This is a genomic window from Microbulbifer sp. ARAS458-1, assembly GCF_045348205.1.
Classification (GTDB): domain Bacteria; phylum Pseudomonadota; class Gammaproteobacteria; order Pseudomonadales; family Cellvibrionaceae; genus Microbulbifer.
This window is the reverse complement of record NZ_CP155838.1, coordinates 2,592,828-2,647,807: the sequence shown is the minus strand read 5'-3', so window position 1 is coordinate 2,647,807 and position 54,980 is coordinate 2,592,828. Positions and strand designations below refer to the sequence as shown.

Here is a 54,980-nt window from a genome sequence, read left to right as displayed (position 1 = left end):
GTGTTCCGTCTGTTTCTGTTTCCAACTCTGGTGGCATGGGTAAGGCAACCACCTTGCGTGTGCGTGGTGAGGATGGCTTCCGTACCCTGGTGCGTATTGATGGCGTGGATATTTCCGATCCGACCAGTACCCAGGGCGGTGCCCATATCCAGCATATTCTCACCAATGACCTGGGCCGTGTTGAGCTGCTGCGCGGCCCACAGGGCATGCTCTACGGCGCGGATGCCGGCGGTGTCCTGGATATTTCCACCCGCCGTGAAGAAAGCGGTCACCAGATTGATGTGAGCGCCGAAGGCGGTAGCTTCGATTCAAGACGCTACAACGCCAGTGCCGGCGGGAGCACCGAGTCTCTAGACTATTTCGTCTCTGCCGCCAAGGCACACACCGCCGGATTCAATACCAGCGTCAACGACACCGAGCTGCAGGACGATGACGGCTACAACAACGAGACACTGCACGGCCGCGCCGGCTGGAATATCTCCGAGCAATGGCGCCTGGACGCGGTAGTACGCGATGTGGATGCCTCCAGTGAATACGACCGCTGTGGTTGGCCGGTAACGCAGGATGTGTGCTCCGACGCGTTTAGCCAGCAAAATGCCCGCGTCAGCCTTGCTCGCAATGGTGAAAGCGGCCAGCAGGAGCTTTCCTATTCCCGAGCCGACCTGAATCGCACCAGTTACACCGCGGGTATCGTTTCCTACGATACCGAGGGCGATATCCAAAAGCTGAATCTGAATGGAAATGTCGACCTGAGTGGCAACCAGGCGCTTATCTATGGACTTGAGCGCCGCGAAGACTCGGTGCGCGATATGAGCCGCGATCAGTGGGCGGCTTATTCTGAATACCAGGGCAATTACGCTGAACAGCTATTTTTTACCCTCGGTCTGCGCCACGACGACAACTCGGATTTCGGCAGCCACAACAGTTTCCGGGCCAGTACCGCTTACCTGATCGATCAGGTTGCTAACGGGGCGATCAAACTGAAAGCCAGTTACGGTACCGGCTTCCGTGCTCCGAGCCTGTTTGAAATCGACTACAACCGCTCGCAGAACAACCCTGGCCTAGCAGCACTCACGCCAGAGGAAAGTCGCGGTGTCGATCTGGGTATCGAATACTTCGGTGAGAACGCACTGCACCTGGAGTTCGTGCTGTTCGATCAGATCATTGAAAACGAGATTGGCTTCGATCTGGTTGGTTACACCGGCTACCTGCAAAGCGGTGGCGAAAGCCAGTCCCGCGGTGTGGAGCTGATTGCTGATGCTCAGGTCACCGAGACCCTGCTGCTCTCCGCCAACTATACCTACACCGACTCGGAAACCGTCGCTGACACCCCGCGTCCGCGCCGCCCGAAGCAACTGGCTAACCTTGGCTTTACCTATCAGCCCACCAGTGCACTCAGTGTCGCAATGAACCTGCGCTCCAGTGCCGACGGAGTCGATATCGACGGCTCCAGCATGGATGATTATCAGGTGCTGGACGCCAGCGTACGTTACGCGCTGAACGCTGCCACCACCGTATATGTTCGCGGTGAAAACCTCACCGATAAAGACTACGTAGAGGTGGCCAGCTACAACACCGCCGGTGCCGCGGCGTATACCGGTGTAGAATTCAGCTTTTAAACCCGCATTTGCCGTTTATAGACCCAAGAGGTGACCATGTCGGACGACCAGCAGAAGAAAAATGCACGGCACAAAGCGGCCATGCAGAAACAGAAAGCCAAGGTGGATTCCCATATCGCCGCGGCGGACACCGAGCGCGGTGTCGCGGTTCTGCTGACCGGCAATGGCAAGGGAAAGTCCAGCTCGGCTTTCGGCATGGTCATGCGCGCCCTTGGATACGGCCAGAAAGTGGGCGTTGTGCAGTTTATCAAGGGCGCGCAACTTTCCGGTGAAGAGCTGTATATCAAGCATCAGTGCCCACAGGTCACTCTGTACCAGATGGGCACCGGGTTTACCTGGAACACCCAGGATCGCACCGGCGATATGGCGGAAGCGGAAAAAACCTGGGTAGAAGCGGTAAACATGCTCACAGACGCCAGCTACGATCTGGTGGTGCTCGATGAGCTGACTTATATGCTCGCCTACAAATACCTGGACGAGCAGAAAGTACTGGATGCAATCGGACAGCGACCACCGGAGCAGAGTGTGGTTGTCACCGGTCGTGGTGGCGGCAGTGCACTTCAGGCCTTGATGGATACGGTTTCCGAAGTGAAAGATGTCAAACACGCGTTCAAAGCGGGGATCAAGGCCCGCAAAGGCGTGGACTTCTAGCGGGCGGACCACCATGTCAGTATTGATGGTTCAGGGCACCACGTCCGATGCCGGTAAAAGTACCCTGGTCGCGGCGCTCGGCCGTTACTTTGTTCGGCGCGGTGTACGCGCGGCGCCGTACAAACCACAAAATATGGCTCTGAACAGTGCGGTGACCGCCGATGGTGGTGAAATAGGCCGCGCCCAGGCGCTGCAGGCTCTGGCATGCAATGTCGAACCCCACACGGATATGAATCCGGTACTGCTAAAACCCGCCTCCGATACCGGTGCCCAGGTGATTATTCAGGGCAGGGCAATCGGTAATATGCAGGCGCTGGATTACCACCAATATAAATCCACCGCACAGGCTGCTGTGCTGGACTCGTTCAACCGTCTGCACAATCAGTACGACCTGGTACTGGTGGAAGGCGCTGGCAGCCCTGCGGAAATCAATCTGCGGGAAAATGATATTGCCAATATGGGCTTTGCCGAAGCGGTCGACTGCCCGGTGATATTGATCGCCGATATCGACCGAGGCGGTGTCTTTGCTCATCTCGTCGGCACCCTCGAATTACTCTCCGAGTCCGAACGCAACCGGGTTATTGGCTTTGTGATCAACCGGTTTCGCGGTGATATCAAGCTATTGGAGTCCGGTCTTGATTGGCTGGAAGACTACACCGGCAAACCGGTGCTCGGTGTATTGCCCTATCTGCACGACCTCTATCTCGATGCGGAAGACGCCATCAGCACGCAGCAGGTGAGTACCTCCGGCAAACTGAAAGTTGTCGTGCCTGTGTTACCGCGCATCAGCAACCATACAGATTTCGATGCATTGCGATTGCACCCGGATGTGGACCTCGAATTTGTCAGCGTCCGCGAGCCGGTTCCCGCCTGCGATCTGATCATTCTTCCCGGCAGTAAAAATGTGCGCGCCGATCTGGCGCACCTGAAGGAAAACAACTGGCCACAGCAGCTGGACAGGCATCTCCGCTACGGAGGCAAGTTACTCGGTATTTGCGGTGGGCTGCAGATGCTCGGCACGGTGGTGCGTGATCCCGATGGTATTGAAGCGGAGCCGGGTAGCGAAGCGGGTTTGGGCTATCTGGAATTCGCAACCACCTTGATGCCGGAAAAGGCACTGAAAAACGTCAGTGGACTTATCTCCATCGACGGCTCCAATTCTGAAGTGTCGCTGCAAGGCTACGAGATTCACTGCGGAATCACGGCAGGGCCGGCGCTGGAGCGGCCAGCTGCACACTTGATTTCAGAAAATGGTGAGCGCCGTCCCGATGGTGCAGTCAGTCCCGATGGCCAGATCCTGGCAACTTATATCCATGGGCTGTTTGACACCCCGTCCGCACAGCAGGCGCTGCTGAACTGGGCCGGGCTCCAAACCGCCGCTGCACTCGATGTACACGCGCACCGGGAGCAACAACTGAACCGGCTTGCGGACACGATCGGCGAACATATGAATCGCGATTGGCTTGCGCAATTTGAGGGGCCCCGATGACCCTCGCTCGCCGTCGCAGTCTCAAATTCGCCTGGTGGTTTCTGCCCGGCTTGCTCGGGTTGAGTTTTATAACTGCCCTGGCAATTGGTGCTGTTTCCCTGTCATTTGCACAGGTAATCGGTGCGCTGACGGGGTTTGGTGAAGCAGGGCTGGCATCGGATATTGTCCAGGCAATCCGCCTGCCGCGCGCCTTACTCGCGGCCGCAGTGGGCGCGGTGCTGGCCATCTGCGGCGCCATGTTGCAGGGGCTTTTTAGAAACCCCCTGGCGGATCCATCACTGATCGGCGTCACCGCGGGTGCGTCCTTCGGCGCGAGCCTGGCGATTCTTCTGGGCGCGCAAGTGGCATCGGCGTTTGGAAGTTTACCGGTAGTGTCCGTTGCCGCATTCTGCGGTGGGCTGGTGGCCGTGGCGCTGGTCTATCACGTTGCCAAAGGAGTAACCGGCACCTCGGTAGCCACCATGCTATTGATGGGGATCGCGGTTACCGCGTTTTCTGCCAGCCTTACCGGGCTGATGGAGTATTTTGCCGATAATGAAATGCTGCGCCGTATCAGCCTGTGGCGCATGGGCGGTCTGGACGCAGCCAGTTATCCCCGCGCATTCCTGATGTTGCTGATTCTTTGCGGGCTGGTTGCCACCATGGTGCGTTTCGGCGCGTCTCTCAATGTGCTGTTACTGGGAGAATCCCAGGCGCGGCACCTCGGAGTGGATGTGGAGCAAACCAAAACCTGGTTGATTGTGCTCGCTGCGGCCGGTGTCGGCACCTCGGTGGCGGTTGCCGGCAGCATCGCATTTGTCGGCCTGGTGGTCCCGCATATGGTGCGTTTGTGGGTAGGGCCGGATCACAGGCAACTGCTGCCACTTTCCGCCCTTGCCGGTGCGAGCCTGTTGCTCATATCCGATACCCTCGCGCGCTCCATCATCGCGCCAGTGGAAATTCCAGTCGGTCTGATAACGGCGCTTATCGGAGTCCCGTTCTTTGTGTCACTGCTTCGCAAAAGCCGGGAGTCGCTCTGATGGCCCTGTTGCATGCAGAAAATGTCACGGTCTGTGCAGACCAGCGGGAACTGGTCAGCGGTGTCGACCTGGATATCAATGCCGGAGAACTGGTGTGCGTGATAGGCCCAAATGGCGCGGGCAAGTCCACCTTGTTACGGGCAATTTGTGGTGAAGCGCAGCTGGCACATGGACAGGTCCACTTTAAAGGCGCAAGCATTGAACGCCTTTCGCCAAGGGCGCGGGCCAGCCAGCTTGCGGTATTACCCCAGCACAACCCGTTGTCTTTCGCATTTACCGGTCTCGAACTGGTCGCACTCAGCCGAAATCCCCACGCCACCGGTATCGCCCGCGACCAGGAAATCTGTATGGAAGCCATGGCGGCCCTCGATGTCACGCATCTGGCTGGCCGGCTGTATCCGTCACTTTCCGGCGGTGAACAGCAACGCCTGCAACTGGCCCGTGTTATGGCGCAAATCTGGTGCGCGGAAGAGGTTGGGGACCGGTTGTTACTGCTCGATGAACCGGCGAGCAGCCTGGATATCGCTCACCAGTACGAAATGATGAAAGCGGTCCGAGCATTCGCCCGTCGCGGCGTAGCGGTAATAATGACGGTGCACGACCTCGCTCTCGCCAGTGGCTACAGTGACCGTATCCTCGCGCTAAAAGAGGGGCGCTGCATGGCGTATGGGAACGGAGAAGCGGTGCTTACCGCCGCGATCCTATCGAAGCTGTATGGCTACGGGGTAACCGTAGTGACGCATCCAATCACCGGTAAGCCGCTGGTTTTAGCAAATGAATAACGTTTCGAGTCGGTCCCATGTCCAATAAGCTAAACAAACCCACCAAGCGAAACAGATTTTCGCTCGCTTCAGGGCTGGTGCGCACCATCGGACTCCTATTGACCCTGTGTACCTCCACCACGATTGCCGGGCAGCCAGTGCGAGTCCTGGATGCGCGCGGTCATTGGCTGGCGCTTCCCCAACCCGCGCAACGTATCGTGGCATTGGCACCGCACATCGTAGAAAACCTTTACAGCGCCGGGGCGGGCGACCGGCTAATCGGCGTAATAAGTCACAGCGATTTCCCCGCGGCGGCACGACAGTTACCACAAGTCGGCAATTACAAATCCATCAACTATGAAACGCTGCTGGTACTCAAGCCGGACCTCATTGTTGCCTGGGGCTCTGGAAACGGTGATGAAATGATTCAGAAGCTACGGGATCTTGGCTTCAATGTGTTCGTCACCGAATCCCGCACGCTGGAGGATATTCCGCGCAACATTCGCCTGTTTGGAAAATTGACAGGTACCGGAGAAATCGCGGATCGGGCGGCGACACAATGGCTAGATCGCCTGCATGCTTTGAGGCAGGCTCACAAAACGCAGGCAGAGGTCAGCGTGTTGTATCAGGTCTGGAACGACCCATTGCAGACGCTGAATGGTGACCACCTGATCAGCGATGTGATCGAAGCCTGCGGCGGTCGTAATGTCTTTGCCGATGCCGTCGTGCTGGCGCCCAAAATCAGTATCGAATCGGTGCTGAAGCGGGATCCGGATGTGATTATCGCCAGTGGTATGGGCGATGCACGCCCGGACTGGCTAAATGACTGGAAAGCATACCCGGGCTTGAGCGCGGTCAAAAATGGCAACCTTTACCACGTCCCCCCCGATATCATCCAGCGACATACCTTTCGCATTCTGGATGGAATGGAAATGTTATGCCGCCAGCTGGAATCAACACGGGCCGGTCAAGCGCCCAAGCAATAAATTTCACTTCTGCTGGGAAGAGAAGCTCTGCATGAGGTTTGCATAGTGGGGGAGGTGACTGGCCAGCACACCGCCAAAACCCTCGATATCGTTGCGCCAGTCGCGATGCAGCTCACCAGCCACACTAAACCAGTTCATCAACTGCGCGCCAGCCTGCTGCATGCGGCTCCAGGCCGCGTCTCGGGTAACGCTATTGAACGTTCCTGATGCATCTGTCACCACAAACACGTCGTAACCTTCTTCAATCGCCGAGAGCGTCGGAAACGCCACGCATACGTCGGTAACCACACCGGCAATGAGTAGCTGTTTTTTCCCGGTCGCTTTCACTGCCGCCACAAAGTCTTCGTTGTCCCAGGCATTAATCTGGCCCGGCCGGGCAAAGTAGGGCGCATCGGGAAAGGCCTCTTTGAGCTCTGGGACCATTGGACCGTTGGGTCCGTCTTCAAAACTGGTGGTCAAAATGGTCGGAATATTGAAAAACCTGGCAATATCAGCCAGTGCCAGCACATTGTTTTTGAAGTCGTCGGGTGAAAAATCGCGAACCAACGACAGCAAACCCGCTTGATGGTCCACAAGAAGCAGTGTGACATCATCTTTATCCAGTCGCTTATATGTAAAGCTCATTGTTACATCCTTGTATCGATAAAAAATTATGAATTTCACCGTGTTGTCTATGATCGGTGATGCGGTAGCAATTGTAGTGGTGGTGGTGCGACCGGGTCGGTCCTTAAGTGAAAATTCTGGCACCGAGTCGCTCTGAATGACTCTAGGTAACGTTCGAGTCGGAGATACATTCAATTAGTCTGTTTGATCTTACTGGTGGATTGCGGGACGGTTGAATCGGAAGAGCTGAAGGCGCTGGGTGAAAGAATGCGGAAACACAGAAGTGCACTAAAAATAAACGGCACTAAAAAATTCGACTTTCCGGTCATGGCAACTCACTCGGGTCACCGCCGCAATACAGCTGCCTCATGGCGACGAAACGATTTTCAGGCGCGGTGAGTGGATAGAACCTCGTGAAACCTTTTGTTGAGCGTTCGCTCAAATATGGTTAGAGTAGATCGTAGCTCTGCTTTACAACCATCCAAAAGGAATCACGAGAATGCACAACGTAATAAAAAAGCTCAGTCTGATCACTATCCTGGCGCTCGGTTTGGCCACAAGCGCACTGGGGCAGCAAAAGGAGCCTTTTGATGAGGCCCGCTTCAAGGCCTTGAAGGCCGCCGGAGAGGTGGTCCTGGTGGATGTTTTTGCCGAATGGTGCCCAACCTGCGCGAAGCAGCAGGAAGTGCTGGAGCAATATCGTGCGCAGAATCCCGATAAGCAGTTTCATGTACTGGTGGTGGATTTCGACCAAGACAAGGAGTGGGTACGCCATTTTCGCGCACCGCGCCAGTCCACACTGGTTCTCTTTGCCGGCGAAGAGCAGACATGGTTCAGTGTGGCGGAGACCCGTCCTGAGGTCATTGCTCGAGAGCTGGATAAGGCGATTGCCGCTGCACAAGGCGACATGTGATGGGACTTGAGCTGGCCGCCATACCCTTGGCGTTGATCGCCGGCATTGTCGGCATTCTGTCCCCATGCGTGTGGCCACTGGTCCCGGTCGTCATGACCTCCGCAGCCAGTGGTGGCCGCACTGGCCCCATTTTTATGGCGCTCGGGCTCGCAACCGCCTTCGCCGTGGCCGGCACCGTGTTGACGCTCCTCCTCATTAATCTTGGCCTGGATCCTGTCGCCTACCGTAACTTTGCTGCGGTACTGCTGATCCTGGTGGCGCTGACCCTACTGTTTCCGCAATTGGGGAATTGGTTGAGCGGACAACTGTCCCGCTTGACCGGACGTTTCGGCAATAGTGGCGGTGGCGACCACACGAGTGCTGGGGGACAGTTTCTGGTGGGGGCGCTATTGGGCCTGGTATGGCTACCCTGCGTGGGGCCCACGCTAGGCGCGGCCATCGCTCTTGCATCGGTCGGTCAACAGATCCCCTTAGCGTTCGTGGTCATGTTCGCCTTTGGCATTGGCACGGCGGCCGCGCTACTGGCAGCCGCATACGTGTCAGGCAAGCTGTTGGACCGCTGGCGTGGGAACATCATGACCAATGCCGGCCGTGGCAAAAAGATACTGGGGGCACTGCTACTCGTTCTTGGACTAATGGTGCTGACGGGACTGGACAAAGTACTGGAGGCGTTTGCACTGGGTATTCTGCCCGATTGGGCGCTCTCTCTGTGATCAAGCTTAACCCTCGACACGGATTTAATTCGAAACGGCGCCGCAGGATTTCTCCAGCGTCGGCGTCAAACCAAATACAGCAAATAATGTAACCGTTATGAAAATTTATCGATTAATACAGAAGATTGCCATTGTAACGCTCGTGATTTTTTCAGCATCCGCTATCGCACAGGAGGTTTCAGGTATGGATAAACCATCCACTGCAGCGAAGAAGCTGCCGAAAGTCATCGTCTTTGATGTGAACGAGACACTACTGGACCTGGAGTCCATGCGCGCGTCGGTCGGTAAGGCACTGGAGAATCGAGCAGAGCTGCTGCCACTGTGGTTTTCCACCATGCTGCATAATTCGCTGGTTACCACAGTGACCGGTGATTATCACGACTTCGGTAAGATTGGGGTGGCCTCTCTGATGATGGTCGCCAAAAATAATGGCATCGAGCTCTCGGAAGGGGAGGCGAAGACCGCAATCGTCACACCGCTGCTCAGTCTGCCACCCCATCCGGATGTGGTCCCGGGGCTGAAGTCCTTGAATAAACAGGGGTTCAAACTCGTCAGCCTGACAAATTCTTCCAACAACGGCGTCAAGACCCAGTTTGAAAATGCCGGCTTGACGCATTTTTTCCAGGCACGTTACAGCATTGAAGATATCCAGATCTATAAGCCCGATTTACGAGCTTACCGCTGGGCATTGGCACAGCTGGGTGTACAGCCAGACGAAGCGCTGATGGTGGCTGCACACGGATGGGATGTGGCTGGCGCGAAGGCTGCGGGCATGCAGACCGCCTTTATCGCACGCCCTGGTAAGGCACTCTACCCACTGGCTGCGGCACCGGATTATGTGGTGGACAATGTCACAGAGCTGGCTGAGTTGCTCCAGCAGGCCAAGCGCCGCTGACGCGACGGCCGGAACGATAGAAAGCGGTACCGACAGACGATACTGATGGGCGTAACGGCATTCCCACAGGGTCGCGGCTGTAATGAGCTGCGACCGCATTTTACCGCTGTTTGCGGAAATTGCGCTCCTGTTGTTCCTGGCGGGATTTCTCCTCAAAGGAGAGCTCGGCCGTGGGGCGCAGCAGTAGTCTTTTCAGCCCGATCGGGTCGCCGCTGACCTCACAATAGCCATAACTGCCGTCATCGATTTTATCCAGAGAGCGCTGAATTTTGCGCAGTAAAAGGTATTTTCGCTCCGTGAACCGCAGGCACTGACGGTTTTCCTCTTCCGCTACCGCGCGATCGAGCTCATCCGCTGCATGCAGATCTGCGGTAGCGATGGCCTCGCGGGCACTATCAATTTCAGCGCGGGTTTCCTCTTTAAGTAACTGCAATCGATGCCTGAAGAACGCCAGCTGCTGGTCATTCATGTACTCTTCCGCAGGCATTTCCAAAAGTTCGTCTTCGGAGATTTGTGGCATAGGGGTGAGCGTCACTGCTGTTGCTTATACTTGTCACCAGATGATATGGTGTAACATAAGCATGGTGCAAGTATTCTTAACTCAGTGTTCATACCTATAGGTCTGTCTGTACTGCCCGGATACTTTCCGGGTCCACACAGGGCATTATCACCGTGAGGTTCTTTACCGTGACCAATCAACCAAAGTTGTTCCTTCTACCTCTTGCATTGGTGGCAATAGTGGCTAGTGCACAACAGGACGCCCATGTACATGGCGAAGCGCAACTCGCTATAGCTGTGAACGGTAACGAGCTTCATATTGAATTTGAATCTCCCGGCGCCAACCTGGTCGGGTTTGAGCATGTGCCGCAAAATCAGAAACAAGAGCAGGCGCTGGCAGTGGCTTCTGGAGAGCTTGCCGCACCAAACCAGCTATTGCAGTTCGAAGGCACTGAGTGCCAGTTGCAGAGTGCAGAAGTCAAGCCGCCACACACAGATGCAGGCCAACATCACGCCCACCATACCGGCCACACGGATCATTCCGATGCGCATGAAATTCACTCTACACATGCAAACTTTCGCGCGGCTTACCATTATCGGTGCGATAATGTAGCCGCACTGGATACTATCAACGTTGTATTGTTTTCGCGTTTTCGTGAAATTCATACAATCAATGCGCAGTGGCTGACAGCCACCAAGCAGGGGGCAGCCACTCTTACCGCAAAAAGCCCTAAGCTCCAAATGAAATAGCCGATGAACCCTACTCAGATCAACCGAACCTTGAGCGCTGCCGAAGCTGCTTGCCGGGTATCGGGGGCCCGCCTGACTGCAAAACGTAAAAATGTGCTCGCGGTACTGCTGCGATCACAAAAGCCTTTGTCGGCTTACGATATAGTGGATCAATACAGTCAGGATTACGGTGAACCCATACCCGCAATGTCGGTCTACCGCATGCTGGATTTCCTGGCGAACGAAAATCTCGCCCACAAGCTCAATTCCGAAAACAAATTTCTTGCCTGTGCCCATATCAACTGCAGTCACCATCACGGAACACCTCAATTTCTAATCTGTTGTAGCTGCAATAAAGTGAGTGAGATCGCCATCAAGTCCGACCTCATCACCGCCCTTCGCGATACGGTAAAAGAGGCCGGTTTCCAATTGCAGTCCTCTCAGTTAGAGCTTGACTGCCTTTGCGCCGATTGTGCCCAACGGAGCCCTACCTGTGCCGACACCTGAATTGATTCAAAAAGTCCCGACCAATGTAATTACCGGATTCCTTGGTGTGGGAAAAACTACGGCGATCCAACATTTGCTCGCAAACCGGCCAGAAAATGAACGCTGGGCGGTACTGGTCAACGAGTTTGGAGAAGTGGGTATAGACGGCGCACTGTTTGGCTCGGAACAAGAAGGTGAAATCTTTATCCGCGAAGTGCCCGGTGGCTGTATGTGTTGCGCTGCCGGGTTACCCATGCAGGTTGCGCTAAACCAGTTACTTACAAAGGCGCGGCCACACCGGTTATTGATCGAGCCCACCGGGCTAGGACACCCACGCGAAGTACTGGAATCCTTATCCAGTCTGGTTCGAAGCGACGTGTTGGACCTGCGCGCCACGATGACGCTGGTTGATGCACGCCACATCATGGATGAGCGTTATCTATGCAATGAGACTTTCCGCCAGCAGATTGAAGTGGCCGACCTGATAGTCGCCAACAAGTCCGATTTGTATGAAGCGGACGAGCTGGAGCACCTGCGGCGCTATCTCACGTTTCTTCCAGGGGATTCCGATAAGCCACTTCAGACCGTGGTACAGGGCAAAATAGAACCCGACTGGCTAGAGGCAGCGAGTACCTTCCAGCACCCAGACAAAGGGGAAAATCATCATCACTCTCCACCGCCAGAATTGAGGGACGAGCCGTTGCCCAAATGTGGGTACCGCAGGGCCGAAAACAGCGGCGAGGGTTATCACAGCTGTGGCTGGCGCTTTGACCCTGCGGTTGTGTTCGAATACGAAAAACTCTTCTCGCTGATCAGTGGTTCAATGAGTGAGCGCATCAAAGGGGTATTTATCACAGAGGAGGGCGTTTTTGGCTTTAACAAAGCGGACGATGTATTGAGTATTATGGAGCTGGATGACACTCTGGAAAGCCGTGTGGAGATGATCAACGCCGACCAGCTGGACTGGGATGCCATCGAGGCGGCCTTGCTCGAATCCAGAACAAACGTCTCCGATAGTGCCCGATAGAGTGGTGAAGGTTTCCAACAGTTTCTTATTTTGACCGGGCGGCCATATGCAAGATAAAGTAACGACCATTCCGACCCTGCCGGGGTGAAACGCTTTGATTCTGCGATAAAACAATATATTGCATGGTTGCCCTTCGGCGACACATCGATATGATGCAACATCGATGTGATATAGCCGGAAACCACCCAATGAGCCTCAAACTTGTCGCACGCCTTTCCGCGGCGCTCTTCACCCTCACCCCAGCAGCCTTGACGCAGGCCGCAGATCCTCTGAACGTGACCGGCGATAAGTTTCGTCAGCTCGACGAATTGCTCCCCACCGCGAACGTGTATCGTAATGCCGGCGGAGAGCCGGGGCACGCCTATTGGCAGCAACAGGTAGATTACCGCATCGATGTGCGCCTGAATGAAGACAAGCGCGCCCTAAACGCCAGCCAGACCATCACCTATACCAACAACTCGCCCGATACGCTCAAGTTTCTGTGGTTCCAATTGGATCAGAACCGCTTCCGCCCGGACTCCATCGCCGAGACTACAGTCACATTCGGCAGCCCCGGCACCCGCGCCGAGTCCCCTGAGGCACCGGCGGGGATTACCTTTGGTGAGCTGCGCCGACAGCAATGGCTTGCCGATAATGAAGTGGGCTACACGATCAGCAATTTAAAGGATGCCAGTGGCACCGAGCTGCGCTCCACCATCGTCGGCACCAACATGCGTGTGGACCTGGCGCGACCACTGAAGCCAGGCGAACAAGTTACCTTCAGCATGGATTTTGCATTCAATATCCTGGAAGAAGATGCGGTTTCCGCACGTTCCGGGTATGAACACTTTCCCGATGATGCCCGAGACGGCGGCAACGATATCTTCCTGCTAGCGCAGTGGTTCCCGCGCCTGCATGCCTATACCGATTATGAAGCCTGGACAAACAAGGAATTCCTCGGCCGCGGTGAATTTACCCTTGAGTTCGGCGACTACGAAGTAAACCTGACCGTACCGGCCGATCATATCGTGTCTTCTACTGGCAGCCTGCAGAACCCCGAGGACGTGCTGACCGCAACCCAGCGCGATCGTCTGGAGAAAGCCCGCAAAGCCAAGCGTCCGGTGTTTATCGTCACCGAAGAGGAAGCGCGGGAAAACGAGAAAGCAGGTACGCGCAAAACCAAAACCTGGAAGTTTAAAGCCGACAACGTCCGTGATTTTGCCTGGGCCTCTTCGCGCAAATTCATGTGGGATGCCCGCGGCTACCAGCAAGGTGGAGACGTCATGCCAGAAGTAATGGCAATGTCTTTCTACCCGAAAGAGGGCGGTGAACTCTGGAAAAAGTACTCTACCGAGTCCGTGATCCACACCATGGAGGTCTACTCGCGCTTTTCGTTCGACTACCCGTATCCGGTTGCACAGAGCGTAAATGGCCCTGTGGGCGGCATGGAATACCCCATGATCACCTTTAACGGCCCGCGCACGACTTTGCATGAAGACGGCAGCCGCACCTGGACCCAGGCGGAAAAGCGCTTCCTGATCGGTGTAGTGATTCACGAGATCGGGCACATCTACTTCCCCATGATCGTCAACTCCGATGAGCGCCAGTGGACCTGGATGGATGAAGGCCTGAACAGCTTCCTCGACGGCGTCGCCGGTCGCGAGTGGGATCCGGAAATGCCGTGGGGGGTAGAGCCCCGGGATATCGTCGACTATATGAAGTCCGATATTCAGGTACCAATCATGACCCAGTCAGACTCTGTACTGCGCCTGGGACCGAATGCCTATACCAAGCCTGCAGCGGCCCTCAACATATTGCGTGAGGTCATCCTCGGCCGTGAACTGTTTGACTACGCGTTCAAGGAGTACTCCACCCGTTGGCAGTATAAACGCCCAACACCGGCTGACTTCTTCCGTACTATGGAAGAGGCCAGCGGTGTAGATCTGGACTGGTTCTGGCGCGGCTGGTTCTATACCACCGATCACGTAGATATCAGTATCGATAATGTGCGGCAACTGCGTCTCGACACCCTGAACCCGGATATCGACTTTGAGCGCCGCCGTCAGGAGGAGGCCGACAAACCGCAGCCACTGTTCGAAAAACGCGAGCGCGATGCCGGCAATAAAACCTGGCTGGAAAGAAACAAGGACATCCGCGACTTCTACGACGAAAATGACCGCTTCACCGTCACCAACAAAGAACGCAATGAATACGCGCAGATGCTGGCAGACCTGGAGCCCTGGGAGCGTGATGCACTGAAGCGCGCGTTGGACGAAGACAAAAATTATTACGTCATGGACTTCTCCAACCTTGGCGGTCTGGTGATGCCGATTCTACTGGAACTCACTTTTGAAGATGGCAGCGTGGAAGAGCGTTACATCCCTGCAGAGATCTGGCGTCGCTCGCCAGCTGCCGTATCCAAACTGGTGGTTACGGATAAAGCTCTGGCTCAGGTAGTGGTTGACCCACGTTGGGAAACTGCGGATGTCAATAATGACAACAACCACTTTCCGCGCCGCATCAACAAGTCACGCCTACAGATCTACAAGGAAGAGAAGCGCACCGACCCGGTCTATCGTGACATCATGCACGACTCCAAAACGAAAAAGGAAGAACCCAAGCCGGGTTTTCACCAGAAGTAATCAGGAAGTAGAGCGCCATGCGGATTCTGTTTGTTTTACTCGCTGTATGGATGGCCTGCAGTGTGCAGGCCCATCAAATGAAAACGGCAATCACCAGGGTTGTGTTTAACGAGCAGACCCAGAGTGTGGAAATCATGCACCGGTTTTATGTGCATGATGCTGAACACGCGTTAAGTGAATTACTGGGAAAACAGGTTTACCTTACCGAGAACAAGGATGCCCAGGAGCAGTTCGGACGCTATGTCACCGGACACTTCCGTATGGGCGTGACAGAAGGAGAACCGTTAACGCTCGATACAATCGGTCAGGAAGTTGACGGTAAATTTATCTGGGTATACCAGGAGTTACCACGTCCAGAGCACTTCTCGGCTCTTTGGTTCGCCTTTGATGCCCTGCAGGACTATTGGCCGGACCAGGTCAATCAGGTAAATGTCGAGGGGCTGGGCAAGGTGCGATCTCTGGTATTTGATCGCAACAGCAGCTGGCAATCCCTAGAGTACTGAACATACATCTCATTACCCGTTGAATTTCAGCTCAAGCTGGCTGGACTTCTACAACAACATCGAAACCGGAGAAACACATGCGTAAATCTCTGCTCGCGGTCGCAATCGTGGCAATCACGGCCTGTTCTGAGTCACCTGAGTCAGTTGCCAACAAAGATAAGCAAGTCACGGGTGCGGAAAACGCGCAGGTAGCGGGCGACGTCACCGCTGCCGCCGTCCAGAACAACCCGCTACTCAAGGCAAGTCCTCTGCAGTACCAGGCGCCAGACTTCAGCAAGATTAAAGATGAGCATTTCGAGCCAGCTTTTGAACAGGGAATGAGTGAGCATTTGCAGGAAATTGATGCAATTGCCAAGAATTCCGAGAAAGCGAGCTTTGCGAACACGATTGTCGCCATGGAGAAATCCGGTGCGCTACTGACCCGTGTTTCTCGAGTATTCTTTAACCTCTCCGGCACCGATAGCAATGAAGCCCGTCGCGCGCTGCAAAGCAAACTCGCTCCCAAGCTGGCCGCGCACTGGGATAGCATATACCTGAACGATGATCTGTTTGCGCGCGTTTCTGCCCTGTACGATCAGCGTGTCGCTCTGGAGATGGACCCCGAGTCCGATCGCCTGCTGGAAGTGTACTACGATAACTTCGTGAAAGCCGGTGCCAAGCTGTCTGCGGAGGAAAAAGCGAAACTTCGTGCGCTAAACGAAGAACATTCCACTCTTACTACCCAGTTCAGCCAGAACCTGCTTAAGATCACCAAGGAAATAGCGGTGGTCGTGGACGATAAGAGCGAACTGGACGGGCTTTCCGAAAGCGCCATTAAAGCGGCTGCGGAAGCAGCGAAAGACGCTGGCCACGACGGAAAATATCTGATCAGCATCACCAATACCACCCGCCAACCGGTGCTCGCCTCTCTGAACAACCGGGAGCTCCGCCAACGTATCTGGGAAGCGTCAGCAAACCGCGGTACCTCCGGTGAACTGGATAACCGCCCCATCGTTCAGCGCCTGGTTCAAATCCGCGCACAGAAAGCCGAGCTGCTCGGCTACGACAATTGGGCAGAATACCAGCTGACCAACACTATGGCGGAAAAGCCAGAAAGTGTGCTTAACATGCTCAACTCCATGGTTCCGGCAGTTGTCGCCAATACGAAAGCCGAACAGGCCGATATTCAGGCGATGATCGAGCGTGAAGGCGGCGACTTTGAGGCCCAGCCCTGGGATTGGGCTTACTACGCTGAAAAAGTCCGTCAGGATAAATACGACCTGAATGAACAGGAAGTACGTGAGTACTTTGAGTTCAATCGTGTACTGAACGACGGCCTGTTCTACACCATGAACCGTCTCTACGGTATCCGTTTCGAAGAGCGCCCGGATCTCCCGGTCTACCATCCCGATGTGAAGGCATACGAACTGTTTGATCACGACGGCAAAAGCCTGGCTATTTTCTATGCGGATTACTTTGCCCGTGATGGCAAACGTGGCGGCGCCTGGATGAGTTCTTTTGTTGGCCAGTCCGGACTGCTTGAGCAGAAGCCCGTGGTGGTGAATGTCATGAACATTCCAAAAGGCCCGGAGGGCGAGCCCACGCTGGTGAGCTATGACCACGTGACTACCATGTTCCACGAATTGGGTCATGGTCTCCACGGCATGTTCTCCAATGTCCGTTACCCCAGCCTGGCTGGCACCAGCGTATCCCGCGATTTCGTCGAGTTCCCGTCAACCTTTGAGGAGGACTGGGCCGGATTACCGGAAGTACTGGAGAATTACGCTTACCACTACAAAACCGGCAAACCTATTCCGGCAGAGCTACTGGAGAAGGTGCAGAAAGCCAAAAACTTCAATATGGGCTTCGACACTCTGGAGTATATGTCTGCAGCCTTGCTGGATATGGAGTGGCACGCACTACCAGCGGACGCGGAACTTCAAGACGTAGAAAAGTTTGAGGCAGCGGCACTGAAAAAGCATGGTGTTGACTTGGCCGCAGTACCGCCACGCTACAAGTCCACCTATTTCGCCCATTCTATCGGTGGTGGCTATTCTGCCGGCTATTACGCATACATGTGGAGTGAAATTCTGGCCGCCGATGCCTTCGCGTATATTAGAGAGCGCGGTGGTTTGACGCGTAAGAATGGAGACTGGTACCGCAAGAATATCCTTGAAACCGGAAACTCCCGTCCGCCGATGGAATCCTATGTCAAATTCCGCGGCCAGGAACCCACCACTGAAGCGCTGCTTGAGCGCCGTGGTCTCAATTCAGAAGGCTAACGTGTGCTGGAAGTGCATGTAAAAGCGACGTGAATTGAACGTAAAAAGCGGGCCCAATGGCCCGCTTTCTTGCTTTTACTTTCTACTAAAATGTCCGGTACCGTTTGATGCGAATCACCATAATAGTGATGCATTAATCCCATGCAGGAAACGGGTCAGGCATGGTACGCCAGACTATTTCACCTGCGTCCATCTCATGGTCATTCAGCAGGCACTCATCCAGTCGCCCCCTTATCCATTCTTCAGGAAGGTTCTGACCAATAAACACCAGCTCCTGACGGCGATCGCCAAAGGGCTCTTCCCAATTCTCGAGAATATACTGTTGCTGTTCGGTATTTTCCGGCCATTCATTCCGTGGTACTGCCGCCCAGAAATAGCCGGCTGCACCGTGCTGGGCGATTCCGCCGGCCTGGCTCCAGGTGCCCGCATAGTGGGGGCGGCTGGCCAACCAGAAATAACCTTTTGAACGCAACAGGCGTCCGCTCAACTGGGGGTCATTAAAAAAGTCGAATAGTCGCTGCGGGTGGAAAGGGCGGCGCGCTCGGTAGGCAAAGCTACTGATACCGTATTCCTCGGTTTCAGGCGTATGCTCGCCATGCATTTCTTTAAGCCAGCCCGGTGCCTGTTGTGCCTGCTCGAAGTCAAACTTGCCGGTCATCAATACTTTTTCAATAGGCACATTGCCTTTTTGCATCGGCACAATTTCCGCGCGGGGGTTGAGGCTCCGGAGGACGGCCTTTAGTTCCTCGAGTTGATCGCTGCTTATGAGGTCGACCTTGCTGATCAACAGGATGTCACAGAACTCAATCTGATCCACCAGCAAATCCGCCACATTGCGCTCATCCTCGTCGCTGAGGTATTCACCGGCTTCTTTCAGGGGCTCCGCTGTGTGATAGTCCTTGAGGAAGTTTGCGCCGTCCACCACGGTGACCATGGTATCCAGGCGTGCAACTTCAGACAGGCTCTGTCCATCTTCATCAGCGAAGGTAAATGTCTCAGCCACCGGCAGGGGCTCAGAAATACCGGTGGACTCGATGACGAGGCAATCGAAACGGCCTTCTTTCGCCAGCTTGGTGACCTCGACCAGCAGATCTTCCCGTAGAGTGCAGCAAATACAACCGTTGCTCATCTCCACCAGTTTTTCTTCAGTGCGGTTTAACTGCACCTCATTGTTCACGAGCGCTGCGTCAATGTTGACTTCGCTCATGTCGTTCACGATAACCGCCACGCGCATATCCGCGCGGTTGTTGAGGATCTGATTGAGCAGCGTCGTTTTTCCGGCGCCGAGAAAACCGGATAATACCGTCACTGGTAATTGCGTAGTCATTGGAGTGACTCCAAATAAGATAGGGTAAAAAGCGCTAGGGTTTTGTTGCCCAGCAGCACTTTGGATTTACAGGCTGGGGTGCTTTATTTCTTCACTCGCGCGCACAAACCACTCGAGTGTGCGCTGTCGTCGCGCCTCACCATACAGCTCGACGAAGCGCTTGGTCATGTAATCCGACTCGTTCTTCAGTGACGTTATGCGGCTGTTTATAAAGGCTTCTGTCAGTTCCAGACCACAGGTGACCGTGATGCAATGCCGCCACTCTTGATAGTTCTGCGGAATAAATATGGCTTCCAAAAATAATTCCTTCTTTTGTCAATGCTTGTTTCAACCCAAAATATTCTTTCCACAGCACTTCTTGAACTTCCGGCCGTTTCCACAAGGGCAGGGGTCATTGCGCCCAACCTTGGGTGTGGAACGTGTGACGGGTGCTTGCGGCGCGCAACACCTTTCATTGCTACAGCAACTCGCCGATTCCATGTCTTGCTCTCTAGTGGAATGGTCTTAATGCATCGAACATAGGTCTTTCACTTCTCGGTTGTTGACCCGCACTCGTGGCACAGTTCAAATAATTTAGAGGGGATTAATCGATACAAGCCTTTCGATCGATCACTACAGCGTTGTGCGCATGGAGGCTTTCCTGATGCTCAACCTTGAACCAGTAGTCTTTTACCCAGGTCGACTGCTCCAGTACCGCTTTGATTTTTCGAGCCGCATCTTCGCAAAACATCAGGTTATTCGCGTTCAGGCGCGCGAATTCCTGTTCATCGCTGCGCTTGACCATGGTCTGAACCGGCGTCCCGATCACGTCCTCGAAATTGAAAATGAGTGAAGACAGGGTTGGCCAGCCATTGTCGCCCAATGTCAGGTTCAAATAGGCGTAGGAACGCTGGCTATGGGGCGTGGCGACACTCGCGGCCTGTACACGTGTCAATAGCTCCTGCTTCTCTACCTGATCGCTCGTAAACGATTTGTCCAGCGCTTCAGCCAGCAGTTGTCGAGAAAGTGCCGCGGAACAGGGACAGGTACTGGAATAGGGGATAGTTACCTGCAACCCATAGTCATAGACACCATTGCAACATTGACCACTGATCGCAACACGATAGGTCTGGTAGCCGGTCTCGTTACTCAACAGCGAAGTTTTGGGCAGCAGCAGGTCGAAAGCCAGATCAATTTTTGCGCTTTGGCTGATTCCCGACTGAGAGTGGACCATTTTCCCCAGAAGTGTATCCAGGCCTTCTTTGTCACAAGTGGTGGCGGCCAGCTCGTTGAGGATCGCATGTAGCCGCGACATATGAATGCCTTTCTCGGCGGCATCGTCGAGGCTGACATATACATTCGCTGTGGCGGCAACCACCTGCTCCTGGCTTCCAGCCAGTGAGAGAGTAAGGGGAACGGCGATACCTTCCATGCCAACCCACTGCAACGGGTAGGCTCCCGTTTCAATCTGGGTTTTGGCGATATCGGGGAGGGATCCGGTAAACTGCATGTAACTCTTGCCTAAATCTGAAGATTCAAAAGACTCTAAGCCCGTCAACGATGTGTTGAGGGGCCTTGGTGTGCCACCGTTGCTCTATGGGTGTTTGAAGCACGGGTTCTTAGCGGTCAAAAGAAAGGGGCATCGCCGCTATCTCAGCTGCGGCAATACCATCGCTGCTGTAGACCTGTCGGCCATTGACCCAGGTGCCAACAATGTGCGAAGAAAAATCGTGTCCCGCAAACGGTGACCAGCCGCAGTGATATATGGTGTTCTCGTTGGATACCGAGGAAGCGGTGTCTGGATCGACCAGTACCAAGTCGGCAAAGTACCCTTCGCGGAGGTAACCTCGGCCAATCACGCCATAGCGAATCGCGGGGTTGTGCGCCGTTTTTTCGACAACCTGCGCCATACTCATACGTCCGTGTTTCACGTGGTCCATCAAGGTCAGCAGGGCATGTTGCACCAGGGGCAGTCCTGCGGGTGCCTGTTCGTAATCTACCTGCTTTTCCTCCCACGTATGGGGCGCATGGTCGGTAGCAATAATGTCGATCTGATTGCTATGTAACGCCTGGATCAAAGCATCGCGATCGCGCTGGCTTTTGATGGACGGGTTACATTTGATCAGGTTGCCGAGACGCGGGTAATCCTCGTCGGAAAACCACAAGTGATGTACGCAGGCTTCTGCGGTGATTTGCTTACCTTGAACCGGCCCGGGCTCAAAAAGAGCCAACTCCTTTTCCGTGGTGATATGCAATACATGTAATTGACTACCGTATCTCTTCGCCAAATCAACCGCGTAGGAAGATGACGCAAAACAAGCATCGGTATCACGTAGCGTTGGGTGATCTTCGATCGTCAGCACCGATTTAGAGCGCCGTAATACCTCGTGGTTTTGACGAATGATCGGGCTGCTTTCACAGTGGGTAGCGATCAGCGCTGGCGACTCGCGGAAAATCGCGTCCAGCGCTTCGGGGTGCTCTACCAGAAGGTCGCCCGTAGAGGCACCCATAAAGACTTTTACACCACTGTGCCTGGCCGGATCGAGCCGCTTGATCTGTTCGAGATTGTCCTCTGTAGCGCCCAGGTAGAATGCGAAATTGGCGGCCGAACTCGTGGCAGCTATCGCGTACTTGTCTTCGAGAGCTTCAATGGTGGTGGTGGCGGGGTTTACATTTGGCATTTCCATATAGCTGGTAATGCCGCCGGCAACCGCTGCTCGGGATTCGCTGGCGATAGTGCCTTTGTGGGTAAGGCCGGGCTCCCGAAAGTGCACCTGGTCGTCGATCATGCCCGGCAGCAGATAGGCGCCGCCTGCGTCGATCACGCGATCACCGGGCGTTGCGGCGATTTCCGCGCAAATTTTTGCGATCCGTTCGCCGACAATACGAACATCCGCATCGATCACATCGCCTTCGTTGACCAATCGCGCATGCTTAATCAATGTCGAGGTCATACGGATACAGGATCTCCGGTTACCCAGATTTTTCGCTGCTCCGAATCGACCTGCAGGTAAAAACAAGACCGACGTCCAGTATGGCAGGCGGCGCCTTGCTGCTCTACCTGGCAGAGCACCACATCGCCATCACAATCGAAGGCCATGGAAACCAGGGATTGCACATGGCCGCTGGTCTCGCCCTTGACCCACAACTGCTCGCGACTCCGGGACCAGTAGGTAACGCGCTGGGTCTCTATGGTGGCAAGCAGGGACTCTTTGTTCATCCAGGCGAACATCAGAACCGTTTTGCTCTGCGCATCCTGAGTAATGACCGGGATCAATCCCTGCTCATTAAATGCCAACTGCTCGATCACATCGTGTAGCGCCAGAGGGGCATCCTTGGGGTGCGTTTCGAGCGCGATAAAATAATCCCGTAGCATCGCCTGTCTCGCTTAACCGTTACTGGAGGTGGGGCAGGCGCAGTCAGAGGGCTGCTGGCACAGGCGGTAATTCCACAGGTGTCCAAATGCTACCAGGCTGGCACCGGCAACCGTCAGCAGCTTCTCACCTAGTTCTCCGGCAGACTCACCCAGAAGAACCGCGGTGGCGAGTAATCCCAGGCCGGCTCCGCCCAGCACAACAACGCGGTAACGCTTGTGTTGCTTACACCCCATGGTCAGGGCGTACACACTGGTGGGTATAACTGCCAGCACCATCCACAGGTGGAAGGCCTCATTATCGAGGCCTAGCGCCGCCATGCTGGGCACCAGTGCCAGTACCAGCGGCAACGCCAGGCAGTGGATGGTACACATTGCAGATAGACCAATGGCGATCTTGTCTGTCGCTGCTGTTGTCGGTTTCATTACTACTTTTTCCTTTTCCCTGACCTGGGCTCAGGTCAAATTCGAGAAATATTTAATCGTTCAGAAAGTGCCGCGCATACCAAGGCTGAAACTACGGCCCGGAAGCGGGGCGCGGTCTTTCAGGAAGGAAGCGTGTACACGGGCTTCTTCGTCGGTGAGATTGTGACCTTTCAGGAATACGGTCATGTCACCGAAGTTGCTGGCGAAGGTATAGCCCAGCTCTGCGTCCACCAGGGTGTAGCCATCGGTAGCCGTTTCCAGATCCGCCACTTTGTCCTGCTCAAAATAGTGGGAAGCACCGAAAGCGGCTTCCCAGCCATTGTGGGCGTAGGCCAGTTGTCCACCGAGACGTACTGGAGGAATCCGCGGGAGATTACCGCCATCCTTAAGTTTGCCGCGGATGCTGTCGCCCCACAGGGTCAGGGTAAAGGGCTCGGAGAACTGCCACGCCATTTGTGCTTCCATACCGTAGAGCACGCTGTCTGCCTGCTCGAAGACATACACGGGTAGGGCGACGTGGTCGTGGGCATGTTCGTGCTCTTCACCTTCTTCATGCGCATGTTCATCATGGTCATGCTCTTCATGAGCGTGCGACTCGAAATCTTCGCTGGTAAAACCAGTGTCGCGCTCGTAGAAGAAGTTGCCCACCTGGTTATAGAACAGATTTACCACCCAGCCGATGTCGCCGGAGTGCTTGCGCAGGCTCAGATCGAGGTTGTTGGAAACTTCTTCTTCAACAGCGTTGCCGTAATCGAAATGGGGTTCGTCGGTAACGTGCAGGTCAAACAGTGCACCCACCTCAAAGCTATCGGTGCCGATATGTGGTCCATAAGAGAATAGTTCTGACGCGCTGGGTGCACGTTGAGCGTGGGTCACAGATAAGCCGGCGTTGTAGTCTGCGGCAAAATCCCACACCACACCTGCGGACACGCTGTAAGGTGTGAAATCGAGCTCGTCGAATTCCAGCAACGCACGCTCTTCGTGCTCGTGCTCGTGCTCTTCCCCTTCGTGTTCTTCATCGTGCTCATGCTCATGAGACTCCCAGGCAATGGGATCGGCCTCGATGGTGACCTTTTCGACACGGGCGCCGAGCTGCCACAGGAAATCACCCATGTGCTTTTCCTGCATCAGAGCAATCGCGAGTGTGTCAGTACGACTGGGCGAGGTGAAAGCCTCTTCGCCAACTGCGGAGAAATCACTGGACTTACCTTCAATAGAGACGGCACCGCGCCAGCCGGACATTTCCTGCAGCAACAGATCCACACGGGCCTGCACCGTCTCGTTCTGGAACAAGGTGCCAGTGGTGTTGTTCTCAATTTCAACATGTTTGTAATCGGTGTAGCCGATGCGCGTGTTCACGCCGCTCAACAGGTTGTTATCCAGGCTCAGTTCGCTGATCAGCTGCCAGCGGTCCTGCTTCAGATCGGAGAGCACTTCCGCTTCTTCCTCATGGGCGTGCTTCTCGGATTCTACGTATTCTTCCTCGTGCAGCTCTTCGCCGTGCTCGTCGTCCCCATGGGCATGGCTGTGACCAGGAATACCATTTACACGCTCCAGACGGCCATACGCCAAACCAATAAAACCGTTGTCCAGCAACCAACTACCGCCGAGGTTGAAGCCTTTGCTGTCCGAGGCACTGTTTTCCAGAATGCCAACACTGTGCTCTTCGTGTTCTCCATGCGCCTCTTCTTCATGGTCATGGTCGGACTCAAGTTCAGCAGCGCCAGGAATTTCGTAGTTATCTCCCTTGCGCGTAAAACCGTCCACATGAAACGCAAACTGCTCGCCGCCCCCGGTATACGCAAAGGAAGCGTCTTCCTCGCTGTTTACGGTACTGTGCCCAAACTGAAAGGCGCCCTTGGACTCACTGGAAGCGGGTACGCGGTCATCAACCACGTTGACCACACCGCCAATGGCACCGGAGCCATAGAAGAGCATGGCGGGCCCGCGCAGAATTTCGATTTGCTCTGCGGTGAGCGCCTCTGTGGCCACCACGTGGTCCGGACCGACGCGGGACGCATCACTCACATCCAGGCTGTTCTGGGTGATCAGCACGCGGGGGCCGCTCAGTCCGCGAATAACCGGGCTGCTGGCCACAGGCCCGAAATAAGTCGAATGCACGCCGACTTCGTTCTTGAGGGTTTCCCCCAGCGTTGCCGCCTGCTTGCGGCGCAGACTGTCACCGGCAAGTACGGTTACCGGCTGCGCAGATTCCATGGTGGAGGTGTGCAACGGCGTTGCGGTCACATCAATCTGCTCGATTGCTGAGCGACGCAGCGTGATAACCAATGGCGCCGCATCGCTATTCTCGAGACGCAGGGTCTGGTGACTGTAACCGGGTGCGTTAATATGCAGTTCGTTCGCTGCTCCGCTCGCCGTGTCGATCGAAAAACGGCCCTGTTCGTCGGTGCGGGTTTGCAACAGAGTACCCGTCACCTCTACCGCCGCACCGCTAATGGGGTTGCCGGCGGCATCGGTCACCTGGCCGGATAGGGCATTGGCCAGCCCGGAAATGGTCATCAGTGCGAGCGAGATCGCGGTTTTTTTCATTATCAGTCCTTGAAACAAATCGTTCAGAATCAGTCGTCAGAAGACGCAATGTCAAAGGTAAGAATCAGGCGCTGGCTGCCAGGCTCGACGGCTGGGGATCGGTGCACGAGACCCGCACCTTCATTGCCCGCCCACAGCTCGCCTTTCAGTAGTGCTACCTCGCCAGCAGCCAGTGACTGAATGGATTGAGTAAAGGGATAGAGGCCACTTTCCGCATCGCTGAGCCCACCGCTGCCGGCACCCAGCTTGGTGCGATCCAGCTGATCGTGGGGCAACCATTCAGTCGCCACACCGGAATATGTTGTGATCAGGCGGCAGGGCACCCGATCCACATGAAAGCGCGGGCACATGGTGTCGCTCAGCACACTCAGACGGATGCCAATGGCGCTCAGATCAAACAGGCAAGTGAACATATCGGCCAGCAGCTCGATATCCGCGCATAAATTCGGGAACGCATCGAGACCCGGTATCACGTCGCCCAGGTTTTGGATTTTTACCTTTGGCACCACCAGGCGATGACTGTTGAAGCCTTTTTGATTGAGGAAAGCCGCACATTCTTCAATGAGTGCCGGTTCCAGGCGGCGCTGCCATATGGACAGATGCACCTCATCCTCATAGATATCCGCAAATGCATCTGGGGTAGGGGTAAACGCCGCACGGCGGGATACTGGGGAGGCTGCGCGGTCCGGCTGTATGGAAGGCGCGATCCCGGCGCCCCCCACAACGTGAACTGGCGTGACTCGAGGTAGGTTGTTCTGGTCGACTGCCCCGTGAAAGGCCTTCTGGGCGACATTGACAGAGCTCATGAAACCCTCTTCCGGCATCTAAGCGCCTTACTTTCACATTTACGATACAACATATCATAATGGTCAGCGGACGTAGAAACAACAGAAACGTGTTCTACAGCTTGTAAGGTGTTCACCCGGCGAGCCAGCGCTTCGAAGCTGGCAGACAGCCAATAGGTAGGCGAACAGCCAGAAGAAACTACTCATGACGATTCGAGGAAGCTAGACCGATGGACCACAGCCCACGAGATATTTTGGACCAATGGATGCAGGCGGTTAATGGCGCGGACGTAGAGCGCCTGCTGAACCTGTATGACCCGCACGCCGTGCTGATCCCAACATTTTCAAACCGGATACTGAACACACCGGAAAAGCTGCGCGATTATTTTGAAAAGCTGGGAAGCCGTCCAGAGTTGAGCATTGCGCTCCACGAAAAGACCCTGACCGTCCAGGAAATGAAAAGTGACCAGTACACCCTGGGGGCATTTACAACTGGCGCTTCGCGGTTGACGGCGAACTGCTCAACTTCGAGGCGCGATTCAGCTATGTGATCGACCTCGCCAGCCCCAATCCGATTCTGCACCACCACTCATCGCAGATTCCACGCACACTGTAGTCTTTAGCCCAAAATGCGCGTACGCGCTCCCATTACGGGGTGCGCACGCCACGGTTTATTCTTCGTAGGCAGACACCCGCGCCACATTCATGGAGTAGGCCGCATTACCGCGCTCGGTATCTTCTGGCAGCGTGCGCAACTCTCCCTCGATGTACACCGGGTCGTAGAGAAATTCTACCTGGAACCCGTCGGGGAAGTTCGCGTAGATCACCTGGTTCGGCGGTGGTGGTGGCAGGTGCATACAGGCGCCGAAGTAGGGCACCAGCAGGAAACGGGTAATGGTCTGGTCGTCATCAAACTCCAACGGCACCACAAAGCCAGGAATGCGCACCTGCTGTTGATCGAACTCCGGCTTGATCTTGGCGGACTGGAGCGCCTGCTGGTAGCGCGCCATCTCGGCACTGGCGGGCCCATCAATGGTGAGAGGCTCTTCAGTAGGGAATACGTCTTCGTCGGAGCCCTCAGGGATCATTGCGTAGTAATCGGGCGGGTTGAGCAGGGCGTCCAGGTCTTCCTGGGGAATCAGTTCCTCCCATTTGACCTCCCGGTAGTCCACGGTTGCTTGCTCGGCCGACGCTGCCGGTTCGCCGGGGGCTGATATGTCAGCGTTAGGATCAGAGGCGACAGTCGTCTGAGCGTCGCTTGCGCGCTCCGCCTCGCGATTTTCATCACTACAGCCAACACCCAGTGAGGCTGCTAGTATGAGGGTGAACGATAGTGAACGGCCGGTTCTGTTGTTTCGATTGAGCATGGCGTGTAAATGTCTGATCTTTTACGATATGTTGCATCGTACAGCTTAGCTTCCCTGAAGGAAACGCCATAAAAGGTCGATGCAGCCAGTCGCGATTTCTGTCTGATTGGATTGGCAGTGATCTTGCAGAGTCGGTCTTTTCAGGCGCCATCGCGATATAAGCAAGCGCCAATGCAGTACCTGGCCACCCAAGCAGAACTTTTCGCGACATTTGCGGTATAAAGTCTAATCGGCGGGCTGATCGCCCGCAGAGCCAAGCACACAATAAACCAAGTTCCAAAAGAACAAATGAGTAATAAATGATGCGACGCAACCAATCTTCCCACTCTCGCCGTAGCTGGTATCTGGGGGCGCTTCTGACGGCCCTGTTTGGCCTTGCCGCCTGCGGTGGCCCCTCGGAGCCCAGCACAGACACCAGTACCCCCGCAGCAGCACTCGACCCAACCAAACTCGCCGCAGATCAGACACTGGTGCGCGGGGGCGGCTCAGAACCAGAATCCCTGGACCCGCACAAGATCTCCGGTACCGTCGAATCCGCACTATTGCGCGATCTGATGGAAACACTGGTAATTGCCGCTCCGGATGGCGGTGTCCGTCCGGCCGTCGCGGAAAGTTGGGAAACCACGGACAACCAGACCTATATCTTCAAGCTGCGTGATGATGCCAAATGGACCAATGGTGATCCGGTCACCGCCGACGACTTCGTCTTTTCCTGGCGTCGCCTGGTGGATCCGGCCACCGCTTCCAAATACGCCTGGTATCTCGCCGCCGCCAAGGTAAAGAATGCCCAGGACATCAGCGAGGGCAAGCAGCCGCCCGAGAATCTCGGGGTAGAGGCCCTGGACCCCAAGACTTTGAAGGTTTCTCTGGAAGCGCCGGTACCGTATTTTGTCTCCATGCTGGTACATGCCTCCACTTCACCGGTGCATCAGGCAACCGTGGAAAAATTTGGCGATCAGTGGACCCGGGTAGGGAACTACGTGGGTAACGGCGCCTTCAAGCTTACCGAGTGGGTAGTCAATGAACGTATCGAGTACGTGAAGAATGATCTTTACTGGGATGCGGCCAATGTAAAACTCGAGAAGGTGCGCAACCTGCCAATTGCCTCACCCAATGCGGAGCTGAAGCGCTACGAGGCCGGTGAAATCGACTTTGCTTACTCTATCCCCATCGAACATATCGGTCGCCTGAAAAAAGAGCGCGGGGACGAAGTCAAAACCACCCCCTACATCGGTACCTATTACTACGAATTCAACACCACACGCCCGCCGTTTGACGACGCACGCGTGCGCAAGGCACTGGCCTTCGCCATCGACCGTGACATCATGGCCTACAAGGTGATGGGGCGCGGCGAGGAGCCTTCATTCCATCTTACCCCCGGCGTGGTCAAGGGCTTTGACGTACCGCCGACGCCCTGGAGCCAGCTCGCTCAAGCGGATCGTGTCGCCAAGGCCAAGGCGCTGCTGGCGGAAGCCGGTTACACCGCGGACAACCCGCTCAAATTCAGCGTGCTGTACAACACCAATGACAACCACAAAAAAGTAGCCGTCGCCATCAGTGCCATGTGGAAACAGAACTTGCAGCATGTGGATGTCACCCTGGAAAACCAGGAGTGGAAGACCTACCTCTCCACCCGCGCCAATACCGATTTTGATATTGCCCGCGCCGGTTGGATTGGGGATTACAACGAACCGTCCACTATGCTGAAACTGTTGCTGACCGATGGCGGCAGTAACTACGCCAAATACAGCAACCCCTCCTACGACGCTTTACTGGCGAAAAGCTCCAAAGAAATGGATATGGGCAAGCGTGCGGAATACTACGCGCAGGCGGAAGAAATTCTCGCGGAAGATATGCCCATCGCGCCGATTTACCAGTACGTCATCCAGCATATGGTCAAGCCCCACGTGGGCGGCTACGCCGCTGATCCGCTGGATAACTACTACTCAAAAGATATGTGGATCATCGAGCACTAACCAAAAACCCGGAGCTTCAGAGCGGGCTCCGGGTATTTTTTAGCAGGGAAGCCATTCACAACAAGAACGTTACCAACAAAAGCTATAAAAGAAGTTCCATATGCTCCGATTTATCATCAAGCGCGTGCTGGAAGCCATTCCCACGCTGTTTATTCTGATTACGGTCTCCTTCTTCCTGATGCGCTTTGCGCCCGGCAATCCTTTCTCCGCTGAAATCACCATGACCCCAGAGGTGATGGCGAATATCGAGGCAAAATACGGTTTCGACAAGCCGGTCTACCAGCAGTACTTCAGCTATCTCGGTGGTCTGCTGCAGGGTGATCTCGGTCCATCCTTCAAATACAAAGACTTCAGTGTGAACGAGCTGGTGGCCCAGGCCTTGCCGGTCTCGGTCAAGATTGGCCTGTTTGCGTTTATTGTCGCGGTCACCTGCGGGGTGTGCTTCGGCACCATCGCCGCGCTGCGTCAGAACACCTGGCTCGACTACACCATCATGACCAGCGCCATGGCCGGAGTGGTGATACCCAGTTTTGTACTCGCTCCGTTACTGGTATTGATCTTCGCTATCTGGCTCGACTGGTTGCCCGCGGGTGGCTGGCACAATGGTGCGGCCCAGTATGTGGTGCTGCCGGTGCTGGGGATGTCCCTGTACTACATCGCGTCCATCTCCCGCATTATGCGCGGCAGCATGATTGAGGTCCTGAACTCCAATTTTATCCGTACCGCCAAAGCCAAGGGCCTGTCCGTGCCCTATATCATCGTGCGCCACGCACTGCGGCCGGCCATTTTGCCGGTGCTGTCCTATCTGGGGCCTGCGCTAGTGGGCATTATCACCGGCTCGGTGGTGATCGAGACCATTTTTGGTTTACCCGGAATCGGCCAGTTATTTGTCAATGGCGCCCTCAACCGCGACTACTCCATGGTATTGGGCCTGACCATTCTGGTCGGCGCGCTCACCATCACTTTCAATGCGATTGTCGACATTCTGTACGCAGTGGTCGACCCCAAAATCCGCTACGCGTAAGCTGAGGTCACTCTGATGTTATCGACTACTGCCAATAGAGAAGCGGTTGAAAACCTTTCTACACAGCTGGAAGTCAAAGGCCGCAGCTTGTGGGACGACGCGCGCCGCCGCTTTTTCAATAACCGCGCCGCCCTGACCAGCCTGATCATTCTTGCACTGGTCACGCTGTTTGTTTTTATCGGTCCGGCTTTGAGCCAGTTTGCGTTTGATGAAGTAGACTGGGGCGCAATGCACGCGGCACCTTCACTGGCCTCCGGCCACTACTTCGGCACCGACTCACTCGGCCGCGACCTGTTTGTACGTACCGCCATGGGCGGACGCATCTCGCTGATGGTGGGTGTGATGGGGGCACTGGTGGCGGTCCTGATTGGCACCCTCTACGGCGCCACCGCAGGCTTTGTCGGCGGTCGCACCGACCGTGTCATGATGCGTACGCTGGAAATTCTTTACTCTTTCCCGTTTATGTTCTTCGTCATCCTGCTGGTGACGTTCTTCGGTCGCAATATCCTGCTGATCTTTATCGCCATTGGCGCAGTCAGCTGGCTGGATATGGCGCGGATCGTGCGCGGTCAGACCCTGAGCATTAAAAGCAAGGAGTTCGTCGAGGCGGCCACCGTTTACGGGGTATCCAAGTGGGCCATGATTACCCGGCATATTGTTCCCAACGTACTGGGCATCGTCGCGGTGTATGCCACGCTGCTGGTGCCGCAGATGATCCTGTTCGAGTCCTTCCTCAGTTTCCTGGGACTGGGTGTTCAGGAACCCATGACCTCCTGGGGCTCACTGATGAACGAGGGCGCCCAGACCATGGAGATCGCCCTCTGGCAGTTGATTGTGCCCGCGCTCTTTATGGTGACGACCCTGTTCTGTTTCAATTTCATTGGTGACGGCCTGCGCGATGCGCTGGACCCGAAAGATCGCTAGAGAGGTACCCATGAGTTTACTGAATGTGAAAGACCTCCGCGTCGAGTTCACCACCCCGGAAGGGGCTGTTACCGCCGTCAATGACCTGAATTTCTCCCTCGACGCGGGAGAAACCCTTGGTATTGTCGGCGAATCCGGATCCGGTAAAACCCAGACTGTATTCGCGATGATGGGACTGCTGGCGAAGAATGGCATTGTCAGCGGCAGCGCCAATTTTAAAGGCCAGGAGATTCTGGGTTTGCCCGAACGCGAATTGAACCGGATTCGCGCCAACAAAATCGCAATGATTTTTCAGGACCCGATGACTTCGCTGAACCCCTATATGAAAGTGGGCAATCAACTGGCGGAGGTGCTGGTCAAACACAAGGGATTGAGCAAAGGGGACGCCCTTGTCGAAGCCAGGCAGATGCTCGATGCGGTAAAGATTCCAGAGGCACACAAACGCCTCAATATGTATCCCCACGAGTTCTCCGGGGGGATGCGCCAACGGGTGATGATTGCCATGGCGCTGCTCTGCCGGCCAGAACTGCTGATTGCCGATGAGCCCACCACCGCGCTTGATGTGACGGTTCAAGCGCAGATTCTGACGCTATTGAACGAGCTGAAGCGGGATTTCAATACCGCCATCATCATGATTACCCACGACCTCGGCGTGGTAGCCGGTGCCTGTGACAAGGTACTGGTCATGTATGCCGGGCGCACCATGGAGTACGGCAGCGCTGACGATATTTTCTATCGTCCAAGCCATCCGTACAGCGAGGGGCTGCTGCAGGCGATTCCTCGGCTTGATTCAGAAGAGGGTGCACTACCCACCATACCCGGCAATCCGCCCAACCTGCTCAATCTGCCCAGCGGCTGCCCATTTCAGGAACGCTGTCATCGGGTACAGGAGCACTGCCGCCAGCAGGCCCCCGCACTGACCGCTTTCGAGCAAACGCGCATGCGTGCCTGCCACGCGGATTTAGCCGAAATTCTGGAGGCCAGCTGATGCAGAATATACAACACACTGACAACGAAGTTTTGCTGGATGTACAGGCGCTTAAGGTGCACTTTTCCATCAAGCAGGAAAACGCCTGGCCGTGGACCAAACCCGCCAACCTGAAGGCGGTGAATGGTGTGGACCTGAAGCTCTATGCCGGAGAAACCCTCGGCATTGTGGGGGAATCTGGCTGCGGGAAATCGACTCTGGCGCGCGCCATTATCGGGCTTACCAAAGTGACCGATGGCAACGTTTTGTGGCTCGGCCAGGATCTCACCGCGCTGGATGAAAAATCCCTGCGCGCCACCCGCAAAGACATCCAGATGATCTTTCAGGATCCACTGGCCTCACTCAATCCGCGCATGACCATTGGCGATATTATTGCCGAACCATTGCGCACGCTGCGCCCCGATATCCCCAAGCCGGAGGTCGCTGAACGGGTGCAGGCAATGATGAAAAAGGTGGGGCTTCTGCCCAATCTGGTCAACCGCTACCCGCACGAATTTTCCGGTGGGCAATGCCAGCGCATCGGTATTGCCCGCGCACTGATTCTCGACCCGAAACTGATTATCTGCGATGAGCCAGTCTCTGCACTGGACGTTTCGATTCAGGCGCAGGTGGTCAACCTGCTCAAGCAACTGCAACGGGAAATGAACCTGTCGCTGATTTTTATTGCCCACGATCTGTCCGTGGTGAAGCACATCTCCGACCGTGTGATCGTCATGTATCTTGGCAATGCGGTAGAGGTTGGCACCAAGGACAAGCTCTTTGCCGGCCCCCGGCACCCATACACCCAGGCATTGATGTCTGCGGTGCCGATTCCGGACCCCAAAAAAGAAAAAGACAAACAGATTCAGTTACTCGAAGGGGATCTGCCTTCGCCGATCAATCCCCCAAGTGGCTGCGTCTTCCGCACCCGCTGCCCCCACGCAGCCGAGGTCTGCGCCGAACAGGTGCCGGTATTAAAAGGGGAAGCAGAGCATCAGAGTGCCTGCCTGCGCAATGGCGAATTACCGGTAGCAGCGGTGCCATGAAAGCCATCGCCGTCGCCATAGACAACCTCCGGTTTGCTTACGGGAACACGGCCCCTGTGCTGGACGTTGCCGATTGGCAAGTGCCGCAGGGAAGCCGCGTATTCCTGCGCGGTCCCTCCGGCTCCGGCAAATCCACGCTTCTGAACTTACTTTCGGGAACGTTGGTTGCAAAGAAAGGGGAGGGACAACTAGAGATTTTCGGGCAGTCACTGAATGCATTGAGTAATCGCGGACGCGACAAGTATCGCGCACAGCATATCGGTGTGGTATTTCAGCAGTTCAATCTGATTCCTTATCTCAGCGTGATGGATAATCTCCGCCTTGCGGCGCAGTTTGGCGGTGGCGGCGACGTGCGCGAACGGGCAGCAGCTTTGATTGCGCAGCTGAAGCTGCCCCATAACCTGCTACAACGCCCCGCAGAAGCACTCAGTGTGGGACAACAACAGCGCGTGGCCATTGCCCGCGCGCTCATCAACCAGCCTCAACTGTTACTCGTAGACGAACCCACGTCCGCACTGGACCGGGATGCCCGCGATGCGTTTGTACAGTTGCTGATGGAAAGCTACGCCGGCACGGAAAACACACTGATTTTTGTCAGTCACGACACGACATTGGCACAACACTTTGCAGTGACCGCCGATATGCGAGAACTGAACCAGGCCTGGCAACCGGAGGCCGTCGATGTTGCTTAAACTCGCCTGGCGCAGCCTGATGCATCGCCGCGGTAGTGTGCTTCTCGCGGTACTCTCGGTCGCAGTGAGCCTGACGGTACTTCTCGGGGTCGAACAGGTTCGCAACCAAGCGCGTGATAGCTTCAATCGCACCGTCTCTGGGGTAGACCTGATCGTCGGCGCGCGCACCGGCGAGATCAACCTTCTCTTGTACAGTGTATTTCGCATCGGCACACCCAGTAACAATATTTCCTGGCAGGCGTATCGCGATATAGCCGAGCAGCCACGCATTGCCTGGACGATTCCGATTTCCCTTGGTGATTCTCACCGCGGTTACCGGGTTGTGGGTACCAGCGATGACTTTTTCCGTCACTACCAATATGGCCAGAGCAGGGCGCTGACCTTTGCCAGTGGCCGCCCTTTCTCAGAAACACACGATGTGGTACTCGGTGCCGCAGTGGCACAACAGCTGAAATATGAACGGGGAGACTCCCTGGTGCTCGCACACGGGCTGGGAAGTACCAGCTTCAGCCACCACGAAGAGCACCCATTTATCATCAGCGGGATACTCGAAGCCACAGGCACTCCGGTGGATCGAGCCCTTTACATCAGTCTCGAAGGGATGGAAGCGGTACACAAACCCCACGCACAGGAACATACGGATCTGACACCCAGTAGTATTACTGCATTTATGCTCGGGCTGGTTTCCCGCGTGGCTACCTTTCAGCTACAGCGACAGATCAATCAGTACCGCGGCGAACCGCTACTTGCCATTTTGCCCGGCGTAGCGCTATCCCAGATGTGGCAAATGCTCGGTATGGTAGAGAAAATATTATTGTTGATCTCCGCCATGGTGGTTCTTGCAGCGTTGCTTGGCCTTTGCATCATGTTGCTTACATCCATGCGTGAACGGCGCAGGGAGATTGCATTGCTACGGGTGATTGGCGCGGGGCCGCTGCAATTGTTTTTGCTGATTCAGGCGGAGGCGCTATTGGTGGTACTGCTTGGGGCCGCAGGCGCATTTTCTGCGGTCTTGGCCGGTCAGTGGCTGTTGGAGCCATTGGTGAACGAGCGTTTTGGCATTTATCTGACCGCGACACCGCTAACAAGCGAAACCTTGAAGCTTGTCGGCGCAGTGCTTATCGCGACTCTCGCAATCGCCTCTGTACCTGCGTTCAGTGCATATCTAAAATCGATAAATAGTGGACTTCGTAGTACGGTTTAATCTATTTCACGGTCTAAAAGGTTTTCCCATCGTTGCGAGCGTACCGTAGCGAGTTATGTGTTCCGCTAACGTGGCGCGGTCCAATGCGCCACTATTAGAGGGGCGACCGGTATTCTGGAAATTTTAGCCAAAATTAAATCAAGTCATCGTTTTGTTGATATTTTAGAACTAAGGGGTTGGAAGTGAAGGAGTACATTTACGTTTTTCGCCGATGAAATTGCATCGGCTCGAGAGTTTTTTGCCGGGCTGGATCGACCAACCATCGAGGCCCGAACTGGATCAGCTGAGCAGGCCAGCCAGGTCCAATCGGTGATCTTGGAAATATGGTCAGAGCTGGAAGCGATCAAGCCAGAATCGGCTGATTTTGACTTGTGCTTTTCGAGGTATCCAGACCCGCCGCGTGGCTAATTTGCCATGTGCCAATGTGACGTAGGTTTGCTGTTTTTCTAACTGGTAGGCTACAGGCCTTATACGGAGAGGGTTTCAGTTATGTCCAATACTGTTTATTGTATGTTTTGTGTACAAAAATGGCGGAAAAATCAATAATTTAGGCGGTCGTCTAATTCAACGTGCCCGGCTGAGACCGGGCATTTTTCGTTAAATCAGAGGGAAAACGGCGGGGGAGGGGAGGTTGGCCAAAATGGCCACCACTACCGCGCTAGCGGCGGCGTAAATCTTTGGGGTGTGAGATTCCGCAAGGCGTCGCAGCAGGTCAAATGCCGGTGATTTGGTCGAGCGCTCGGCCACCATGCTAAGAATGATAGTTTCGCCTGGAACCTCTAGAATTTCAGCGATTTTAAGTGATTGTTCGTCTGTAAATGACCCGCCTTTGTTCCGTAATTGACTGATCCGCTGTGTACTTATATCCAGTACTTTCGCGGTGCGGTAGTCACTCCCGAGCTTGTGTTTAAGCATGTCCAAAATGTCGACTGTGGTGAGCATTCTCTCGCCCCTGTCCTTAGAATATTTTTGCATTATAAGATTCCGTTCGTTTAGGCGTTAGTAAATTCGTGGCTTGACGGTAAATCCGTGACTTGATTACTTTGTCCCTGCCTGCTTGTAGGTAGCCCCCCTCGGGGGGCAGTCGAGCAGGCCGACTAATACAAGTAAGGAGCAAGCCACGTGGAAAATGTGCCGCGCAAAGAATTAACCAGCTTCATTGAATCGGAGCTGAACCGCATAAAAAACCATAAGTGCCTCGCCGAATTTATCGACGGCGTAACCATGGGCATTGAAGAAAAAATAAAAAATACAGAATTAACGGATATGGCTCGCACCTTTCCGTGTCCGTGCTGCAAGGGTGCGGGCTGGCTATATACCGCATCTGATCTTTTCGCATATGACGCCCAAACCGGGCAGCTTTCACCGATTGAGCGCAAGAGCGGCGGCGCCGTGCGAATGGGGGGGAGTATCCCGTGCCCGCGCTGCAAGGGTCTGCAATATGACCTTGTTGCTGCAACCGAAGCTGCAGCGCAGATCAAAACGCAGAAGGTGGCGGCATGAACGGTGAAAAGCTGGTGCGCGTTGAATTGCTGCTGACCCCACAAGAGGCCGCCGAAATGGCCCGCAATACGAAAAAAGTGATTACCGGTGAGCCGCTCGAATATCGTAAGGCGCGAGATATTTTACTCTCCGTAAATGTCGGCCTACAGCAGCAAGGCGTGATTGCGCAATAATTAAGGTTTTATTCAGGGTGGGCCGGGCAGAATAATTGCTCCTGATAAAGTGGAGGGCAACGGATGCTAACCGCCTACCTATTTTTTAGTGCCGTGATGTTGTCGTTATATTTATACGGTGCAATTAAATTCTGAATAGAGCCGCCTTAGTGCGGCTTTTTTTATATATGGCGGGGACGCAGTGAACCAGAATAAACGGAACGGCTTTTTTTTGGCTTTGATCTTCGTTTTAGTCGTGGCCCTGCCAGGAATTGAAGATCTGGCAAATGGAAAAGATTACGGCGTTAGAACAGTTCAACAACCGAATGCCTCTAGAGATTTGGCGCTGGCGGGATGCGCTTATAAATGAGCATTTACCGATTGTTTCTGATTTGGTTGCCACTTATGCGCGGGATTGTCGTTCGAGCGGATATAGCCGCGCAAATGCGCATCTGCGTGATATGGATGCTGAATTGCAGGTTCCTGTTTATACGCCGTTGGGAATCGGCCTGGGGCGTAGCGCGTCCGCCACAATGGGTGATGATGAGATTTGTGATCTGGCAAAGCAGGCGGCGGACTGGTGCCGGGATTCCGTCGATCAGTGCGACGGGGATCTAGTTTTGGCGTCATACCAGTGTGAGGAGCATTGCGGAGATCACGGCGTTAAATGGCCGCTAAAGCTTACTGCGAAGGACTCGCCCGAGAAAATCCGCGAAAAAATTATGTCGGCCATGGCCCGCGTGGGTTGTGAGCGTTGGTGGCGTCGGCAGTTGCGCCGGAAATACGGAAGGCAGGTTGAGCAGGTATTACGCGGGGTTGGCCGCGTACAAAAGCAGAAGCAGCCCTACATTTCCGATTGGGCATATCGTCGCTGGCAGCATGCGCAGAAGCGCAACCGAGAGCTGCTGGAAGGTATGGAGGCAGAAAACGAATTGGGCGAAGTGGTGAGCCTCGCTGACGCCGCTGCCAGTTCGACCGCTAACCCTCATGTGCGTCATTCAGAGTTGATGGTGAGAATGCGTGGTTATGAGGAGATCGCAAACGATATGGATCTGGCCCGTGGTTTTTTCACGCTGACGGCGCCGTCTAAATATCACGCTCGGCACCACTACGGGCCGCGAAACAGCAACTACAACGGGGCGTCTCCGGATCAGGTTCAGGGGTATTTGTCGAAAGTCTGGGCGCGTATCCGTGCCCGCTGGGCAAAGCACGGAATAAAGCCTTTCGGTTTTCGCGTGGTGGAGCCGCACCACGATGGAACGCCGCACTGGCACCTGTGGCTGTTTTTTTGTGACGCGGACGTAAAGCAGGCCGAGGCCGATTTTATGGAGTTGGCGTGTGCTGAGGATTGGGAAGAGATAGCCGAAAAGCCGAGCGTGCGCGCGGAGGTTAAGTGGTTGGAAAAGGGCGAGAGCGCCACCGGGTACATTGCAAAATATGTTTCAAAAAATATCACCGGGGATCATTTGGGGGATATGGGGGATATTGAGGGCGAGTGCCAGGGAAAAGAGGGGGCAAAGCGTGCTACCGCCTGGGCGTCGCTGTGGGGCATTCGTCAGTTTCAGCAGATAGGCGCAATCAGTGTGACCGTGTGGCGAGAGTTGCGCCGGCGTGGTGACTTTACTGCAGGTGGAATTGATGGCCTGGGGGATATTCCCCACTTTGAGGCGATCCGAGACGCGGCAGATGCAGGTGACTGGCGCACCTTTGTCGAGCTAATGGGCGGGCCTCAATGCAAGAGAAAAGAACAGGCAATTCGCCCACAGCAGTTGCCGCACTGTAAGACGAATGCATACGGCGAAGAGGTCGACCGTTTGCGCGGGGTAATTATGCGCGGCGCGGCTCGGTTTATTCGCACGCGGCTGCATGAATGGACTGTTCGCAGAAATGGGGTTCAGCAGGAGCCCGGGCAGGTTGTCCCGGGTGATGCTGCGGAACTGGTGCGCGGTGCGGATATGGGGGCGCCGGTAGTGGCGTCGCCGTCGCGGAGTGAGAAGGCGCTCGCCGAATGGCGGGCGCGCAAAGGATCGGGCGAAGCCTGATCCCTTGGGCTTGTGTCAATAACTGTAACCCTGGGGGAAAAAGTGGGTGAAGCAATTAAAGCCGTGAGGCGGTTTATTTTGGTGAGAACCGTTGCGGCCGGGGTGTGGGCCGGTGCTGCGCTGTTGGTTCCAATCGCGGTGGTGGGTACCGGCGGTGCGGGTGAGGTCAGCATTAGTTGGAATTTCGGGGGTGAGAATGGCTAGTTTTATTTCGGAGCAGGGCACGAGAGAAACATTGGTTCAGTTGGAAGAGGCTGAGGTTACCGCGTTGCAGGCCGGCCGCGAGCTGGTATTGCAGTTACCCGACAGCTCCAGAGTTTTAAGGGTGAAGGCCGCGCCGAAGGCGTGTCCGCACTGTGGGTGTAAATGCAATGCAGGGAGAAAACATGGCTGAAAATCAAAACCCAAAACTGGGGACGGTAACCTGTCCAGCCGGCGGTGTTGCCGATGTGTACCAGACGAGAAAGCGGGGGCGCCACTTTTACACTCGATGTGCCTGTTGCGGACTGTTGCAGGGAACGGGGCCGAAGCGACAGCAGGAAATTTGGGATACCGCGGAATTTCTGCAGGGGGTAACCGTGCACAAGCCGGCGAATGTGGATGACAGTGCCAAGGGTGAGCCAATCGAGAGAAGCCAGGGCCAGGACAGCCAGGGCCAGGACAGCCAGGGCAGCGACGAAACAGGCGGGAAGACGGCCATCGGCGCCGCAGTTTCCGGAGATTTTGACCCAAAGATTGACGCAGCAGCAGACGGGGAAGAGCAGGAAAAAGAGGCACCGGCCGGAGGGGTCAGAAAGGGGCTGGCAGCCGTTGGTGTCACTCTGTTGGCAGTGGGAGCAGGGCTATGGATGAGTTAGAGCTATTGGCGCGGCAGGCGGAGGCGGAGGAGAAGGCAACCGAGCAGAGCGAAGCTATCGCGGATCAGGACGCGGCTGCGGAAAAGGCGGGAGCTGGTCCAGAGCCAGACCCGGGCGCTGCCGAGAATCTGGCGGAGACCGTTTTGAGGCTGGGGGAGGGCGCAGCCCGTCTGCTGGTTGACAATCGATTGGCGCTAAGTGAAGAGGATCTCTGCGGAGGCCGTGAGGCACTGGGGCCGGCGATTGACAAGCACGGCTTGGCCAGTGGAACCGGCAGAATGCCATATCAGGAAGAGATAACCGCCGGCCTTTGGTTGGGTGGCTTGTTGCGTAGGGCGCGGCAAACTCTTCGCCAGTTGAAAGCGGAAGATAAAGCGAAGCGGGAGCGATTAGAGCGAAATGGCAAAGAACGAGAGAACCGAACTGCCGAACCGGCACACCCTGTATCTGGCGAAAAGCGGGCTGGGGAAGAGTCAGACGCTGAAGCGCCGGGGTGGCTTGCCGAAGGGTGGGGCGCGGGTGATTCTGTGGGACAACAACCGGGATCACGAGGCGCACCGGGAAGCCAAGTTGAGTGACTTCTTTCGCCTGCTGGCTAGTGCCGAACGCTCTGGAAAGGGGTACCGGGTGGCATATACCGGCGAGCCGTCCCCCGCGATCTTTGAACAGTGGGCCAGGGGGGTTTGGTCAATTTTAGACGGGCGCGTCCCACATTATCTGGTAATTGAGGAGTATTCGGACTGCTGCGCCGGGCCGAACCCAATAAACCCGATGCGGTACCCATATCACCGGCGCCTATGGACGCAATCGCGAAAATACGGCGGGATCATCCACGCCACAAGCCAGAGGCCGCAGTTGATAAGTAAAGACGCGCTCGGAAATGCGGGCGATATTTACGCATCCGCAATGGATAGCGCAGCGGCGCGGCGCGTAGCGGCGGAAATTGATATTGACTGGCGCGAGCTGCGGGCGTGTCAGCCGGGCGAGTTCTGGTACCGGAATGGAAGCCGTGACGCTGAGAAAATGCGTGTATTTAAGCCAAAATCACAAGCGAACTAAGCGAATGCTAAGCGAACTGCAATTGATTTTGCGGGCATATCCGGGCCAAAAATAGGGGGCTTTAGATTTACACACAACGCAGGGCAGAAACCGGGGGGAACCGTGAACGCTCTTTCAACCATCAAAAACCAGATTGATACCAAGACTGTGGTGTCTACCGCTGTAGGTGTGGGCCTGTTCGGGGTCGTCACTTACTTTGCCGTTAAATCCGGTGTGCGTCCGCTGAAAGACGCCGCCAAAATCGCAAAAGGGGGCAGCTAACTATGGCTCGCATTCGTGACGATATTCCTTTGGTCGAAAACGTGGCACCCGGTCAGCGTGCGCTGATCAAACCGGCTGTGGGCCGAACTTGGCTCGATGTGCACATTGAGCACACAAATATCGCGCTTTCTGAAATGAAAAACATTGAAGTCATTTTGGTATCGCCGACTCGCTCTGTGACTCTGTGGAAGTTCAAAGACGGAACTGAGCTCAACGAGTTGAACAAGCGCTACAATCGCAAGGTTGCTGCGGGAACCCTGTCTTTCTACTTCCGCCGTACCGAGCTGGACGACGAAATGCAGCGTATGTCTACTGCGCTTGGTACCGGTGGCCTCCAGTCCGTGCGGATTGAATTCGACATTGATGAAAATGTGACTTCTCCGGCAGTAAAGGCCTGGGGACGCAAAACTGCGAACCGGCACATCTCACAATCACTGCTTACCTACATTGGCACCCACAATATCGGTGGCAATGCCGAAGGTGAAAACCACTTTGACAGCATCGAAAAGCGCGACCGAATTGCCGCAATTCACGTGTTAAATGACGGTGTTGAAAAGCTGGAATTACGCGTAGATGACGCGGTGGCGTACAAGCTCGCCCGTGCGCGAGGTGATTTTGAGGAATCACTCAATGACCGCACTCCGTATGGTGCGGGTGTTGGTCGGTGTATTGATTTTCTGCTTGCCGGAACGCTTGACGAGTCGCTGGTGATGCAGGATCGAAAAACCGGGTACCAAGTACAGCAGATGCGACTGACCACTACCCTGGGCACCGGTGCAGGGTCGCAGATTCGTTATCTCGTGGAATACCTTTCCACCTGGGCGAGCGTCGCGGGTGGTAATACTCAGGCGGCGGCATAAAGCCGCCCCAATTTTTCTTTGGGGGGAATTATGGCCAACAAATTAGGGGGATTTCTGGATCTCACTGCGTCCGATCTGATCGGGCAATACACTGAGTTGCAGAAAATAAAGGCCGGCTTGGGTACCCAAAAAGTACAGCAATCCACCGCTGCGCAGGATCAGGCTTTGCATAGCTCGGACTATACGAGCGGTAGCGAAGCAATCTCTGGCGGTAATGCGCAGGTGCCAGGCGCAGCAGCGGCACCGGCTAGTTACTGGGATAGAGTGCCGAAGCCATTGCTTTATGGCTCGGTGGGTCTGCTCGGGTTGGGTCTGGTCTTGAAGGCAATCAAGTAAGGGGGCCGCATGTTTCCGGGCTTCGGATCTTTAACAAGCTTCACCGGTGGTGGTGCTCTAACGCCATCCAGTTCGGCGGGCAGTGGTAGTGATCAGCAGGCAAGCAATGATGTTGCCACCGGTAATATCACTGTGGGCGGGCTCAATCTCGCCCCAAAATCCAGCGGGATAGATTCAGAGGTGATTTTGCAGGCGGCTGCCATTGGTGGCCTTGTGCTCGGTGGTGTTTGGGCTTTCAAAAAAATTGCACGATGAAATTTGAGCAGCGGAAGTGGTGCGAAGAAGCAGAATCGATATTCGATGATTTTCTGATCGCGCCAGAGCGTCGCCAGGAAGTCATCAGCGAAGTTCAAGACGGGCGGTCTACTCTTTGGAAAATCTCCGGGGGGCAGTGGGAAACGTGGCTAATTACCCGGCTCGAAAAGTGGCCGAATGGGTGTCGTGAAATGGTGCTTGAAGCTGTGCGAGGCAGGCACATTGTCAAAATACTGCGCCATCTATTCCGGCACTACAAAGCGGCAGGGGTAAATTCTGTCAGGTTTGCTACGCCACACCCGGAGGCGGTCGCCACGCGGCTGGTTAAGCCGCTTGGGTTAAAGCGGGTAGAAACCGTTTTCAGGGTCGAATTATGAGTACAAGTAAAAGCAGATCGAGCAGCAGCAATAGTGCGACTACATATGATCAGCGGACAACGGAGTCAATAAACGCTGGAATCGGCGGCGATATTGAGGACGCAAATGTGGTCAGCGGCGTTCGCGGTGATGTCAATGTTAGCGTCACCGACGGGGGCGCTATTGAGGCTGCAGCGAGTGCTAGTCGTGCGGCTGCCGAAGCGGTAACCGATACCGCAAAAAACGCATTTGGTTTTGGTGAAGACGCGCTAGATTTTGCGAGCGACTCAATGGGGTTTGCGGGTGACGCGCTTGACGGTGCGATTGATGCGGTGCAGGAATCCACAGAGAGCGCCTTTGCTTTTGGTGAAAATGCTTTTGATGCAGTGCAGGGCGCGGCCGATAGTGCATTCAACGCGATAGATGATGCGCAATCAAACGCATATAGCTTCGCTGGTGATGCTTTGGACGCAAATACAGGGATTCTGCAAGATGCAATGGTATTTGGTGGGGATCTGCTGGACTCCGTTCTGACCTACAACGCAGAGCAGCAAAGCGAAGTGTTGGACGCATCGACAAAATTGACCGAGTTGTCTATGGCAAATCTCGCGGCGATTAAATCCGGCGAGACTATCGCGAAAGCTGCAGATAGAAATTTGCTCGAAATGAAAAACGGTCTAATCGTAGTTGCCGCAATAACAGCGGCTGCAGTTGTTGGCTCAAAATTTATCAGGGGTGAAAAGTGATTCTCACATTTGAGGCGGGGGAAATTAAATCTTTCCCAATCCCGGGGTACTTCTTTTACTACAACCGCGGTGACGGAGAAATCCGGGTAACCCTTTACGACGACGAGAACGGGTCGGAGCCGGCGGCAGTTCTACTGCCAGGGCAGGGGCTTGACGGATCTCGACGGTTTGAGCGGTGGGAAGTTGAAAATATAAGTGGTGCCGAACAAACCGTTACGCTCGAAATAAGAAACCGTAAATTCGTTGATAATCGAACGTCAAATAAGTTGACCGTGACAACAGAGCCGGGCGAACCAATGGCTGTGGGGTTTGATGCCGGAGAGCTGCCGTTGCCAGTCGAAGTTGTCGGGCAGCCTTCCGGGGAGGCCTGCTATGGGTTGTCGAGCGTAGATATAGCGACTGCCGACGCTGGTACGGCCTTGAGGTCTGGGGCCTCTGTGTATGTTCCGCCGGGAGTCCGGGGAATTATCAAAACGTGCAGGGTGGTGGAAGTCCGCGACGGTTTTACGCTCGGGGAAGCCGGTGTTTACATACCGTTGATTTACACAACGCCGGTGAGTATGGCGGTTATGTCTAACGGGCAACGGGCACGAAAGAAGGTGTCGACAGGTGCGACCCTGCCTGACTCATTAGTGTCAAATCATCGAAGTACATCACTAACGGGGCTTTCTGTAGCAGTTCCGGGTGTAGCTACCGAAATTGCCGCCGGTGTGTGGCGGTTTGAATATGACGTGATAGGGGAGGACCCCGTAATTGCTGAGGATGGGCAGCGGTTTGGCGTAATCAGTCATCATGATCAAGAGGGCAGCTTGCGAGTTTATTGGGAGTGGGAAGAGGTGCCGATTGTTTAAGGTTGCTTTGTCTCTTGCTGTTGCAGGTGGGGGGCTGGCGGTCATCGCCAGCCGAGCCCGTGCCGGTGAGTCAGAGCAAAAAGACAGAGTCTCTGTTCTGGAGGCTGTGGGGTTGGGGGACGTTATGCAGGCTTTAAGAAGCGATCAGGAAGAGCGGCGCGGGATTAGAAACAATAACCCGCTGAATATAGAGAGAAACCATATCCAGTGGTATGGGATGGCGGAAGATCAAAGTGCCGATTCTCGGTTTGTCGTGTTTGAGGATGCGAGATACGGGTACCGGGCAGCCGCCAGAATCTTAAACAGTTACCGCGCGCGAGGAATAATCACTTTGATGGATATTCTGCAGACGTGGGCGCCGGCGCATGAAAATAATGTGTCTGCGTACGTGTCGCATATTTCCCAGAGAACCGGAATAGCAGCAGCGGAAGTGGTCGAGCCAGAAAGGTATCCGGAATTGTTCGACGCTATGACGTGGCACGAAAACGGTAAAAACCCGTATCCGCTAGAGTATATCCGCGAGGGGGTGAGCTGGGCGTATGCGTAAGGGTGTCAGCATAAAAGTCGATGGGTTAATGGTGCTGACTGGCGCGGCCGTTGTTGGTGCAGGTCTTATTTACTGGCAGGGGAAAAAAGCGCTTTCAGCCGTAAACCCGTCGGATCCAAACAACGTAATAAATAGAGCGGTCACCGATGCAGTCGGGGAGGATCGTATTAGCAACGTGGCGAACCATATTTTCGGGGCTGTCGATTTGGTGAACCCGTGGGCGCCGGATTACAGGAAAGATTACGCAAAGCAGATTTACGGTATCGAGTAAAAAGGGGGGAGTGGTGAAACAATTCCTTGTTGCAACTTTGGCGAGTGTGGCTGCTTCGCTGATCGTTGCTGAAATAAACCGGCACCGAATGCAGCAGCAGGCGCAGGTGTCGCAATGATGTCGGCATTGATAAAGCTACTCCCGACGTTTGCAGGCTGGGTTGGGAGTGCCGTTGGCGTCGCAAAGGATAAGGCCATGGCGAAGATGGAACGCCAGGCAGCAGTCGCTACAAGTTTTGTCGGCTTCTTTCTGGTGGCGTTCTGGTTTTATCCATATGTGGCCGCATACATTCCGGCCCTGCGAGAGTCAGCGGCGGCCGGGTTTGCGGTATTCAAGAGCGCGCCGGAGTGGAATTACCAGACGCTGATACTGATCACCTTTGCCATTCTCGGCCTTGGTACTGTGCCAAAAGAAATTAGAAGGCGTGCCAGGGGGGATTCTGGTGGATGATCTGCTCGCCATTCTAAGCGCCGGGGGGTGACCTGTCGACGATGGTGCTTGTGCTGATTGTCTGGAAATTCGACCGGCGGCTGTTGGTGCTGGAAGAGTGGAGAAAGAATATCGGCCAAAGACTGCCGGCTGGATAACTCGGAATCGTACTGGTACTGTGTCCAATATCGCCCCGTATTCTGCGGGGTTTTCCAAAATTTCGCCATATAATAAAATAATATAAGAAAGGCGAGATTTTCCTCAAAGTGGGTAAGATTAAGGCATTTTTTTTGTTTTATAGCCAATTTTGCACATCTTTGGAGCGCTGGCCAAATCACCCTGTTGACTTTATATAACTTGCCGTTCTACGGCATAGGGGGAGAGTGACCCCCTTATGTCCAATACTGTTTAGTGTTCGACAATATATATGGAAGCGGTTAGAATCGGCTTTTGGCTCCATAAACCAACAAAAACCTCGCTCAGGCTCCAGATATGGCGATCCCGAAACCCGTCGCGCTGTACCCAACTTATGACGCCATCAAAGGCTTCAAGCCCGTCAGCCCAGACAAAACGTTCTTTGGTGATTTCCCGGATCTTAAAGACTACCTGGCATCCGGTGAATCCTGGTGGATGGAACACTGGCTCTGGGGCCAGGAGTTTCTCAGCTATATCGGCCGCAACAAGTCTGAACACACCTACACACGGTTTCGTAATGAAACTGAGCGTTTCCTGTTATGGGTGTTTCAGATCAAGCAAAGACCCATGGACCGACTGCGCAAAGCTGACATCCTCGAGTACGCCGATTTCTGCTGGCAGCCGCCGGTAGATTGGATTTGCCTCGCGAATCACGAAAAGTTTCAGCTGACGAATGGCCGCTACGTACAGAATCCTGCTTGGGCGCCGTTTCGGCTCAAGCTACCCAAAAACCGTCCGGCTGCCGATGAAGAACCAGACAAAAAGAAATACCGTCCATCGCAGCAGACTCTGACCGGGATTTTTACCGGCATCATCGCATTCTACAAATACCTGATGAACGAAGAATACCTGTATGGAAACCCCGCGCAGATCGCCAAGGGTGATTGCCGGCATTTCATCAGAGATGCCCAGGTCAAGGAAATCCGGCGCTTAACCGAGGCGCAGTGGCAGTATGTCTTCAATGTGGCACACACGATGGCCGATGAAGATCCCATCCATGAGCGCAGCCTGTTTATTATTTGTGCGCTCAAGACGCTGTTTCTGCGGATTTCCGAGCTCTCCGAGCGTCGCGCCTGGTCGCCGCTGATGAGCCATTTCTGGCAGGATTCCGATGGTAACTGGTGGCTGAAAATTTACGGAAAAGGGCGCAAGTTAAGGGATATCACGGTCCCGCCAAGCTTTATTCCGTACCTGAAGCGCTACCGGCATTACCGAGGGTTAAGCCCCCTACCCGTCACCGGTGAAAACCACCCTATCGTCGAAAAAATCCGCGGTCAGGGCGGCATGACAGCACGGCAGCTGGCACGGATCGTCCAGCAGGTATTCGATCGCGCCTACGACGATATGCGCCAAGCCGAGGGTGAAGACAGCGCGCGCAAACTGCGTGAGGCCTCGACCCACTGGCTCCGGCACACCGGCGCGAGCATGGAAGTTGAGCGCGGCCGCGCACTCAAGGATCTATCTGAAGATTTAGGCCATTCCAGCATGGCTACAACCGATACGGTCTATGTACAGACGGAAAACCGGGTGCGAGCGGAAAGTGGCAAGGGGCGGAAAGTTGAATAGCTGCGGGACGCCTAGTTGTCCCCGTATATTCTATCCGTACCGGACCGTACCGGAATCTGTAGCCCTAGCGATTCATCGCTCGCAGGGTTTCGCGCTGGAACTCGCTGCAGTGGTCACCCCGGTATTCTGGAAGCTCCCGCCCTGGCTGGCAGTCATTGGCGGAGCTGTGGGAGGCTGGATTTCGGCCTAGACGGTGGCAATTGGCGCCATTGACGCCCCCGCAACTGGTGGAACTGGCGTTGCCCGCATCCTATGACCGACTGGTTACAAATTTTGGCAGCCGATTCATGCCAAAGCGCCCATATCGTATAGGTTCCGGACTACGTAAACGCTAGGATGCGCCGCTCGTTTTACTCGGGGGGAGCTTTATGTCTATCGGCCAACAAATCTATTTCGCTATTGAACTTTTCGCGCCGGAGCTGGCCCATCGAGAGCGCTTCTGCCGACGCATGACCCGCGTGTTGACGGACTTCGGCAGCGCGCCCCTGGTTGCCCGTCAAATCGCCACCGTACTTGCCGACGCGTTGCCCAGCCAATGCGCGGACTACCATCTGGAAATGGCCCACCTCATCACCTTTCACCCGCCTTTGAGCGCCCTACTTGACACCGATCAGCAGGCTGCGAGAGCCATGCATTTTTATATGACCTACTTTCTCGATATCACTGCCCTGCCCTCTGGCCAGGAAATGCGCTACGCGGTGAACTGATCCGCGTAGCGAGCGAGTCAGCTTTCAAACTGAAAACCACGCACCTTTTCCTTGATCGCATCGTGTGCCGCTTCCTGCTCATGCAGCAGCTTGCGGCGCAACATGGCCGCTTCGAAACGCTGCTTTTCGACCACGGTTTTTGGCTTGAGAGGCGGCACCGGCGTAGGCTTGCCATTATCGTCCAGCGCCACCATGGTGAAGTAGCAGCTATTGGTATGACGGACAACGCGGGTCCGGATATCTTCAGTGACCACCTTGATACCGACTTCCAACGATGTATTGCCGGTGTAATTGACCGACGCGAGAAAGGTCACCAACTCTCCCACATTGATCGCCTGGCGAAACACCACCCGGTCAACCGACAAAGTGACAACATACTGCCCCGCATAGCGACTGGCGCAGGAATAGGCGACCTTATCCAGATACGAGAGCAGATCACCTCCGTGAATCTTGCCGGTAAAATTGGCCATATCCGGGGTCATCAATACGCTCATGCTCAGCTGGTGCTCGCGTGGCTCATCCATGGGCTTTCCTTATCTTTTTTTGGTTTTGTGGGTAGTGGTCAATAGGGTTTAAAAGAGGGCACTACGCTGAACTTGCCGCAGCCAGCGATTGCTCCAGCTGCCTGAACCTGCCTTGCAGTTCCGCCTTCTCTTGAAGAGCCGCCCGATTTTCCTGCCTCAGTGTTTCCACAGCATCTCGCAGTGCCAACACCTCGATTTCGAGCTTATCGACCAGCGACTGCCGCCATTCCACTTCACGAATGGATGCCGACAATTGCGCGTCCAGCGCGCCGGCCTGCACCAAGTGCTGCTCACACTCCGCGCTCTTCTGTTGGAGCTGCTGCTGCAGACTGAGCAGCGATCGCTCAGTCTCTGCGAGTTTCCCCCGCTGCACCTCGACATCGGCGATCAACAGCTGCCTTTCGGCTTCGAGCTCACGACAACGATTATGCGCCGATTCCAATTGCTGATTCAGCTGCGCAATGCTGCGCTCACGCTGCGCGCATTGTTCCCCCAGGCTCGCGACCTGATGGCGAAGCTGGTCCGCGACCAGACGCGCCTGATCCCGCTCCTGCTGCCGATCTTCTGCCATACGCTGCTGATAATGCTCAAAATGCTCGCGGATATCCCGATTTTCTGCCTTCAATTCTTCAACCGTCGCTTTCAGCTCCTCAGTGCGCTTCGCCCCCTCATCGCGCTGAAACTCACTCTTTTCCAGCTCGGAAAGCGCTGTTGAGAGGCGTCGGGACAGGCTGCGGCCCTCCCCCTCCGACACCTGCAACTTTTGCTCCAGTTGCTCCAGTTCAGCACTCCGTACCGACAGTGCACTTCGGGTCTGTGCAAGCTCCTGCTCAAGATTTCCCTGAATACGCTCCGACTCCTCGCGAATTTTTTCAACCTCGAGATCAGCCTGAGCCCGCACACGCCCGTACAACTCTTTTAGCGCATCTACCAGCTCTCGCGGCAGATCACCGGTGTCAATCACCTCACCCTGAACTTCGGTACGCCACCGCTTTAACAGCGGTGCGATGGTACTTTTACTGCCCGTTCCCAACTCCGCCCGCACCCGGTCTACGGTGGGCTCTTCGCCGCGCTGCTTGAGCGCTTCTGCCGCTTTGGCAATGTCGATATATCCCACGCCGGACCGCGCCATTTCGTTCTCTCCAGGTTTCGGAATTATTTCGTACCGCATTACATGTTACGTATTATTACATTATTCTCGAATCGATAATCAACCTTTGATAACCACACCATAACCGACGATAATTAAACTTATCATCGGTTTATTTTAATAAAGCCACGACTTCAACATAGCGCCGGTACAACGCTACCTTCGCGCAACATCCAGCGGTCAATAATGCTTAGCGACGACGAGCCCCTAGCCCAGGTGCACATAACTGAAAAGACCCCTGCCACACAGACAAGTACCACACCCGCGCGGCACCCTCAGCTGCGGGAATATCTGAATGCCGCGACATCGGAAAGTACACGACGTGCCTATCGATCTGCGATCCGCCAGTTCGAAAAATGGGGCGGGCGCCTTCCCGCCAACACCGATGCCCTGGTCCGCTACCTGCTGGAGCGCGCTGAAACCGTCAACCCCCGTACCCTGGATCTGCATCTGACCGCTATCGGGCAATGGCACCGCTACCAGGGCATCGCCAGCCCCACACTCGATCCGTTGATTCAGAAAACCATGCGCGGTATTCGCCGATTGCACGCACAACCAAAGAAGAAGGCCAAAGCCCTCCGCCCGGAACATATTGCCGCCCTCGCACGACATATCCGTAGCAGCCCGGAAAGCCATAAAAGCCGCCGGGACCTGGCGCTGGTGCTGATGGCCTATTTCGGAGCCTTTCGCCGTAGCGAGCTGGTTTCAATCCGGGTGGAAGATCTGAGGTGGGAAGAAGATGGCCTCATCGTATTTTTACCCCGGTCAAAAACGGACCAAACCGGAGAAGGTATGGAACGCGCACTCCCCTTTGGCACGCCGGATGTTTGCCCCCTGAGGGCGCTCAGACGCTGGCTGGAGCACGCACTTATTGAACGGGGCCCGGTTTTTCGCGCCGTTACACGTTGGGACCGGGTTCAGGAAAAGCCTCTGAATCCTGGGGCGGTGAATCACATCCTTAAACAGCTTGCGACCGCCTGCGGGTTCGACTTTGTCGATGCCCTGAGTAGTCACAGTTTCCGGCGCGGCATGTCGACTTCGGCGGCCCGGGCAAAGGTGGACTTTGAGCTGATCAAGAAACAGGGCGGCTGGAAGAGTGATGCGACGGTCTGGGAATATATTGAGGAGGGACAGCGGATGACAGACAACGCAGCCAGCACCCTCATGGAAAACCTGGCCGTGAAACTAGCGGAACTGGAACGCGAATCGGGGCCATGAGCCCCAAAACCAGAGCCATCCCCTGAGCCTTTCCCAGCAACAAGCATTGCGGCGTTTTCCTCCCATCGGCTACACTGCCGCCTGAAATTTCGCCCACCCCAAACCTGCACGCCATACTTAGGCTCTCGACCTGGCAATGATTGTTTCTGCCGGAGGAAGCCATGGCACTGGCGGCAAACCCTACCGATTACCGATTGACCGAGCCCTTCATGAACAGCGAATTCATTCGCCCTTTATTAGACAGCCAACTAGCCTGGAGCCTGGTGTTAATCGCCGGCATAATTCTGATCCGCTACCTGCTGACACACGCTTTTCGCAAAACCAGCTGGGCCCGTCAGGATATTCGCCGGCGGGTGCATATGGTGCACAATTTCGGCAATCTCATCATGGTGATCGGGCTGTTTGCGATCTGGGTGTCCGAATTGCGCAATTTTGCCCTGTCTATCGCCGCCTTTTCTGTGGCAATCGTAATTGCGCTGCGTGACGTGGTGCAGTGCCTGGTTGGAGGTATCTATCAGGCCGGCATGCGCTCCTTTACCATTGGCGACTGGGTCAAGATTGGCGAGCAATTTGGTGAGGTGATCGACAATAATTGGCTGAGCACAACCTTGCTGGAGATCGACCCGCACGGTCTGGGCAACGGCTACACAGGAACCACACTGTATGTACCAAACAGCGTGTTCTTTTCCCAACCGGTGAAAAACCTGAACTTTATGCGCCGATATATCGAGCACACATTTTCGATCGTGCGCGAAAGCAAAGGCGAGAACCCGTTTGCCATTAAAGCGTTTATTACCGAGCGTGTTCTGGAACACTGCGAGTCGTTCAAAGATGTAGCAGAACGCTACTGTAAACTGATTGAAAGTCGCATGGGGGTCGATCTCGCCGGTACCGAACCCAAGATTAAGATCACCACCAGCGAGCTCGGGCACGATGTACTCACCATCACCCTGTTCTGTCCCCGAGAAGACGCCACCGACATCGAGCAAAAAGTGACCGAAGATTTTTACCGCTTCTGGTACGGCCCCAAATCTGCGGTCACCGAGGCACCGGTCCTGCCTGTCTCCGGGAGCTAGCCCTCGCTGCCATCAGACCCGGAGCCCGAATCAGCGGATTGTTTATCGGTCCGCTGACCCGCGTCAGATTTAGCGTAGGCCTTTGCCAAATCACGCAGTGTGCCCATCTGCCGACCAAAATTCCGGCAACCGCGGCACATCATGAGATGTACCTTGAGACCCAACTTTTCCCGTGGACTCAGCTCCCGCTCCATGCGTTCAGATAGCAATCGCGTGGCCTGCTTACAGTTCATCATGATGCCGCCTCCCCACGATCGTTCGAGTCAAACCAGCCATTTTCCAGGCATTCTCGCAATCGCAGGCGCGCACGATACAGAATGACATGCAGATTGCTGGTCGAAAGTGACAACTGATCGCAGATCTCCTCCGACTCCAGCTCGATAAATTCACGCATCATAAATACCCTCGCCTGCTGCTCCGGTAGCCCATTCAGGCATGCATCGAACACCCGCCAGAAATGGTCACTGTGTACCCCTCCCTGGGGACCAGACCAATCGTGCGGGCGTTCAGCCTTGTGCCAGTGCCCGGCGTGATTGAACAGAATTTCGGAAAACTCCTGCTCCCGATGCTCGTCGTCCCTAAGCTCGCTGGTGGCGATGACTTTCTGCCGATAGCGCAGAAGATCGGTGATCTTGAACTTGAGAATAGAAAACACCCAGGTTCGCAACGCCGACTGGCGGCGAAAAGAGTCCGCGTTCTTGAGCGCACCCGCCAAAGCTTCCTGTACAGCATCCTCCGCCAGATGGTCATCCCGTAGCTGCAAGCGGGCGAATTTCAGCATCTGCTGACGCAGCTCGGTGACGAACTGCGGGTCTTGCAGCGCGGTTCCTACCGCGTCAGGCTCAGGGATATGGCCTGCGCTGTCGCGAATATCGGGCGTACTGTCGGTCATCGGTAATACTCGTAAGGGATGGCCATGGCGGGCACCACATGATTTAGTCGTATAATGCGCTACATTCTTACACTTCACCATCAGTGCGGCCAGGAGAGCAGTCGTGGCGAGTAGGCCTATACAGTACCGGATGATCAGCCGGGCGAGCGTCGCACTGGTTGCACTGTCGGCACTTCTGCGATGCTCTGCTACCCTGGCTGAAGAGATCACTCTCGCCGTTGCCTCTAATTTTTCCGCCCCCATGACCGAGATCGTAACGGCATTTGAGTCCACCTCCGAGCATAGGGTGCGCGTCGCCTTCGGCTCTTCCGGAAAACTGCTTGCCCAGATTCAGCACGGGGCACCATTTGAAGCCTTTTTTTCTGCAGACCAGGACAAAGTCTCCTATCTGATTAGCGCGGGATCCGCCGATCCCGCCAGCCGTATTACTTACGCGCGGGGCCGACTTATTCTGTGGACGGCAAATAGCACGCTCGCCGGCGGTGAGCGCCAGGCTCTCGAATCTGGCGCCTTTCGCCATCTCGCCATTGCCAACCCGAGGCTGGCCCCTTATGGCGCTGCAGCTATGGAGGTATTGCACGCTCTGAAACTCGAAGACGAGACCAGGGCGAAACGGGTTGTGGGTGAAAACATTGCGCAAACTTATCAATACGTCGCCAGTGGGAATGCGCAACTGGGATTTATCGCGCTGTCACAGGTATTTCTCAACGGTAATCTGACCGCGGGCTCTGGGTGGATCGTGCCCGATACTTTGCACCAGCCCATTCGTCAGGATGCGGTTATTCTGCAGCGTGACCGAGAACAGGGAAGGCGCACCGCAACGGACGCATTCTGGGCCTTTTTCCAGGGACAGCAGGCGCAGCGTATTATTGAACGCTACGGCTACCGGGTTGGGACCCCAACACAGACCCCGGTGGAGAAAGTAGATGCTGGGTGAATCCGATCTCACCGCAATCTGGCTGACGCTAAAGCTCGCCGGAACGGTGACCCTGCTTTTGTTGATCCTCGGCACTCCGCTGGCCTACTGGCTGGCAAACACCCAATCCCGCTGGAAGGGCCCGGTGAGCGCCGTGGTTACCCTGCCGCTGGTATTGCCGCCGACGGTGCTGGGATTTTATCTGCTCATTTTTATGGGCCCCGCAGGCCCCATGGGGAAACTTACCGAGTCCCTCGGGCTCGGCACGCTGCCATTTACCTTCGCCGGTCTGGTTTTTGCTTCACTGCTCTACTCCATGCCCTTTGTCGTCCAGCCTATTCAGAATGCGATTGAAGCCCAGGGCCGCAGGCACGCGGAAGTCGCGGCTACGTTGCGCGCTGGCCCCTGGGACCGCTTCTGGCATATCACACTGCCACTGGCGAAACCCGGTATCGTTACGGCAACGGTGCTGGGCTTTGCGCATACCGTGGGCGAGTTCGGCGTTATTTTGATGATCGGTGGCAATATCCCCGGCGAAACCCGCGTGGTTTCTGTGCAGATTTACGATCATGTCGAAGCGCTGGAGTATGCCCGTGCGCATTGGCTCTCTGCGGCGATGCTCGTATTTTCATTTACCGTACTGTTGGCCCTGTACACTCTGCAGCGTCGCCACGCAGCATTGAGGTGGCGGTATGGCCCATAACAAGCGCCCCCCACAAAATGTGATCGCCGGACGTTTCTTACTGCCGCTACGGGACAGCACGGGCGGCGAGCCGTTTACACTCGACGTTGATTTC

General features: G+C 55.3%; 62 protein-coding genes (2 of these 62 cut by a window edge). 45 read left to right on the top strand and 17 right to left on the bottom strand.

Annotation, left to right across the window (positions count from 1 at the left end; all coding sequences use genetic code 11):
- The 6 genes in view from AAFH99_RS10960 to AAFH99_RS10935 are tightly spaced (at most 36 nt apart) and all read left to right on the top strand, a layout consistent with a single transcriptional unit that may run on beyond the window.
- A protein-coding gene (locus AAFH99_RS10960; RefSeq protein ID WP_406827753.1) for a TonB-dependent receptor plug domain-containing protein crosses the window boundary here: on the top strand, positions 1 to 1,619 show its 3' portion. The gene continues 235 nt to the left of window position 1, outside the view; only the last 1,619 of its 1,854 coding nucleotides appear in the window; the start codon falls outside the window, past its left edge; it ends in the stop codon at positions 1,617 to 1,619.
- 36 nt (positions 1,620 to 1,655) lie between these two features.
- Complete coding sequence (cobO, locus tag AAFH99_RS10955) at positions 1,656 to 2,270, top strand: cob(I)yrinic acid a,c-diamide adenosyltransferase (protein WP_406827752.1); 615 nt, start codon at positions 1,656 to 1,658, stop codon at positions 2,268 to 2,270.
- Between the two features lie 13 nt (positions 2,271 to 2,283).
- Positions 2,284 to 3,759: a cobyric acid synthase gene (locus AAFH99_RS10950; RefSeq protein WP_406827751.1), complete on the top strand. Its 1,476-nt coding sequence runs from the start codon at positions 2,284 to 2,286 to the stop codon at positions 3,757 to 3,759.
- Positions 3,756 to 4,778 (top strand): FecCD family ABC transporter permease, encoded by a 1,023-nt coding sequence (locus AAFH99_RS10945; RefSeq protein ID WP_406827750.1) that lies wholly within the window; start codon positions 3,756 to 3,758, stop codon positions 4,776 to 4,778. The genes AAFH99_RS10950 and AAFH99_RS10945 overlap by 4 nt, the downstream gene beginning before the upstream one ends.
- A complete protein-coding gene (locus AAFH99_RS10940; protein ID WP_406827749.1) occupies positions 4,778 to 5,560 on the top strand; it encodes a heme ABC transporter ATP-binding protein in 783 nt (260 codons plus the stop codon). The genes AAFH99_RS10945 and AAFH99_RS10940 overlap by 1 nt, the downstream gene beginning before the upstream one ends.
- A 17-nt stretch (positions 5,561 to 5,577) precedes the next feature.
- The gene (locus tag AAFH99_RS10935; protein WP_406827748.1) at positions 5,578 to 6,525 is read left to right on the top strand and encodes a cobalamin-binding protein; all 948 of its coding nucleotides are present in this window, start codon (positions 5,578 to 5,580) and stop codon (positions 6,523 to 6,525) included.
- Between the two features lie 3 nt (positions 6,526 to 6,528).
- Here the strand turns inward: AAFH99_RS10935 and ycaC are convergent, their stop codons facing one another.
- The gene (gene ycaC, locus AAFH99_RS10930; protein ID WP_406827747.1) at positions 6,529 to 7,272 is read right to left on the bottom strand and encodes an isochorismate family cysteine hydrolase YcaC; all 744 of its coding nucleotides are present in this window, start codon (positions 7,270 to 7,272) and stop codon (positions 6,529 to 6,531) included.
- 355 nt (positions 7,273 to 7,627) lie between these two features.
- Between ycaC and AAFH99_RS10925 the strand changes: the two genes are divergently transcribed.
- From AAFH99_RS10925 to AAFH99_RS10915, 3 genes are all read left to right on the top strand, one after another.
- The gene (locus AAFH99_RS10925) at positions 7,628 to 8,041 is read left to right on the top strand and encodes a thioredoxin family protein (RefSeq protein WP_406827746.1); all 414 of its coding nucleotides are present in this window, start codon (positions 7,628 to 7,630) and stop codon (positions 8,039 to 8,041) included.
- Complete coding sequence (locus AAFH99_RS10920; RefSeq protein WP_043316277.1) at positions 8,041 to 8,754, top strand: cytochrome c biogenesis CcdA family protein; 714 nt, start codon at positions 8,041 to 8,043, stop codon at positions 8,752 to 8,754. Before AAFH99_RS10925 ends, AAFH99_RS10920 begins: the two co-directional genes overlap by 1 nt.
- Before the next feature lie 184 nt (positions 8,755 to 8,938).
- On the top strand, positions 8,939 to 9,649 hold the full coding sequence (locus AAFH99_RS10915) for a haloacid dehalogenase type II (protein WP_043316279.1): 711 nt from the start codon (positions 8,939 to 8,941) through the stop codon (positions 9,647 to 9,649).
- A gap of 100 nt (positions 9,650 to 9,749) precedes the next feature.
- Here AAFH99_RS10915 and AAFH99_RS10910 read toward each other — a convergent pair whose 3' ends face one another.
- Positions 9,750 to 10,169, bottom strand: a complete 420-nt coding sequence (locus AAFH99_RS10910) for a TraR/DksA family transcriptional regulator (RefSeq protein ID WP_406827745.1) — start codon at positions 10,167 to 10,169, stop codon at positions 9,750 to 9,752.
- A gap of 167 nt (positions 10,170 to 10,336) precedes the next feature.
- On the opposite strand from AAFH99_RS10910, the gene AAFH99_RS10905 reads away from it, so the two are divergent.
- The 6 genes from AAFH99_RS10905 to AAFH99_RS10880 all read left to right on the top strand — a co-directional run bounded on the left by AAFH99_RS10905 (position 10,337) and on the right by AAFH99_RS10880 (position 17,774).
- Entirely contained in the window at positions 10,337 to 10,897 is a 561-nt protein-coding gene (locus AAFH99_RS10905) for a DUF2796 domain-containing protein (protein ID WP_406827744.1), read from the top strand.
- Positions 10,898 to 10,900: 3 nt separating this feature from the next.
- The gene (locus AAFH99_RS10900; protein ID WP_406827743.1) at positions 10,901 to 11,383 is read left to right on the top strand and encodes a Fur family transcriptional regulator; all 483 of its coding nucleotides are present in this window, start codon (positions 10,901 to 10,903) and stop codon (positions 11,381 to 11,383) included.
- On the top strand, positions 11,349 to 12,389 hold the full coding sequence (locus AAFH99_RS10895; RefSeq protein WP_406827742.1) for a CobW family GTP-binding protein: 1,041 nt from the start codon (positions 11,349 to 11,351) through the stop codon (positions 12,387 to 12,389). The genes AAFH99_RS10900 and AAFH99_RS10895 overlap by 35 nt, the downstream gene beginning before the upstream one ends.
- A gap of 188 nt (positions 12,390 to 12,577) precedes the next feature.
- The gene (locus AAFH99_RS10890) at positions 12,578 to 15,010 is read left to right on the top strand and encodes a M1 family metallopeptidase (RefSeq protein ID WP_406827741.1); all 2,433 of its coding nucleotides are present in this window, start codon (positions 12,578 to 12,580) and stop codon (positions 15,008 to 15,010) included.
- Positions 15,011 to 15,027: 17 nt separating this feature from the next.
- Positions 15,028 to 15,513: a DUF6702 family protein gene (locus AAFH99_RS10885; protein WP_043316289.1), complete on the top strand. Its 486-nt coding sequence runs from the start codon at positions 15,028 to 15,030 to the stop codon at positions 15,511 to 15,513.
- Positions 15,514 to 15,590: 77 nt separating this feature from the next.
- Complete coding sequence (locus AAFH99_RS10880; protein WP_043316291.1) at positions 15,591 to 17,774, top strand: M3 family metallopeptidase; 2,184 nt, start codon at positions 15,591 to 15,593, stop codon at positions 17,772 to 17,774.
- 133 nt (positions 17,775 to 17,907) lie between these two features.
- Here AAFH99_RS10880 and zigA read toward each other — a convergent pair whose 3' ends face one another.
- The 9 genes from zigA to AAFH99_RS10835 all read right to left on the bottom strand — a co-directional run bounded on the left by zigA (position 17,908) and on the right by AAFH99_RS10835 (position 26,235).
- Positions 17,908 to 19,101, bottom strand: a complete 1,194-nt coding sequence (zigA, locus tag AAFH99_RS10875; protein WP_406827740.1) for a zinc metallochaperone GTPase ZigA — start codon at positions 19,099 to 19,101, stop codon at positions 17,908 to 17,910.
- A gap of 66 nt (positions 19,102 to 19,167) precedes the next feature.
- The gene (locus tag AAFH99_RS10870) at positions 19,168 to 19,398 is read right to left on the bottom strand and encodes a hypothetical protein (protein WP_406827739.1); all 231 of its coding nucleotides are present in this window, start codon (positions 19,396 to 19,398) and stop codon (positions 19,168 to 19,170) included.
- A 30-nt stretch (positions 19,399 to 19,428) separates the two neighbouring features.
- Positions 19,429 to 19,581, bottom strand: a complete 153-nt coding sequence (locus AAFH99_RS10865) for an SEC-C metal-binding domain-containing protein (RefSeq protein WP_081847895.1) — start codon at positions 19,579 to 19,581, stop codon at positions 19,429 to 19,431.
- Positions 19,582 to 19,684: 103 nt separating this feature from the next.
- A complete protein-coding gene (gene folE2, locus AAFH99_RS10860; protein WP_406827738.1) occupies positions 19,685 to 20,590 on the bottom strand; it encodes a GTP cyclohydrolase FolE2 in 906 nt (301 codons plus the stop codon).
- Positions 20,591 to 20,699: 109 nt separating this feature from the next.
- A complete protein-coding gene (locus AAFH99_RS10855; protein WP_406827737.1) occupies positions 20,700 to 22,034 on the bottom strand; it encodes a dihydroorotase in 1,335 nt (444 codons plus the stop codon).
- Positions 22,031 to 22,456, bottom strand: coding sequence for a phosphoribosyl-AMP cyclohydrolase (hisI, locus tag AAFH99_RS10850; protein WP_043316301.1), 426 nt, complete (start codon positions 22,454 to 22,456; stop codon positions 22,031 to 22,033). The genes AAFH99_RS10855 and hisI overlap by 4 nt, the downstream gene beginning before the upstream one ends.
- Before the next feature lie 12 nt (positions 22,457 to 22,468).
- Positions 22,469 to 22,879 (bottom strand): MerC domain-containing protein, encoded by a 411-nt coding sequence (locus tag AAFH99_RS10845; protein ID WP_255875246.1) that lies wholly within the window; start codon positions 22,877 to 22,879, stop codon positions 22,469 to 22,471.
- Between the two features lie 60 nt (positions 22,880 to 22,939).
- Positions 22,940 to 25,429, bottom strand: coding sequence for a TonB-dependent receptor (locus AAFH99_RS10840; protein WP_406827736.1), 2,490 nt, complete (start codon positions 25,427 to 25,429; stop codon positions 22,940 to 22,942).
- A 29-nt stretch (positions 25,430 to 25,458) separates the two neighbouring features.
- Positions 25,459 to 26,235, bottom strand: a complete 777-nt coding sequence (locus tag AAFH99_RS10835) for a DUF1826 domain-containing protein (protein WP_406827735.1) — start codon at positions 26,233 to 26,235, stop codon at positions 25,459 to 25,461.
- 209 nt (positions 26,236 to 26,444) lie between these two features.
- Here AAFH99_RS10835 and AAFH99_RS10830 point away from each other — a divergent pair, with 209 nt between their 5' ends.
- Positions 26,445 to 26,765 (top strand): nuclear transport factor 2 family protein, encoded by a 321-nt coding sequence (locus tag AAFH99_RS10830; protein ID WP_406827734.1) that lies wholly within the window; start codon positions 26,445 to 26,447, stop codon positions 26,763 to 26,765.
- Between the two features lie 120 nt (positions 26,766 to 26,885).
- On the opposite strand, the gene AAFH99_RS10825 is transcribed toward AAFH99_RS10830, so the two are convergent.
- A complete protein-coding gene (locus tag AAFH99_RS10825; protein WP_406827733.1) occupies positions 26,886 to 27,386 on the bottom strand; it encodes a DUF3299 domain-containing protein in 501 nt (166 codons plus the stop codon).
- A gap of 494 nt (positions 27,387 to 27,880) precedes the next feature.
- Here AAFH99_RS10825 and AAFH99_RS10820 point away from each other — a divergent pair, with 494 nt between their 5' ends.
- The 7 genes from AAFH99_RS10820 to AAFH99_RS10790 all read left to right on the top strand — a co-directional run bounded on the left by AAFH99_RS10820 (position 27,881) and on the right by AAFH99_RS10790 (position 35,414).
- Entirely contained in the window at positions 27,881 to 29,557 is a 1,677-nt protein-coding gene (locus AAFH99_RS10820) for a peptide ABC transporter substrate-binding protein (RefSeq protein ID WP_406827732.1), read from the top strand.
- Between the two features lie 100 nt (positions 29,558 to 29,657).
- Positions 29,658 to 30,581, top strand: a complete 924-nt coding sequence (gene oppB / locus AAFH99_RS10815) for an oligopeptide ABC transporter permease OppB (RefSeq protein WP_406827731.1) — start codon at positions 29,658 to 29,660, stop codon at positions 30,579 to 30,581.
- Positions 30,582 to 30,596: 15 nt separating this feature from the next.
- Complete coding sequence (gene oppC, locus AAFH99_RS10810; protein ID WP_043316311.1) at positions 30,597 to 31,505, top strand: oligopeptide ABC transporter permease OppC; 909 nt, start codon at positions 30,597 to 30,599, stop codon at positions 31,503 to 31,505.
- Positions 31,506 to 31,515: 10 nt separating this feature from the next.
- The gene (gene oppD, locus AAFH99_RS10805) at positions 31,516 to 32,493 is read left to right on the top strand and encodes an oligopeptide ABC transporter ATP-binding protein OppD (RefSeq protein ID WP_406827730.1); all 978 of its coding nucleotides are present in this window, start codon (positions 31,516 to 31,518) and stop codon (positions 32,491 to 32,493) included.
- On the top strand, positions 32,493 to 33,518 hold the full coding sequence (gene oppF / locus AAFH99_RS10800) for a murein tripeptide/oligopeptide ABC transporter ATP binding protein OppF (RefSeq protein ID WP_406827729.1): 1,026 nt from the start codon (positions 32,493 to 32,495) through the stop codon (positions 33,516 to 33,518). Before oppD ends, oppF begins: the two co-directional genes overlap by 1 nt.
- On the top strand, positions 33,515 to 34,210 hold the full coding sequence (locus AAFH99_RS10795; RefSeq protein ID WP_043316316.1) for an ABC transporter ATP-binding protein: 696 nt from the start codon (positions 33,515 to 33,517) through the stop codon (positions 34,208 to 34,210). Before oppF ends, AAFH99_RS10795 begins: the two co-directional genes overlap by 4 nt.
- Positions 34,200 to 35,414: an ABC transporter permease gene (locus tag AAFH99_RS10790; RefSeq protein WP_406827728.1), complete on the top strand. Its 1,215-nt coding sequence runs from the start codon at positions 34,200 to 34,202 to the stop codon at positions 35,412 to 35,414. Before AAFH99_RS10795 ends, AAFH99_RS10790 begins: the two co-directional genes overlap by 11 nt.
- Positions 35,415 to 36,011: 597 nt before the next feature.
- Here AAFH99_RS10790 and AAFH99_RS10785 read toward each other — a convergent pair.
- Positions 36,012 to 36,389, bottom strand: a complete 378-nt coding sequence (locus AAFH99_RS10785) for a hypothetical protein (RefSeq protein WP_406827727.1) — start codon at positions 36,387 to 36,389, stop codon at positions 36,012 to 36,014.
- A 147-nt stretch (positions 36,390 to 36,536) separates the two neighbouring features.
- Between AAFH99_RS10785 and AAFH99_RS10780 the strand changes: the two genes are divergently transcribed.
- The 17 genes from AAFH99_RS10780 to AAFH99_RS10700 all read left to right on the top strand — a co-directional run bounded on the left by AAFH99_RS10780 (position 36,537) and on the right by AAFH99_RS10700 (position 48,407).
- Positions 36,537 to 36,917 (top strand): hypothetical protein, encoded by a 381-nt coding sequence (locus tag AAFH99_RS10780; protein ID WP_406827726.1) that lies wholly within the window; start codon positions 36,537 to 36,539, stop codon positions 36,915 to 36,917.
- Positions 36,914 to 37,090 carry a hypothetical protein gene (locus AAFH99_RS10775; protein WP_406827725.1) on the top strand — a complete coding sequence of 59 codons (177 nt, stop codon included), beginning with the start codon at positions 36,914 to 36,916 and terminating at the stop codon, positions 37,088 to 37,090. Before AAFH99_RS10780 ends, AAFH99_RS10775 begins: the two co-directional genes overlap by 4 nt.
- Before the next feature lie 251 nt (positions 37,091 to 37,341).
- A complete protein-coding gene (locus AAFH99_RS10770) occupies positions 37,342 to 39,111 on the top strand; it encodes a replication endonuclease (RefSeq protein WP_406827724.1) in 1,770 nt (589 codons plus the stop codon).
- A gap of 386 nt (positions 39,112 to 39,497) precedes the next feature.
- A complete protein-coding gene (locus AAFH99_RS10765) occupies positions 39,498 to 39,968 on the top strand; it encodes a hypothetical protein (RefSeq protein ID WP_406827723.1) in 471 nt (156 codons plus the stop codon).
- A gap of 399 nt (positions 39,969 to 40,367) precedes the next feature.
- Entirely contained in the window at positions 40,368 to 41,027 is a 660-nt protein-coding gene (locus AAFH99_RS10760; protein ID WP_406827722.1) for a hypothetical protein, read from the top strand.
- 102 nt (positions 41,028 to 41,129) lie between these two features.
- Complete coding sequence (locus AAFH99_RS10755; protein WP_406827721.1) at positions 41,130 to 41,288, top strand: hypothetical protein; 159 nt, start codon at positions 41,130 to 41,132, stop codon at positions 41,286 to 41,288.
- A 2-nt stretch (positions 41,289 to 41,290) separates the two neighbouring features.
- On the top strand, positions 41,291 to 42,148 hold the full coding sequence (locus AAFH99_RS10750) for a major capsid protein P2 (RefSeq protein ID WP_406827720.1): 858 nt from the start codon (positions 41,291 to 41,293) through the stop codon (positions 42,146 to 42,148).
- 30 nt (positions 42,149 to 42,178) lie between these two features.
- Positions 42,179 to 42,484, top strand: coding sequence for a hypothetical protein (locus AAFH99_RS10745; protein ID WP_406827719.1), 306 nt, complete (start codon positions 42,179 to 42,181; stop codon positions 42,482 to 42,484).
- A 9-nt stretch (positions 42,485 to 42,493) separates the two neighbouring features.
- Positions 42,494 to 42,739 carry a hypothetical protein gene (locus AAFH99_RS10740; RefSeq protein ID WP_406827718.1) on the top strand — a complete coding sequence of 82 codons (246 nt, stop codon included), beginning with the start codon at positions 42,494 to 42,496 and terminating at the stop codon, positions 42,737 to 42,739.
- Positions 42,736 to 43,116: a hypothetical protein gene (locus AAFH99_RS10735; RefSeq protein ID WP_406827717.1), complete on the top strand. Its 381-nt coding sequence runs from the start codon at positions 42,736 to 42,738 to the stop codon at positions 43,114 to 43,116. The genes AAFH99_RS10740 and AAFH99_RS10735 overlap by 4 nt, the downstream gene beginning before the upstream one ends.
- Positions 43,113 to 43,841 carry a hypothetical protein gene (locus AAFH99_RS10730; RefSeq protein ID WP_406827716.1) on the top strand — a complete coding sequence of 243 codons (729 nt, stop codon included), beginning with the start codon at positions 43,113 to 43,115 and terminating at the stop codon, positions 43,839 to 43,841. The genes AAFH99_RS10735 and AAFH99_RS10730 overlap by 4 nt, the downstream gene beginning before the upstream one ends.
- Complete coding sequence (locus AAFH99_RS10725) at positions 43,838 to 44,692, top strand: hypothetical protein (protein WP_406827715.1); 855 nt, start codon at positions 43,838 to 43,840, stop codon at positions 44,690 to 44,692. The genes AAFH99_RS10730 and AAFH99_RS10725 overlap by 4 nt, the downstream gene beginning before the upstream one ends.
- On the top strand, positions 44,685 to 45,239 hold the full coding sequence (locus AAFH99_RS10720) for a hypothetical protein (RefSeq protein ID WP_406827714.1): 555 nt from the start codon (positions 44,685 to 44,687) through the stop codon (positions 45,237 to 45,239). Before AAFH99_RS10725 ends, AAFH99_RS10720 begins: the two co-directional genes overlap by 8 nt.
- Positions 45,232 to 45,510 carry a hypothetical protein gene (locus tag AAFH99_RS10715; protein WP_406827713.1) on the top strand — a complete coding sequence of 93 codons (279 nt, stop codon included), beginning with the start codon at positions 45,232 to 45,234 and terminating at the stop codon, positions 45,508 to 45,510. The genes AAFH99_RS10720 and AAFH99_RS10715 overlap by 8 nt, the downstream gene beginning before the upstream one ends.
- Positions 45,511 to 45,624: 114 nt before the next feature.
- Complete coding sequence (locus AAFH99_RS10710; RefSeq protein WP_406827712.1) at positions 45,625 to 45,960, top strand: hypothetical protein; 336 nt, start codon at positions 45,625 to 45,627, stop codon at positions 45,958 to 45,960.
- A 471-nt stretch (positions 45,961 to 46,431) separates the two neighbouring features.
- Positions 46,432 to 47,700, top strand: a complete 1,269-nt coding sequence (locus AAFH99_RS10705; RefSeq protein WP_043316318.1) for a site-specific integrase — start codon at positions 46,432 to 46,434, stop codon at positions 47,698 to 47,700.
- 368 nt (positions 47,701 to 48,068) lie between these two features.
- Positions 48,069 to 48,407 (top strand): hypothetical protein, encoded by a 339-nt coding sequence (locus AAFH99_RS10700; protein ID WP_231757319.1) that lies wholly within the window; start codon positions 48,069 to 48,071, stop codon positions 48,405 to 48,407.
- Between the two features lie 17 nt (positions 48,408 to 48,424).
- Here AAFH99_RS10700 and AAFH99_RS10695 read toward each other — a convergent pair whose 3' ends face one another.
- Positions 48,425 to 48,931 carry an acyl-CoA thioesterase gene (locus AAFH99_RS10695; RefSeq protein WP_043316320.1) on the bottom strand — a complete coding sequence of 169 codons (507 nt, stop codon included), beginning with the start codon at positions 48,929 to 48,931 and terminating at the stop codon, positions 48,425 to 48,427.
- A 61-nt stretch (positions 48,932 to 48,992) separates the two neighbouring features.
- Positions 48,993 to 50,063 (bottom strand): DNA-binding protein, encoded by a 1,071-nt coding sequence (locus tag AAFH99_RS10690; protein ID WP_043316322.1) that lies wholly within the window; start codon positions 50,061 to 50,063, stop codon positions 48,993 to 48,995.
- A gap of 204 nt (positions 50,064 to 50,267) precedes the next feature.
- Here AAFH99_RS10690 and AAFH99_RS10685 point away from each other — a divergent pair, with 204 nt between their 5' ends.
- Positions 50,268 to 51,299, top strand: coding sequence for a site-specific integrase (locus tag AAFH99_RS10685; RefSeq protein WP_081847899.1), 1,032 nt, complete (start codon positions 50,268 to 50,270; stop codon positions 51,297 to 51,299).
- Positions 51,300 to 51,460: 161 nt separating this feature from the next.
- The gene (locus AAFH99_RS10680) at positions 51,461 to 52,375 is read left to right on the top strand and encodes a mechanosensitive ion channel family protein (protein ID WP_231491500.1); all 915 of its coding nucleotides are present in this window, start codon (positions 51,461 to 51,463) and stop codon (positions 52,373 to 52,375) included.
- Here AAFH99_RS10680 and AAFH99_RS10675 read toward each other — a convergent pair.
- Together AAFH99_RS10675 and AAFH99_RS10670 are read right to left on the bottom strand one after the other, a co-directional pair.
- A complete protein-coding gene (locus AAFH99_RS10675) occupies positions 52,372 to 52,569 on the bottom strand; it encodes a zf-HC2 domain-containing protein (RefSeq protein ID WP_406829176.1) in 198 nt (65 codons plus the stop codon). The two genes, AAFH99_RS10680 and AAFH99_RS10675, sit on opposite strands and share 4 nt — an antisense overlap.
- Before the next feature lie 38 nt (positions 52,570 to 52,607).
- Positions 52,608 to 53,267 (bottom strand): RNA polymerase factor sigma-70, encoded by a 660-nt coding sequence (locus tag AAFH99_RS10670; RefSeq protein ID WP_406827711.1) that lies wholly within the window; start codon positions 53,265 to 53,267, stop codon positions 52,608 to 52,610.
- A gap of 103 nt (positions 53,268 to 53,370) precedes the next feature.
- Here AAFH99_RS10670 and modA point away from each other — a divergent pair, with 103 nt between their 5' ends.
- The 3 genes in view from modA to modC are tightly spaced (each overlapping or abutting the next) and all read left to right on the top strand, a layout consistent with a single transcriptional unit that may run on beyond the window.
- Positions 53,371 to 54,204, top strand: a complete 834-nt coding sequence (gene modA, locus AAFH99_RS10665; protein ID WP_231491502.1) for a molybdate ABC transporter substrate-binding protein — start codon at positions 53,371 to 53,373, stop codon at positions 54,202 to 54,204.
- Positions 54,194 to 54,886 (top strand): molybdate ABC transporter permease subunit, encoded by a 693-nt coding sequence (gene modB / locus AAFH99_RS10660; RefSeq protein ID WP_043316330.1) that lies wholly within the window; start codon positions 54,194 to 54,196, stop codon positions 54,884 to 54,886. Before modA ends, modB begins: the two co-directional genes overlap by 11 nt.
- Positions 54,876 to 54,980, top strand: partial view of a molybdenum ABC transporter ATP-binding protein gene (modC, locus tag AAFH99_RS10655; RefSeq protein WP_081847900.1) — the 5' end (the start) only. The gene runs 1,041 nt beyond the window's last position; 105 of the gene's 1,146 nt are visible here — the first part of the coding sequence; the start codon lies at positions 54,876 to 54,878; its stop codon lies beyond the right edge, outside the window. The genes modB and modC overlap by 11 nt, the downstream gene beginning before the upstream one ends.

What these genes read in the sequence shown, in the direction of transcription:
- folE2 (WP_406827738.1), bottom strand. Translation starts at nt 20,590, where the DNA reads ATGCAGTTTACCGGATCCCTCCCCGATATCGCCAAAACCCAGATTGAA.
- AAFH99_RS10775 (WP_406827725.1), top strand. Translation starts at nt 36,914, where the DNA reads ATGAACGGTGAAAAGCTGGTGCGCGTTGAATTGCTGCTGACCCCACAA.
- AAFH99_RS10945 (WP_406827750.1), top strand. Translation starts at nt 3,756, where the DNA reads ATGACCCTCGCTCGCCGTCGCAGTCTCAAATTCGCCTGGTGGTTTCTG.
- AAFH99_RS10845 (WP_255875246.1), bottom strand. Translation starts at nt 22,879, where the DNA reads ATGAAACCGACAACAGCAGCGACAGACAAGATCGCCATTGGTCTATCT.
- AAFH99_RS10915 (WP_043316279.1), top strand. Translation starts at nt 8,939, where the DNA reads ATGGATAAACCATCCACTGCAGCGAAGAAGCTGCCGAAAGTCATCGTC.
- oppC (WP_043316311.1), top strand. Translation starts at nt 30,597, where the DNA reads ATGTTATCGACTACTGCCAATAGAGAAGCGGTTGAAAACCTTTCTACA.
- AAFH99_RS10670 (WP_406827711.1), bottom strand. Translation starts at nt 53,267, where the DNA reads ATGACCGACAGTACGCCCGATATTCGCGACAGCGCAGGCCATATCCCT.
- AAFH99_RS10830 (WP_406827734.1), top strand. Translation starts at nt 26,445, where the DNA reads ATGGACCACAGCCCACGAGATATTTTGGACCAATGGATGCAGGCGGTT.
- modB (WP_043316330.1), top strand. Translation starts at nt 54,194, where the DNA reads ATGCTGGGTGAATCCGATCTCACCGCAATCTGGCTGACGCTAAAGCTC.
- AAFH99_RS10890 (WP_406827741.1), top strand. Translation starts at nt 12,578, where the DNA reads ATGAGCCTCAAACTTGTCGCACGCCTTTCCGCGGCGCTCTTCACCCTC.
- AAFH99_RS10880 (WP_043316291.1), top strand. Translation starts at nt 15,591, where the DNA reads ATGCGTAAATCTCTGCTCGCGGTCGCAATCGTGGCAATCACGGCCTGT.
- AAFH99_RS10935 (WP_406827748.1), top strand. Translation starts at nt 5,578, where the DNA reads ATGTCCAATAAGCTAAACAAACCCACCAAGCGAAACAGATTTTCGCTC.
- AAFH99_RS10760 (WP_406827722.1), top strand. Translation starts at nt 40,368, where the DNA reads ATGGCAAAGAACGAGAGAACCGAACTGCCGAACCGGCACACCCTGTAT.
- AAFH99_RS10680 (WP_231491500.1), top strand. Translation starts at nt 51,461, where the DNA reads ATGGCACTGGCGGCAAACCCTACCGATTACCGATTGACCGAGCCCTTC.
- AAFH99_RS10855 (WP_406827737.1), bottom strand. Translation starts at nt 22,034, where the DNA reads ATGACCTCGACATTGATTAAGCATGCGCGATTGGTCAACGAAGGCGAT.
- AAFH99_RS10910 (WP_406827745.1), bottom strand. Translation starts at nt 10,169, where the DNA reads ATGCCACAAATCTCCGAAGACGAACTTTTGGAAATGCCTGCGGAAGAG.
- AAFH99_RS10715 (WP_406827713.1), top strand. Translation starts at nt 45,232, where the DNA reads ATGCGTAAGGGTGTCAGCATAAAAGTCGATGGGTTAATGGTGCTGACT.
- AAFH99_RS10765 (WP_406827723.1), top strand. Translation starts at nt 39,498, where the DNA reads ATGGCTGAAAATCAAAACCCAAAACTGGGGACGGTAACCTGTCCAGCC.
- oppD (WP_406827730.1), top strand. Translation starts at nt 31,516, where the DNA reads ATGAGTTTACTGAATGTGAAAGACCTCCGCGTCGAGTTCACCACCCCG.
- AAFH99_RS10705 (WP_043316318.1), top strand. Translation starts at nt 46,432, where the DNA reads ATGGCGATCCCGAAACCCGTCGCGCTGTACCCAACTTATGACGCCATC.
- zigA (WP_406827740.1), bottom strand. Translation starts at nt 19,101, where the DNA reads ATGACTACGCAATTACCAGTGACGGTATTATCCGGTTTTCTCGGCGCC.
- AAFH99_RS10940 (WP_406827749.1), top strand. Translation starts at nt 4,778, where the DNA reads ATGGCCCTGTTGCATGCAGAAAATGTCACGGTCTGTGCAGACCAGCGG.
- AAFH99_RS10710 (WP_406827712.1), top strand. Translation starts at nt 45,625, where the DNA reads ATGATGTCGGCATTGATAAAGCTACTCCCGACGTTTGCAGGCTGGGTT.
- AAFH99_RS10795 (WP_043316316.1), top strand. Translation starts at nt 33,515, where the DNA reads ATGAAAGCCATCGCCGTCGCCATAGACAACCTCCGGTTTGCTTACGGG.
- AAFH99_RS10690 (WP_043316322.1), bottom strand. Translation starts at nt 50,063, where the DNA reads ATGGCGCGGTCCGGCGTGGGATATATCGACATTGCCAAAGCGGCAGAA.
- hisI (WP_043316301.1), bottom strand. Translation starts at nt 22,456, where the DNA reads ATGCTACGGGATTATTTTATCGCGCTCGAAACGCACCCCAAGGATGCC.
- AAFH99_RS10675 (WP_406829176.1), bottom strand. Translation starts at nt 52,569, where the DNA reads ATGGAGCGGGAGCTGAGTCCACGGGAAAAGTTGGGTCTCAAGGTACAT.
- AAFH99_RS10750 (WP_406827720.1), top strand. Translation starts at nt 41,291, where the DNA reads ATGGCTCGCATTCGTGACGATATTCCTTTGGTCGAAAACGTGGCACCC.
- AAFH99_RS10820 (WP_406827732.1), top strand. Translation starts at nt 27,881, where the DNA reads ATGATGCGACGCAACCAATCTTCCCACTCTCGCCGTAGCTGGTATCTG.
- AAFH99_RS10900 (WP_406827743.1), top strand. Translation starts at nt 10,901, where the DNA reads ATGAACCCTACTCAGATCAACCGAACCTTGAGCGCTGCCGAAGCTGCT.
- AAFH99_RS10950 (WP_406827751.1), top strand. Translation starts at nt 2,284, where the DNA reads ATGTCAGTATTGATGGTTCAGGGCACCACGTCCGATGCCGGTAAAAGT.
- AAFH99_RS10865 (WP_081847895.1), bottom strand. Translation starts at nt 19,581, where the DNA reads ATGGAATCGGCGAGTTGCTGTAGCAATGAAAGGTGTTGCGCGCCGCAA.
- AAFH99_RS10685 (WP_081847899.1), top strand. Translation starts at nt 50,268, where the DNA reads ATGCTTAGCGACGACGAGCCCCTAGCCCAGGTGCACATAACTGAAAAG.
- cobO (WP_406827752.1), top strand. Translation starts at nt 1,656, where the DNA reads ATGTCGGACGACCAGCAGAAGAAAAATGCACGGCACAAAGCGGCCATG.
- AAFH99_RS10735 (WP_406827717.1), top strand. Translation starts at nt 42,736, where the DNA reads ATGAAATTTGAGCAGCGGAAGTGGTGCGAAGAAGCAGAATCGATATTC.
- AAFH99_RS10840 (WP_406827736.1), bottom strand. Translation starts at nt 25,429, where the DNA reads ATGAAAAAAACCGCGATCTCGCTCGCACTGATGACCATTTCCGGGCTG.
- AAFH99_RS10700 (WP_231757319.1), top strand. Translation starts at nt 48,069, where the DNA reads ATGTCTATCGGCCAACAAATCTATTTCGCTATTGAACTTTTCGCGCCG.
- AAFH99_RS10745 (WP_406827719.1), top strand. Translation starts at nt 42,179, where the DNA reads ATGGCCAACAAATTAGGGGGATTTCTGGATCTCACTGCGTCCGATCTG.
- AAFH99_RS10835 (WP_406827735.1), bottom strand. Translation starts at nt 26,235, where the DNA reads ATGAGCTCTGTCAATGTCGCCCAGAAGGCCTTTCACGGGGCAGTCGAC.
- oppF (WP_406827729.1), top strand. Translation starts at nt 32,493, where the DNA reads ATGCAGAATATACAACACACTGACAACGAAGTTTTGCTGGATGTACAG.
- AAFH99_RS10695 (WP_043316320.1), bottom strand. Translation starts at nt 48,931, where the DNA reads ATGGATGAGCCACGCGAGCACCAGCTGAGCATGAGCGTATTGATGACC.
- AAFH99_RS10740 (WP_406827718.1), top strand. Translation starts at nt 42,494, where the DNA reads ATGTTTCCGGGCTTCGGATCTTTAACAAGCTTCACCGGTGGTGGTGCT.
- AAFH99_RS10885 (WP_043316289.1), top strand. Translation starts at nt 15,028, where the DNA reads ATGCGGATTCTGTTTGTTTTACTCGCTGTATGGATGGCCTGCAGTGTG.
- oppB (WP_406827731.1), top strand. Translation starts at nt 29,658, where the DNA reads ATGCTCCGATTTATCATCAAGCGCGTGCTGGAAGCCATTCCCACGCTG.
- AAFH99_RS10920 (WP_043316277.1), top strand. Translation starts at nt 8,041, where the DNA reads ATGGGACTTGAGCTGGCCGCCATACCCTTGGCGTTGATCGCCGGCATT.
- AAFH99_RS10730 (WP_406827716.1), top strand. Translation starts at nt 43,113, where the DNA reads ATGAGTACAAGTAAAAGCAGATCGAGCAGCAGCAATAGTGCGACTACA.
- AAFH99_RS10785 (WP_406827727.1), bottom strand. Translation starts at nt 36,389, where the DNA reads ATGCAAAAATATTCTAAGGACAGGGGCGAGAGAATGCTCACCACAGTC.
- AAFH99_RS10925 (WP_406827746.1), top strand. Translation starts at nt 7,628, where the DNA reads ATGCACAACGTAATAAAAAAGCTCAGTCTGATCACTATCCTGGCGCTC.
- AAFH99_RS10790 (WP_406827728.1), top strand. Translation starts at nt 34,200, where the DNA reads ATGTTGCTTAAACTCGCCTGGCGCAGCCTGATGCATCGCCGCGGTAGT.